The sequence below is a fragment of the Streptomyces sp. a15 genome (assembly GCF_059026085.1).
Window position 1 is genome coordinate 1 of sequence record NZ_JBWLKM010000033.1, and the last position, 56,353, is coordinate 56,353.

51 protein-coding genes, 1 tRNA gene and 6 pseudogenes (1 of these 58 cut by a window edge) are annotated in these 56,353 nt (G+C 69.4%); 27 read left to right on the plus strand and 31 right to left on the minus strand.

Annotated elements, in window-relative coordinates; genetic code table 11:
- Nucleotides 1-149: pseudogene (locus tag AC5P09_RS28585) on the plus strand (IS5/IS1182 family transposase); the annotation flags it as partial.
- Between the two features lie 181 nt (nt 150-330).
- Here the strand turns inward: AC5P09_RS28585 and AC5P09_RS28590 are convergent.
- Together AC5P09_RS28590 and AC5P09_RS28595 are read right to left on the minus strand one after the other, a co-directional pair.
- Nucleotides 331-1,305: an alpha/beta hydrolase gene (locus AC5P09_RS28590; protein WP_493876640.1), complete on the minus strand. Its 975-nt coding sequence runs from the start codon at nt 1,303-1,305 to the stop codon at nt 331-333.
- A gap of 402 nt (nt 1,306-1,707) precedes the next feature.
- Nucleotides 1,708-2,337, minus strand: a complete 630-nt coding sequence (locus tag AC5P09_RS28595; RefSeq protein WP_493876641.1) for a TetR/AcrR family transcriptional regulator — start codon at nt 2,335-2,337, stop codon at nt 1,708-1,710.
- A gap of 124 nt (nt 2,338-2,461) precedes the next feature.
- On the opposite strand from AC5P09_RS28595, the gene AC5P09_RS28600 reads away from it, so the two are divergent.
- The 3 genes and pseudogenes from AC5P09_RS28600 (at nt 2,462) to AC5P09_RS28610 (ending at nt 3,993) form a co-directional block, all read left to right on the plus strand.
- On the plus strand, nt 2,462-3,454 hold the full coding sequence (locus AC5P09_RS28600; protein WP_493876642.1) for an aldo/keto reductase: 993 nt from the start codon (nt 2,462-2,464) through the stop codon (nt 3,452-3,454).
- A gap of 66 nt (nt 3,455-3,520) precedes the next feature.
- Nucleotides 3,521-3,625, plus strand: a pseudogene (locus AC5P09_RS28605) (L-iditol 2-dehydrogenase); the annotation flags it as partial.
- Between the two features lie 53 nt (nt 3,626-3,678).
- Nucleotides 3,679-3,993 carry an SDR family oxidoreductase gene (locus tag AC5P09_RS28610; RefSeq protein WP_493876643.1) on the plus strand — a complete coding sequence of 105 codons (315 nt, stop codon included), beginning with the start codon at nt 3,679-3,681 and terminating at the stop codon, nt 3,991-3,993.
- 196 nt (nt 3,994-4,189) lie between these two features.
- Here the strand turns inward: AC5P09_RS28610 and AC5P09_RS28615 are convergent, their stop codons facing one another.
- Nucleotides 4,190-4,621: an Lrp/AsnC family transcriptional regulator gene (locus AC5P09_RS28615; protein ID WP_493876644.1), complete on the minus strand. Its 432-nt coding sequence runs from the start codon at nt 4,619-4,621 to the stop codon at nt 4,190-4,192.
- Between AC5P09_RS28615 and AC5P09_RS28620 the strand changes: the two genes are divergently transcribed.
- Both AC5P09_RS28620 and AC5P09_RS28625 read left to right on the plus strand, forming a co-directional pair.
- Entirely contained in the window at nt 4,606-5,094 is a 489-nt protein-coding gene (locus AC5P09_RS28620) for a DUF2000 domain-containing protein (protein WP_493876645.1), read from the plus strand. The genes AC5P09_RS28615 and AC5P09_RS28620 overlap by 16 nt on opposite strands.
- Nucleotides 5,095-5,118: 24 nt before the next feature.
- Nucleotides 5,119-6,798, plus strand: a complete 1,680-nt coding sequence (locus AC5P09_RS28625; RefSeq protein WP_493876646.1) for an alpha-keto acid decarboxylase family protein — start codon at nt 5,119-5,121, stop codon at nt 6,796-6,798.
- Nucleotides 6,799-7,000: 202 nt separating this feature from the next.
- On the opposite strand, the pseudogene AC5P09_RS28630 reads toward AC5P09_RS28625, so the two are convergent.
- The 5 genes and pseudogenes from AC5P09_RS28630 to AC5P09_RS28650 all read right to left on the minus strand — a co-directional run.
- Nucleotides 7,001-7,153, minus strand: a pseudogene (locus AC5P09_RS28630) (ASCH domain-containing protein); the annotation flags it as partial.
- A gap of 209 nt (nt 7,154-7,362) precedes the next feature.
- Nucleotides 7,363-7,926, minus strand: a complete 564-nt coding sequence (locus tag AC5P09_RS28635; protein WP_493876647.1) for a dihydrofolate reductase family protein — start codon at nt 7,924-7,926, stop codon at nt 7,363-7,365.
- Between the two features lie 526 nt (nt 7,927-8,452).
- Nucleotides 8,453-8,638 (minus strand): hypothetical protein, encoded by a 186-nt coding sequence (locus tag AC5P09_RS28640; protein ID WP_493876719.1) that lies wholly within the window; start codon nt 8,636-8,638, stop codon nt 8,453-8,455.
- 118 nt (nt 8,639-8,756) lie between these two features.
- A pseudogene (locus tag AC5P09_RS28645) lies at nt 8,757-8,987 on the minus strand (hypothetical protein); the annotation flags it as partial.
- Complete coding sequence (locus AC5P09_RS28650; RefSeq protein ID WP_493876648.1) at nt 8,926-9,549, minus strand: IS110 family transposase; 624 nt, start codon at nt 9,547-9,549, stop codon at nt 8,926-8,928. The gene AC5P09_RS28650 and the pseudogene AC5P09_RS28645, both read right to left, overlap by 62 nt.
- Nucleotides 9,550-9,755: 206 nt before the next feature.
- On the opposite strand from AC5P09_RS28650, the gene AC5P09_RS28655 reads away from it, so the two are divergent.
- Nucleotides 9,756-11,141, plus strand: a complete 1,386-nt coding sequence (locus AC5P09_RS28655; RefSeq protein ID WP_493876649.1) for a serine hydrolase domain-containing protein — start codon at nt 9,756-9,758, stop codon at nt 11,139-11,141.
- 92 nt (nt 11,142-11,233) lie between these two features.
- Here the strand turns inward: AC5P09_RS28655 and AC5P09_RS28660 are convergent, their stop codons facing one another.
- Both AC5P09_RS28660 and AC5P09_RS28665 read right to left on the minus strand, forming a co-directional pair.
- Nucleotides 11,234-11,686, minus strand: coding sequence for a GNAT family N-acetyltransferase (locus AC5P09_RS28660; protein ID WP_493876650.1), 453 nt, complete (start codon nt 11,684-11,686; stop codon nt 11,234-11,236).
- Between the two features lie 25 nt (nt 11,687-11,711).
- Nucleotides 11,712-11,932, minus strand: a pseudogene (locus AC5P09_RS28665) (hypothetical protein).
- Nucleotides 11,933-12,072: 140 nt separating this feature from the next.
- Here AC5P09_RS28665 and AC5P09_RS28670 point away from each other — a divergent pair.
- Nucleotides 12,073-13,281 carry an MFS transporter gene (locus AC5P09_RS28670; RefSeq protein ID WP_493876651.1) on the plus strand — a complete coding sequence of 403 codons (1,209 nt, stop codon included), beginning with the start codon at nt 12,073-12,075 and terminating at the stop codon, nt 13,279-13,281.
- Between the two features lie 109 nt (nt 13,282-13,390).
- Here the strand turns inward: AC5P09_RS28670 and AC5P09_RS28675 are convergent, their stop codons facing one another.
- Nucleotides 13,391-14,257, minus strand: coding sequence for a GNAT family N-acetyltransferase (locus AC5P09_RS28675; RefSeq protein ID WP_493876652.1), 867 nt, complete (start codon nt 14,255-14,257; stop codon nt 13,391-13,393).
- 194 nt (nt 14,258-14,451) lie between these two features.
- On the opposite strand from AC5P09_RS28675, the gene AC5P09_RS28680 reads away from it, so the two are divergent.
- Together AC5P09_RS28680 and AC5P09_RS28685 are read left to right on the plus strand one after the other, a co-directional pair.
- Nucleotides 14,452-15,084, plus strand: a complete 633-nt coding sequence (locus AC5P09_RS28680) for an HAD family hydrolase (RefSeq protein ID WP_493876716.1) — start codon at nt 14,452-14,454, stop codon at nt 15,082-15,084.
- A 413-nt stretch (nt 15,085-15,497) separates the two neighbouring features.
- Nucleotides 15,498-17,144: a globin domain-containing protein gene (locus AC5P09_RS28685; RefSeq protein ID WP_493876653.1), complete on the plus strand. Its 1,647-nt coding sequence runs from the start codon at nt 15,498-15,500 to the stop codon at nt 17,142-17,144.
- 14 nt (nt 17,145-17,158) lie between these two features.
- On the opposite strand, the gene AC5P09_RS28690 is transcribed toward AC5P09_RS28685, so the two are convergent.
- The 5 genes from AC5P09_RS28690 to AC5P09_RS28710 form a co-directional block, all read right to left on the minus strand.
- Nucleotides 17,159-17,641 (minus strand): NUDIX domain-containing protein, encoded by a 483-nt coding sequence (locus AC5P09_RS28690; RefSeq protein ID WP_493876654.1) that lies wholly within the window; start codon nt 17,639-17,641, stop codon nt 17,159-17,161.
- A gap of 133 nt (nt 17,642-17,774) precedes the next feature.
- Entirely contained in the window at nt 17,775-18,788 is a 1,014-nt protein-coding gene (locus AC5P09_RS28695) for a LysR family transcriptional regulator (protein ID WP_493876655.1), read from the minus strand.
- A 229-nt stretch (nt 18,789-19,017) separates the two neighbouring features.
- On the minus strand, nt 19,018-20,172 hold the full coding sequence (locus tag AC5P09_RS28700; protein ID WP_493876656.1) for a cystathionine gamma-lyase: 1,155 nt from the start codon (nt 20,170-20,172) through the stop codon (nt 19,018-19,020).
- A complete protein-coding gene (locus AC5P09_RS28705; protein ID WP_266436729.1) occupies nt 20,169-20,660 on the minus strand; it encodes a low molecular weight protein-tyrosine-phosphatase in 492 nt (163 codons plus the stop codon). The genes AC5P09_RS28700 and AC5P09_RS28705 overlap by 4 nt, the downstream gene beginning before the upstream one ends.
- Before the next feature lie 7 nt (nt 20,661-20,667).
- Nucleotides 20,668-21,045 (minus strand): phage holin family protein, encoded by a 378-nt coding sequence (locus AC5P09_RS28710; RefSeq protein WP_307676005.1) that lies wholly within the window; start codon nt 21,043-21,045, stop codon nt 20,668-20,670.
- Between the two features lie 57 nt (nt 21,046-21,102).
- On the opposite strand from AC5P09_RS28710, the gene AC5P09_RS28715 reads away from it, so the two are divergent.
- The 4 genes from AC5P09_RS28715 (at nt 21,103) to AC5P09_RS28730 (ending at nt 23,503) form a co-directional block, all read left to right on the plus strand.
- Complete coding sequence (locus AC5P09_RS28715) at nt 21,103-21,420, plus strand: cupin domain-containing protein (protein ID WP_266436733.1); 318 nt, start codon at nt 21,103-21,105, stop codon at nt 21,418-21,420.
- Nucleotides 21,421-21,568: 148 nt separating this feature from the next.
- Nucleotides 21,569-21,781: a DUF5326 family protein gene (locus AC5P09_RS28720; RefSeq protein ID WP_307676004.1), complete on the plus strand. Its 213-nt coding sequence runs from the start codon at nt 21,569-21,571 to the stop codon at nt 21,779-21,781.
- A 340-nt stretch (nt 21,782-22,121) separates the two neighbouring features.
- A complete protein-coding gene (locus tag AC5P09_RS28725; protein ID WP_493876657.1) occupies nt 22,122-22,967 on the plus strand; it encodes an IclR family transcriptional regulator in 846 nt (281 codons plus the stop codon).
- Nucleotides 22,968-23,065: 98 nt separating this feature from the next.
- Nucleotides 23,066-23,503: an SsgA family sporulation/cell division regulator gene (locus tag AC5P09_RS28730; RefSeq protein WP_266436739.1), complete on the plus strand. Its 438-nt coding sequence runs from the start codon at nt 23,066-23,068 to the stop codon at nt 23,501-23,503.
- Nucleotides 23,504-23,669: 166 nt separating this feature from the next.
- Here AC5P09_RS28730 and AC5P09_RS28735 read toward each other — a convergent pair whose 3' ends face one another.
- Nucleotides 23,670-25,265 (minus strand): YibE/F family protein, encoded by a 1,596-nt coding sequence (locus AC5P09_RS28735; RefSeq protein ID WP_493876658.1) that lies wholly within the window; start codon nt 25,263-25,265, stop codon nt 23,670-23,672.
- A gap of 424 nt (nt 25,266-25,689) precedes the next feature.
- On the opposite strand from AC5P09_RS28735, the gene thiC reads away from it, so the two are divergent.
- Nucleotides 25,690-27,474, plus strand: a complete 1,785-nt coding sequence (gene thiC / locus AC5P09_RS28740; RefSeq protein WP_493876659.1) for a phosphomethylpyrimidine synthase ThiC — start codon at nt 25,690-25,692, stop codon at nt 27,472-27,474.
- A gap of 102 nt (nt 27,475-27,576) precedes the next feature.
- Here the strand turns inward: thiC and AC5P09_RS28745 are convergent, their stop codons facing one another.
- From AC5P09_RS28745 to AC5P09_RS28755, 3 genes are all read right to left on the minus strand, one after another.
- Nucleotides 27,577-28,437 carry a hypothetical protein gene (locus AC5P09_RS28745; protein ID WP_493876660.1) on the minus strand — a complete coding sequence of 287 codons (861 nt, stop codon included), beginning with the start codon at nt 28,435-28,437 and terminating at the stop codon, nt 27,577-27,579.
- 192 nt (nt 28,438-28,629) lie between these two features.
- Nucleotides 28,630-29,712 carry a metallophosphoesterase gene (locus AC5P09_RS28750; protein ID WP_493876661.1) on the minus strand — a complete coding sequence of 361 codons (1,083 nt, stop codon included), beginning with the start codon at nt 29,710-29,712 and terminating at the stop codon, nt 28,630-28,632.
- A 243-nt stretch (nt 29,713-29,955) separates the two neighbouring features.
- The gene (locus tag AC5P09_RS28755; protein WP_266436748.1) at nt 29,956-31,068 is read right to left on the minus strand and encodes a LacI family DNA-binding transcriptional regulator; all 1,113 of its coding nucleotides are present in this window, start codon (nt 31,066-31,068) and stop codon (nt 29,956-29,958) included.
- A gap of 417 nt (nt 31,069-31,485) precedes the next feature.
- On the opposite strand from AC5P09_RS28755, the gene hisC reads away from it, so the two are divergent.
- The 6 genes and pseudogenes from hisC (at nt 31,486) to AC5P09_RS28785 (ending at nt 40,943) form a co-directional block, all read left to right on the plus strand.
- A complete protein-coding gene (gene hisC / locus AC5P09_RS28760) occupies nt 31,486-32,565 on the plus strand; it encodes a histidinol-phosphate transaminase (RefSeq protein ID WP_266436749.1) in 1,080 nt (359 codons plus the stop codon).
- 271 nt (nt 32,566-32,836) lie between these two features.
- Nucleotides 32,837-34,345: a cytochrome ubiquinol oxidase subunit I gene (locus tag AC5P09_RS28765; RefSeq protein WP_493876662.1), complete on the plus strand. Its 1,509-nt coding sequence runs from the start codon at nt 32,837-32,839 to the stop codon at nt 34,343-34,345.
- A 20-nt stretch (nt 34,346-34,365) separates the two neighbouring features.
- Nucleotides 34,366-35,373, plus strand: a complete 1,008-nt coding sequence (gene cydB / locus AC5P09_RS28770) for a cytochrome d ubiquinol oxidase subunit II (RefSeq protein WP_493876663.1) — start codon at nt 34,366-34,368, stop codon at nt 35,371-35,373.
- A gap of 81 nt (nt 35,374-35,454) precedes the next feature.
- Nucleotides 35,455-38,955: a thiol reductant ABC exporter subunit CydD gene (cydD, locus tag AC5P09_RS28775; protein ID WP_493876664.1), complete on the plus strand. Its 3,501-nt coding sequence runs from the start codon at nt 35,455-35,457 to the stop codon at nt 38,953-38,955.
- Nucleotides 38,956-39,168: 213 nt separating this feature from the next.
- Nucleotides 39,169-39,742: pseudogene (locus AC5P09_RS28780) on the plus strand (sensor histidine kinase); the annotation flags it as partial.
- 127 nt (nt 39,743-39,869) lie between these two features.
- On the plus strand, nt 39,870-40,943 hold the full coding sequence (locus AC5P09_RS28785; RefSeq protein WP_493876665.1) for a M23 family metallopeptidase: 1,074 nt from the start codon (nt 39,870-39,872) through the stop codon (nt 40,941-40,943).
- A 22-nt stretch (nt 40,944-40,965) separates the two neighbouring features.
- Here the strand turns inward: AC5P09_RS28785 and AC5P09_RS28790 are convergent, their stop codons facing one another.
- The 7 genes from AC5P09_RS28790 to AC5P09_RS28820 form a co-directional block, all read right to left on the minus strand.
- Nucleotides 40,966-41,838, minus strand: a complete 873-nt coding sequence (locus AC5P09_RS28790; RefSeq protein ID WP_493876666.1) for an HAD hydrolase family protein — start codon at nt 41,836-41,838, stop codon at nt 40,966-40,968.
- A 100-nt stretch (nt 41,839-41,938) separates the two neighbouring features.
- On the minus strand, nt 41,939-42,850 hold the full coding sequence (locus tag AC5P09_RS28795; RefSeq protein ID WP_493876667.1) for an LLM class flavin-dependent oxidoreductase: 912 nt from the start codon (nt 42,848-42,850) through the stop codon (nt 41,939-41,941).
- 151 nt (nt 42,851-43,001) lie between these two features.
- Nucleotides 43,002-43,550 (minus strand): RNA 2'-phosphotransferase, encoded by a 549-nt coding sequence (locus AC5P09_RS28800; protein WP_493876668.1) that lies wholly within the window; start codon nt 43,548-43,550, stop codon nt 43,002-43,004.
- A 122-nt stretch (nt 43,551-43,672) separates the two neighbouring features.
- Nucleotides 43,673-44,587: a MerR family transcriptional regulator gene (locus AC5P09_RS28805; protein ID WP_493876717.1), complete on the minus strand. Its 915-nt coding sequence runs from the start codon at nt 44,585-44,587 to the stop codon at nt 43,673-43,675.
- A gap of 92 nt (nt 44,588-44,679) precedes the next feature.
- Entirely contained in the window at nt 44,680-45,549 is an 870-nt protein-coding gene (locus AC5P09_RS28810) for a metal-dependent hydrolase (RefSeq protein ID WP_493876669.1), read from the minus strand.
- Nucleotides 45,546-47,306 (minus strand): SDR family oxidoreductase, encoded by a 1,761-nt coding sequence (locus tag AC5P09_RS28815; RefSeq protein ID WP_493876670.1) that lies wholly within the window; start codon nt 47,304-47,306, stop codon nt 45,546-45,548. The genes AC5P09_RS28810 and AC5P09_RS28815 overlap by 4 nt, the downstream gene beginning before the upstream one ends.
- Nucleotides 47,303-48,142 carry a M24 family metallopeptidase gene (locus AC5P09_RS28820; protein ID WP_493876671.1) on the minus strand — a complete coding sequence of 280 codons (840 nt, stop codon included), beginning with the start codon at nt 48,140-48,142 and terminating at the stop codon, nt 47,303-47,305. The genes AC5P09_RS28815 and AC5P09_RS28820 overlap by 4 nt, the downstream gene beginning before the upstream one ends.
- Nucleotides 48,143-48,398: 256 nt before the next feature.
- On the opposite strand from AC5P09_RS28820, the gene AC5P09_RS28825 reads away from it, so the two are divergent.
- The 6 genes from AC5P09_RS28825 (at nt 48,399) to AC5P09_RS28850 (ending at nt 52,590) form a co-directional block, all read left to right on the plus strand.
- Nucleotides 48,399-49,364, plus strand: a complete 966-nt coding sequence (locus tag AC5P09_RS28825; RefSeq protein ID WP_266448308.1) for an ABC transporter ATP-binding protein — start codon at nt 48,399-48,401, stop codon at nt 49,362-49,364.
- Nucleotides 49,354-50,271 carry an ABC transporter permease gene (locus AC5P09_RS28830; protein WP_493876672.1) on the plus strand — a complete coding sequence of 306 codons (918 nt, stop codon included), beginning with the start codon at nt 49,354-49,356 and terminating at the stop codon, nt 50,269-50,271. The genes AC5P09_RS28825 and AC5P09_RS28830 overlap by 11 nt, the downstream gene beginning before the upstream one ends.
- Nucleotides 50,268-51,179: an ABC transporter ATP-binding protein gene (locus tag AC5P09_RS28835; protein ID WP_493876673.1), complete on the plus strand. Its 912-nt coding sequence runs from the start codon at nt 50,268-50,270 to the stop codon at nt 51,177-51,179. Before AC5P09_RS28830 ends, AC5P09_RS28835 begins: the two co-directional genes overlap by 4 nt.
- 11 nt (nt 51,180-51,190) lie before the next feature.
- On the plus strand, nt 51,191-51,910 hold the full coding sequence (locus tag AC5P09_RS28840) for an ABC transporter permease subunit (RefSeq protein ID WP_307675987.1): 720 nt from the start codon (nt 51,191-51,193) through the stop codon (nt 51,908-51,910).
- 79 nt (nt 51,911-51,989) lie between these two features.
- Nucleotides 51,990-52,235, plus strand: coding sequence for an SGM_3592 family protein (locus AC5P09_RS28845; protein ID WP_493876674.1), 246 nt, complete (start codon nt 51,990-51,992; stop codon nt 52,233-52,235).
- Between the two features lie 270 nt (nt 52,236-52,505).
- Nucleotides 52,506-52,590 (plus strand) — tRNA-Ser (locus AC5P09_RS28850).
- A 39-nt stretch (nt 52,591-52,629) separates the two neighbouring features.
- Here AC5P09_RS28850 and AC5P09_RS28855 read toward each other — a convergent pair.
- The 4 genes from AC5P09_RS28855 to efeB all read right to left on the minus strand — a co-directional run.
- Nucleotides 52,630-53,445, minus strand: a complete 816-nt coding sequence (locus AC5P09_RS28855; RefSeq protein WP_493876675.1) for an HAD family hydrolase — start codon at nt 53,443-53,445, stop codon at nt 52,630-52,632.
- Nucleotides 53,442-54,719: a serine--tRNA ligase gene (serS, locus tag AC5P09_RS28860; protein WP_493876676.1), complete on the minus strand. Its 1,278-nt coding sequence runs from the start codon at nt 54,717-54,719 to the stop codon at nt 53,442-53,444. The genes AC5P09_RS28855 and serS overlap by 4 nt, the downstream gene beginning before the upstream one ends.
- A gap of 539 nt (nt 54,720-55,258) precedes the next feature.
- The gene (pheA, locus tag AC5P09_RS28865; RefSeq protein ID WP_493876677.1) at nt 55,259-56,191 is read right to left on the minus strand and encodes a prephenate dehydratase; all 933 of its coding nucleotides are present in this window, start codon (nt 56,189-56,191) and stop codon (nt 55,259-55,261) included.
- 72 nt (nt 56,192-56,263) lie between these two features.
- A protein-coding gene (efeB, locus tag AC5P09_RS28870; RefSeq protein WP_493876678.1) for an iron uptake transporter deferrochelatase/peroxidase subunit crosses the window boundary here: on the minus strand, nt 56,264-56,353 show its end. Its footprint extends 1,221 nt past the window's final position; the window shows 90 of its 1,311 coding nt (coding positions 1,222-1,311); its start codon lies beyond the right edge, outside the window; its stop codon occupies nt 56,264-56,266.

Consider the following 56,353-nt stretch of genomic DNA (forward strand, 5'->3'; position numbering starts at 1 on the left):
GTGCGGTGGGTCGCCGAGTCCGCCATCGCCTGGCTCCACGGACCCCGCCGCCTACGGAGACCCGCTGGGAAGTACGCGACGACATGCACGACGCCTTCCTCCAGCTCGCACACTGCATGACCCTCGCCCCCAAACATCCGGCTTTCTGAAAGCACCCCTAAAGCCGTCCCTTGGGGTTGCGCCCGCGGCCCCCTGCCGCGCTTCTTGGAGGTTGTGGTCCCGGCACTCTGCTGCGGGTCCGGTGGGGGCTGGTCGCGCAGTTCCCCGCGCGCCCTGGGGCTGTGCCCTCCGGGGCGGTGTCCTCGCCCCGGGTTTACGGCACCTGCCCCGCTACTCCGCGAGCAGTCGGCGCAGCCACTCCATCTGGGCCGTCTGGCAGGCCTGGGAGAGGGTTGCCTGGGGGGCGAGGCCGTCGAAGCCGTGGAAGCCGCCGGGCCATACGTGGAGCTCGGCGACTCCGCCGGCCTGCCACAGGCGGGTGGCGTAGGTGACGACCTCGTCGCGGAACGTCTCGGCCGAGCCGACGTCGAGGAAGGCCGGGGGCAGCCCGGACAGATCCTCCGCGCGGGCCGGGGCGGCGTACGGGGAGACGTCCGGGCCGCCGCGCCGCTCGCCGAGCAACGCGGTCCACCCGGTCTCGTTGGCCGTGCGGTCCCACCCGCCGAGGCCCTCCATCTGGTGCACGGAGGGGGTGTCGTTGCGGTCGTCGAGCATCGGGTACATCAGCAGCTGGCCGACGGGTCGCGGACCTTTGCGGTCCCGGAGGAGCAGTGCCAGCGCGGCCGTCAGGCCACCGCCCGCGCTGCCACCCGCGATGACGATCCGCTCGGCGTCGGCGCCGATCTCCTCGGCGTGCTCGGCGGTCCACAGCAGCCCGGCGTACACGTCGTCGATGGGCGCAGGGTGCGGGTGCTCCGGCGCCAGCCGGTATTCCACGGACACCACGACCGCGCCCAGCTCCTTCGCCCACCGCAGCGCGTCGTCCACGCCGGCGCGGTTGTTGCCGGCCACCATGCCGCCGCCGTGGATGTGGTAGATCACGGGCAGTGGACGGTCCGTCGCCGGAGCGGCCGGCCGACAGATCAGCAGCGAGATGTCGGGCGCGTTCTCGGGGCCGGCCACGACCCGGTCCTCGACCTCGAAGGCGCCGTCCAGGGTCAGGTCCATGGCGGCCAACATCGCAATGCCGGGCCCGTTGCGCAGGGCCTCGATCTCGTCCATGGTCAGCTTGAGGGGCAGCGTTTCCTTGATCATTTCCAGGACGGCCGCGAGCTCCGGGTCGAACGGGGGTGGCGTAAGCGTCATTGCTTCTGCTCCTCATGCTGTATGCGGCGGATCGTACGACGATGGTCCGCGCGTCTGCCGGGTTCCGGCATGTCGCCGGGCGGCGGGACTTGTCCGCCGTTCGGCGGGGAGCCCGCCGTGCTCGGCTTGGCCGACCGGTCGGCCAGTACCAGTGACCTCGGTGTTTTGCCAGGTGGTGACCCTCACACGCCCCCCACGACCTCCCGGTGGGGCCAACTTCTATACCCGAGCGCGGCCAATTGAAGTTGCCGCAAACAGGCGCCCGTGCCTGCCCACCCGGCATCTATTTCCCTGGCCCAGGAGCGCTGATTTTTCAGCAGGATGCGCCCATTGGTGAGTGGCAAGGGCGGCCGGCGCCGTTTCGGGAATGTTCGAGCAGGGCTGCCGCCGGTCCGGGGGACCTCAGCGCGATCGAGGGAAAAGCCGCTCGACAGCGGTCACCACCGCGGCGCGGCGGGCGGCGGTGGTGGGGTCCACGGCGTGTGCGGCGGCGGCCTCGCTGAGTTCGGGTTGCGACGCCCAGGTCATGGCGATCTGGTTGACCAGGGCGAGGACGTCGGCCGGGTCCCAGGCGGGGTCGAGCTGTCCAGCCTGCTGCACCTGGCGGAGCTGGTCGATTTTGCGGGCGATCACTGCCTGGGCGGGATCGTCGGCAACGGCTGTGGTGCCCGGCAGTTCGAGGCGGCCCCAGGTGATCAGGCGGTGGTGGTCTGGACGGGCGACGAAGTAGTCGAACAGGCGGCCGGCGTAGCCAGGGAGGTCGGACGGGTCCATCTGGGTGGCCTCGGCGATGACGACGTGCTCCCGTGCAGCGACGTCGGCATAGAGCGCATCTTTGCCGCGGAAGTAGGCGTAGACGCGTTCTTTGCTGGTCTTGGCGAGCTTGGCGATGCGGTCCACGCGGGCGCCGGCGATGCCGTGGCGGGCGAACTCCTCCATGGCAGCGGTAAGGATGCGCTCGCGCGTGGTGTCGCCGCCGCCGCCGGCGGCTGCGGGCGCTGCGGTCTGGCCGGAGTCGCGGGACTGGGACATAGCCCCAGGATAGAGCACCGAACCGTTTGGTTTGGCATCCGGACGATCGGCGCGTAGAGTCAAACGGAACAGTTCGGTTTGGCCTCTTCAGGTGAAGCCGGCGAAACACTGAGGGAGTGAACTCATGCAGCACCGCAATCTGGGCTCTCAGGGTCTGCGCGTCTCGGCGCTCGGCCTGGGGATCATGGGCATGTCCATGGCCTACGGCGCCTCGAACGACGACGAGGGCATCGCGACCATCCGCCGCGCCCACGAACTCGGGATCGACTTCTTCGACACCGCCGAGCTGTACGGCGCCGGTACCGCCAGCAACGAGATCCTCCTGGGCAAGGCAGTCAAAGACTTCCGCGACGAGGTGGTCCTCGCCACCAAGTTCGGCTTCGACATGACCGCCCAGCCGCTCGGCTCCGGCTTCAACAGCCGCCCGGAAAACATCCGCAAGGTCGCCGAGAACAGCCTGCGCTACCTGCAGAGCGACCACATCGACCTCTTCTACCAGCACATCTCCGACCCCACCATTCCGGTCGAGGAGGTCGCCGGCGTGGTCGGCGAACTGATCACCGAAGGCAAGGTGAAGTACTTCGGCCTGAGCAACGTCGGCCCCCAGTACATCCGCCGCGCCCACGCCGTCACTCCGGTCTCCGTGCTCCAGTACGAGTACTCGCTCTTCGAGCGGGAGGTGGAGGAAAAGATCCTTCCCGTCCTGCGGGAACTCGGCATCGGCCTGGTGCCCTACTCCCCGCTCGGCCGCGGCTTCCTCACCGGCGCGGTCAAGCCCGCGAGCGAGTACCCCGCGGACGACATGCGCAGCTGGGACGAGCGCTGGCAGGGCGAGAACTACACGTACAACCTGCACGCCACCGAAGAGCTCAAGAATCTGGCCGACACCAGGGGCATCACTACCGCCCAACTCGCGCTGGCCTGGCTGCTTGCCCAGGGCGAGGACGTCGCGCCCATTCCCGGCACCCGCAGCACCAAGCGCCTTGAGGAGAATGCCGACGCCATCGACGTCCAGCTCTCCGCCGCCGATCTGGCCCGCATCACTGAGATCCTTCCCCACGGCTCGGCAGGCAGCCGCCTCCCGGCCGCGGCACTGTCCAGCTTCACCACAGACTGACCGCGCCGGCACACGCGCATGCGACGCCGGGCCCGTCGGCCAAAGGCGGCACGCGGGCCAGTGCCGATGGCAGGGGGTATCGGGCGGGGGGAGGCCCAAGCCTTTTACAAGGCGGGAGCTCGAGTGGTCCTCGCCGACATCGACCTGCCGGAGGTTACCGCCGTCGCGAAGGAACTCGGAGAGCACGCGCTGGCCATTCGCCTGGACGTCACAGACAGGGCCGAATGGACGGACAGATCGGCCAGGCGGCCTACGCGGCGACCAAGGGCGCAGTGGCGTCAATGGCCTTGTCCGCTGCCCGGGATCTGGCCGAACGAGCGATCCGTGTCGTGGCCATCGCACCCGGGCTGTTCGACACACCCCTGCCGGCCGCGATGCCGGAACCGGCGTGCCGGGTGCTGGGCCAGGCCGTGCCCCACCCGCCTCGGCTCGGACGTCCGGAGGAATTCGCCGCCCTCGTCGACCACATCGTCGCCAACACCATGCTCAACGGCGAGGTCATCCGCCTCGACGGCGCGCTGCCCATGGCGCCACGCTGAATGGTTCGTGGGCCTTCACCGCTTTGACCTGGGCGTCCCTGTCGGGGCGGGTGTTGCCGCCGTATGCGAATGACGACGGCGTCCTTTGCCCCAGCCGGGTCGAGGGTGTCCGCCATTGGACGCGGTGTGGGTTCTGGAGTTGCCCGACGAGGCCTGCGTCCGCTGGAGACGCCGTTCGTCAGACACTCTCTGACGATTAGGCGGTGCCGTGCGCTGGGCTGATGTGGTTGTTGGCGAGGTGCTCGTAGACGATCGAGGTGCGCACATCGGCGACCTCCGGCCGTTCGGTGAGGCGGTCGATGACGAAGGCGTAAAGACTCGCGTTGTCAGGAACGGCGACGTGAAGGATGAAGTCCTCGGTGCCCGTGGTGACGAAGACGCCGAGAATGTCCGGCAGGCCCATGGCCCAGTTGCGGAAGCTCTCGATCACCGGGCGTGACGGTGGCCGGACGCGCACGGCGATGAGTGCCTGCACGGGGCGCCCGATCGCGGTGAGGTCCACGTCGAGGATCGCGCCACGGATGATCCCCCGTCGGCGCAGAGCCCGGGTACGGTCGAGCGCCGTCGTCGGGGACACGCCGACTGCTGCGGCTACCTCCCGGTTGGTCCTCCGTGCATCCGACTGCAATTCCCGACGGCGCCGTGGTCGGCTTCGCCCCGAACGAGGTCGACCTCAGCCTGTCGACCCGCTCGGCTCGCCTGAAATGGGTGATCGTCGTCAACAGCGAGCTGCCTCCGGGCCGCGCCGCGAACGCCGCGGTCTGCGCTGCGGCTCCGACCGTGGCTCGAGTTCCCGGCCTGCTCGGGGTGGACATCTCCGATGCGACGGGGTCCGTCCACCCAGCGCTGCCCTGGGTGGGCTGCTCGGTGCTCGCCGCCGATCCGGCCGCGCTGCGCGCCATTCGCGAGAAAGCGGCCTCGTGCGCCGACACCTTCGTCGCCGACATGCCCGCCGTCGCCCAGCACACCCTCGTCTACACCGACTACGCCGCATCCGTGGAGAACACCGACAGCGCGGAGCTGGACTACTGCGCGGTGAGCATCGTCGGCCCCCGCAACCGCGTTTCCAAGATCGTCGGAAAGCTGCCCCTGCTGGGCTGAACGCTTCCAGAAGGCAAGGACCTCATGAGCCAGGAACCCCTGTCCACCATCAGCGGATATCTGCTGCACCGTATCGCCGCGGCCGGCGTGCGCCATGTCTTCGGCGTCCCCGGCGACTACAATCTCGCACTCCTCGACGAGATCGACGCCCACCCCCTCCTGCGCTGGATCGGCAACGCGAACGAGCTCAACGCCGCCTACATGGCCGACGGCTACGCCCGGCTCAACGGTTTCGCCGTCCTCGTCACCGCCTACGGCGTCGGCGAACTGTCCGCGATCAACGGTATTGCCGGGTCCTACGCCGAAAGCGTGCCCGTCCTGCAGGTCGTCGGCGCCCCCACCCGAGAGATCCAGCGCCGGGGCTTGCCCGTCCATCACAGTCTGCTCGACGGCGACCACCGCCATTTCCTGCGCGCGGCAGAGGAAGTCACCTGCGCCGCGGCGACTGTCACCGAGGAGATGGCGGTACAGGAGATTGACCGGGTTGTCGCCACCGTCCTGCGGGAGAAGAAGCCGGGGTACCTGGCATTGCCCTCGGACCTGGTCGGCCTGCCGTGCCCGGGTGCCGTCGACCCGGTGCCCGCGACCGGTTCGGTGCGCGGAAGCGCGGAGGACAGGGTGCGTGACTTCTCCGAAGCCGCGGCCCGGCTCCTGGACGACGATGCCGAGGTCACCGTGCTCGTGGACTCCCTCGCCGCGCGCCACGGGGTCCGGCCGGAGCTCGACGCCCTTCTGCGCAAGGGGCGGCCGGCGGTGGCCGTCACCCCCAGCGGCAAGGGTGTCGTCGACGAATCCCTTCCTGGGTTCGTCGGCGTCTACAACGGGGCGATATCCGCGCCGGAGGTCCGGCACAAGGTCGAACAGGTGGACGTGACCATCGGTGTCGGCCTGGTCGAGCACGACCTCAACACGGGCGGGTTCACCACCGGCATCGAAGCGTCCCGTCTGATCGGCCTCCAGCCCTCGTACGCCACCGTCGGTGCGCAGCTGTTCGAGGGCGTCACCATCCACCAGGCACTGGACGAGCTCGCCCGCCTGGTCCCGGCCGCCCTCGACACAGTCGCACCCGCAGCCGACGCCGCCCGGCCCGCCGGCCCCGCGGCCGCCGATCCCTTCACTCCGCTGAACCAGGATCTGCTGTGGGACCGGCTCGGCCGCTTCTTCCAACCCGGCGACATCATCGCCGCCGACCAGGGAACGGCGTTCTACGGCCTCATCGGTCAACGCCTGCCGGCCGACGTCGAGGTCATCGCGCAACCCGGCTGGTCCTCCATCGGCTATAGCCTGCCCGCCGTGGCGGGCGCTCAACTCGCGGCATCACCGGACCGGCGCGCCGTCCTGGTCATCGGGGACGGCGCGGCTCAGCTGACCGTGCAGGAGATCGGCACCATCGCCCGCGAGGGCCTCGCCCCGATCATCGTTCTCGTCAACAACGACGGCTACACCGTCGAACGAGCAATCAACGGATGGAACGCGGCCTACAACGACATCAGCCGTTGGGACTGGCAGGCCGTCCCCGGCGCTCTCGGCGCCGACGCCGTCACCGCGCAGGCTCGCACCCTCGGCGAGCTCCACGATGCACTCGCCCGGTTCTCGGCGCATGCCGATCGCATCCGCTTCCTCGAAGTGATCGTTGGTAAGCACGATCTGCCGCAAGTACTCAGCGACACAGCCAGGGCGGTGGCGGAGCGCAACACCCGCTGAGAGGCCCCTCCCGATCATGGAAGTAGAACCTGATGAGCGACGTAACTGTCTCTACCGAGGCGGTTGAAGAGGTTCGGCCGGGCGGCTCTCCGTCGGCCGCCGCTAACTCACACCATCCGAGTTGCACCGTTGGCTGGACAGACCCGCGCGGCTGACATTCGCCGAGCGGGTCGGGCGTGAAATACCTCAGGCGGCCTGGGCGTCAGCCGAGAAGCCCGATCTCGATGGCCAGGGTGCCGAGGGCTTCCTTTTCGGGTGGGTAGATGGCCCGGATATTGGCGAGCTGCTCGTCGCGGATGCCGGTGGGATTGATGTTGGCTGGTCCTTCGCCGTCGAGCAGTGCCTCGAAGCGTGGCGGTCATTAGGTAGCTGTATGGCGTCTCGCCGTACGCGGGGAACTGGCGGGCGAAGTGTGAGGGCGACATCAGGGTGGCCCGCACCGTCGCGGGCACGTCGAGCGGTTCGGCGTACTCGCGGTCCATGAGGTCGCGGGCGCGGCGCAACCGAGCCAGCTCCTCCGGTGTCACCCGCGGAGCATTTGGCCCGTGACTCCCGGACGGGCGCTCAGCGCCTCGTCTCGTACCTGGTCAGGATCACGCCGCAGGGAAACGTCCGCGTCTCCACCAGGTTCAGGTTCACCCAGCTGTCCAGCGCGGTGAAGAACGGAGTGCCGCCGCCCACCAGGACCGGCGCGGTGGCCAGCACGTACTCGTCAATCAGCCCGGCCCGCATGGCCGCCCCGGCGAGCGTCGCGCCGCCGATGTCCATCGGGCCGCCGTCCTCGGCCTTGAGCCGGGTGATCTCGACGACCGCGTCGCCGGTGACCAGGCGGGTGTTCCAGTCGACCTTGTCGATCGTCGAGGAGAACACCACCTTCGACATGTCCCGCCAGCGGCGCGCGAACTCGATCTCCGCCGGGGTGGCGTTGGGCTGCTGGTCGCCGGTCGGCCAGTGGGAGCTCATCGTCTGCCACAGCTTGCGCCCGTACAGCGACAGGTTGGTCGCCTGCAACTGGTCGGACCAAAACTGGAACAGCTCGTCGCTCGGCACGCCCCAGCCGATGTCGTCGCCGGGCGCGGCGATGTAGCCGTCCAGGGACAGGTTCATGCCGTAGATCAGTTTCCGCATGGCGCCAGCCTTCCGTGAGTCGGTCTCACGCGTACAGACCGGCGCGGCGCGGGAAACTCATCGGTGCGCGATCTGAGCTCGCATGTAGTCCTCGTGCTCGGTGGCTCAGCCGCAGACTCATCGTTCCGCCGAGGAAATGCCATCGATCTGAGACTGATCTTGGGTGACATCGCGGTGAGACTACAGAGAACCAGCAGGTCACAGAAGATCGACATGTCATCGGCGGCGAGACCCTGATATGTAGGCGTTTTTGTCAAGTGGGCAGGAGTGTATGGGCTCGTCGGTGTGGGCCTGGGGGTGGTGCTGTGGGACCGGCGGGAGGTCGGTGGCGTGTTGTGCGTCGACGCGCGGTCAGCCTGATATCCGCGGGTTGGTTACCGCATGACCGGATGTTCGTCGGGGGCAGTGCCTTTGGTCTACAGCCGAGCGTGGCCCGCCGGAGCGGGTGCTCATAGGGTCCGCGGGCATCGTCCCTCGCGCTGAACACGTCCGGCCTCCCGCCGGCCGTTCTGTGGACCCCGCAGGGTCAATCCATCACCGCCAAACTCCAGCACCGGCCCGCGAGTTCGCGGGCCACGGCGACGGCGGCGACGTTGGTGTTCTTCTTCCGGGCCAGGACACTCTCCCACCGCTGGTGGAGCCGCCGGTTGCCGAGGTCGGCCCGCTGGCGCACGGGTCGAGGAGCCAGCTCCATGCGGCGGCGCAGGGTCACGCCCGGACCGCGGTAGGGCTTGTAGTGGTGCCACGACGCCTGGACCAGCAGGCGGCGCGTGGCTGTTGCCGGTCTTGGTGATCGGCCCCTGGAATCGGTGGGGGCCCGAGGAGTGTTCGCTGGGCACCAGGCCGAGGTAGGCGCTGATGGTCGCGCCGGTGAACCGCTGCCAGTCGCCGACCTCGACGGCCAGGCCGAGTGCCGAGAGTGTGTTGATGCCGCGCAGGCAGGACAGGCGGCGCACGACCGGACACCATTCGGGGCGGGCGGCCGCGTCGGTGATGCGCTCATCGAAGCGGTCGCTCATCGAAGCGGTCGCGCATCGTCTCCAGGGCCAGGACCTCCTCATATCCGTTGTCGTAGGCGAACTGAGTGTCCGCGTCGTCGAATCGCTGCTTGCGCAGCCACTCGTGGTGGATGTAGGTCCAGCCCGATCCGCCCCGCCAGACCCGCCCTTGCCGCAGGAGCAGCTTGGAGATTCGGTTGCGGGCCCGGGCCAGGTCCCGGCGCACGTCGTCGCGGCCTCGGACGAGGTCCCGGGCGGCCTCTTCGGCCGGCGTCGGGACCCGCACCACCGGCAGCTCGTCCATCCGCCACAGCTTGGCCAGCCGCTGGGCATCCCGTTGGTCGGTCTTGATCCGGTCGCCCGCGGGGCGCTCCATCTTCGACGGGGCTGCCACCACGCAGCGAAGCCCGATCGAGTCCAGGGCCCGGGCCAGCACGAACCCGGTGGGTCCTGCCGCGTAGGCCACCGCCGCCGGCTGGGGCAGCGTGGCCACCCACGCCAATACATTGTGTATCTCGGCGTCGAGCCGTTCGCTGAAAACCTCGCCCGTCTCGCCGTCCAGAGCCCAGGCCATCATGGTGCGGGCGTGGACATCCAGACCGACCGAAGTACGCTCGGAAAACATCCGCTGCCTCCCGGTAATTGCGGCACTACCCGCCACCGTGCTCACCGGAGGGCAACCCGCGTCAACTTCCCTGCGGGGCATCGGTCTTCAGCGCGGCAACCGCCCTCAGACACTGCCCAGAACGACCGCTTCATACGGTCTACAGCCGTCCCATCGAGGGCCAAATGAGCTCGACGCCAGAGTGCCCCGCAGGATGGACTGGGGCCATGACGACACCTCAGGAAGAGCTGCTTCCCGGCACACGCCGGGCGCTGTTGCACCGGATTGCCGTGGCCCAGGCGGAAGGGCGTGCGCCGTCGCTGGTCGCGGCGGTCGTACGGGGCGGGCAGGCCGTGTGGCACGGCTCGCGGACCTCGGTGGAAGGGCACGGCCCGGACGAGAACGTGCAGTACCGGATCGGGTCGATCACCAAGACGTTCACCGCCGTTCTCGTGCTGCGACTGCGCGACGAGGGTGCACTCGACCTTGGTGACTCCCTGGAGAAGCACGTGGCGGGCACCGGTGCGGGGGAGGCCACGATCGCCGAACTGCTGGCCCACACCAGCGGTCTGGCGGCCGAGTCACCCGCGCCGTGGTGGGAGCGCACTCCGGGGTCCCTGCGGCCCGAACTCGCCGACGTGCTGGGGGAGCAGCCCTTCCGGCATCCGGCCGGCCGCCGCTTCCACTACTCCAACCCCGGTTACACCCTCCTGGGCGCGCTCGTCGAGAAGCTGCGCGGGGCTCCATGGGAGGACGTACTACGGCGCGAAGTGCTCGAACCTCTGGCCCTGGACCGTACGGGCACACGGCCGCAGGCTCCACAGGCCGGCGGGTGGGCGGTGCATCCGTGGGCCGACGTGATGCTGCCCGAACCCACCGAGAATCTCGGACTGATGGCTCCGGCCGGTCAACTCTGGTCGACCACAGGAGACTTGGCACGCTTCGCCGCCTTCCTGGCGAAGGGGGACGACAGGGTGCTGAGCGCAGACACCGTGCGGGAGATGCGGACGCCCGCCGCACCGGCGGAGGCCGCGGATGTCGTGGACGGCGCCACGTACGGTCTCGGGCTGCAGATCCAGCACCGGGACGGACGGCTGCTCGTGGGACATTCGGGGTCACTGCCGGGCTTCCTGGCCAACCTCACCATCAGCGTGGTGGACGACGTCGCGGCGGTGGTGCTGGCCAACTGCACCTCCGGGCCGTTGCTGTCGGCCGTGGGCGCCGACCTCGTACGGATCGTCGCCGAGGCTGAGCCGCGCTTCCCCGATCCGTGGCGGCCCCTGCCCGAAGGTGACGCTACTCCCCTTGAGTTGGCGGGCCAGTGGTACTGGGGGACCCATGCCTTTGCCCTGCGGCTGACGGCCGACGGGCTCGTCTCGCTGGAGCCCCTTTCCGGCAACGGCCGCCGTTCGCGGTTCCGGGCGAACGGCGACGGGACCTGGACGGGCCTGGAGGGCTACTACGCCGGAGAGCTCCTGAAGGCTGTACGGCGCCCGGACGGCTCCGTGAGCCATCTGGATCTCGGGTCGTTTGTCTTCACACGTCAGCCGTACGACGAGGGGGCCTCCCTGCCCGGTGGGGTGGATCCCGAGGGCTGGCGCGGCATCGGCTAGACGCGCTCGCGACGAGGGGGCCTGTTTCACGTGAAACAGGCCCCCTCGTCGCGTCACAACCGAGAGCGTCATGCCGCCCTCGAAGCGGCATGTCACAACTGGAGCTTGAAGCCCACGTGAGAGGCCGTGAAGCCGAGCCGCTCGTAGAAACGGTGGGCATCTGTGCGGGTGTTGTCCGAGGTCAGCTGGACCAACTGGCAGTCCTGGCGGCGGGATTCCTCGATGGCCCATTCGATGAGCCGCGTCCCAAGACCGCTGCCGCGTTCGTCTGCGTGGATGCGTACGCCTTCGACGATCGACCTGGTGGAACCGCGCCGGGACAGCCCGGGAATGATCGTGAGTTGGAGCGTACCGACGACGCGGCCCTCACGAACGGCGACCACCAGACGCTGGTTGAGGTCGGCGGTGAGGCGTTCGAGCGCTGCCAAGTAGGGCGTCAGGTCGTCCGGTGACTCGCGTTGGGCACCCAGGGGGTCGTCGGCGAGCATGGCGACGATCGCGGGAATGTCGTCCGTCGTGGCGGGCCGTATCTCAAGATCTCCCATGCCCGCACTCTATGCAGAGGCGTCCCTATGACGGTGTGCGGAGGGTCTCGACGGCTCGTACGAGTGGGGCGAGTTCGGGGTTGTTGGCAGCGGTGTCGAGGGCTTCGCGCAGGGAGTGCTCGCGGACGCTCAGGTCGTGTCCCGCCTGCAGGCCCGCCCGATGTGGGCCTCGATCCTGCCGTGCAGCAGCGACAGGACGCACCAGCCCTGGGCGAGGGCGGTGAGTGCGGGGTCTGTGGCGGTCATCGGGTTTCCTCCGTCCAGGAGCGGCTGTCACCAAGATATAACGACGCCGAAATAGTCCGCGTTTGCATGTATCGAGCGCATGCAATTAATGTGGCCGTGCGCAACACGCTCCTGCAATCGTCTGGGAAGGTGTCACCCCCATGCCGCTCGCGCTTCTAGCTCTCGCGATCGGGGCCTTCGGAATCGGAACGACCGAGTTCGTGATCATGGGCCTGCTGCCCGAGGTCGCGGGCGACTTCGGGGTCTCCATCCCCACTGCCGGCTTCCTGGTGACCGGCTACGCGCTCGGTGTCATGTTCGGTGCCCCGCTGATGACCGCGCTCGGTACCAAGATTTCCCGCAAGCGGATGCTGATGCTGTTGATGGGTCTGTTCATCGCCGGCAATCTGCTGTCCGCCCTCGCACCCACCTTTGCCGTCATGCTGATCGGCCGCGTGATCGCCTCCCTCGCCCACGGCGCCTTCTTCGGCATCGGATCGGTCGTCGCGGCCGACCTGGTCGCCCCCGACAAGAAGGCCGGAGCCATCGCGATGATGTTCACCGGACTGACCGTCGCCAACGTGGTCGGTGTCCCGCTGGGCACACTCGTCGGGCAGTCCGTCGGCTGGCGCGTCACCTTCTGGATCGTCGCCGTCCTGGGCGTGATCGGTCTCCTCGGCATCGCCAAGCTCGTCCCCGACATGCCCAAGGCGGAAGGCGTGAGCCTGCGCCACGAACTGGCTGCCTTCAAGAACGCGCAGGTCCTGCTCGCGATGGCGATGACCGTCCTGGGCTTCGGCGGCGTCTTCGCGGCCATCACCTACATCGCGCCGATGATGACCCAGGTCGCAGGCTTCGCCGACGGCTCGGTCACCTGGCTGCTGGTCCTCTTCGGTCTCGGCATGGTCGGCGGCAACCTCGTCGGCGGCAAGTACGCCGACCGCGCCCTGATGCCCATGCTCTACGTCTCTCTGGGCGCACTGGCCGTTGTCCTCGCCCTCTTCACGCTCACCGCCCACCACAAGGCCCTGGCGGCCGTTACGATCGCGCTCATCGGTGCCCTGGGGTTCGCCACCGTCCCGCCGCTGCAGAAGCGCGTCCTGGATCAGGCACACGGCGCCCCGACCCTGGCGTCGGCCGTGAACATCGGCGCCTTCAATCTCGGCAACGCGCTCTCCGCCTGGCTCGGCGGTCTCGTCATCTCGGCCGGCCTCGGGTACACCGCCCCCAACTGGGTCGGTGCCGCCCTCGCCGCGGCCGCCCTGCTGCTCGCCTTCCTCTCGGCCGCTTTGGAACGCCGAGACAGCGCGCCGAGCACGGTGGTCGCTGAAGCCGTGCCGACGGATCAGCGAGCTGCCCTTCACCGCTGAGCCGCATACTGCTCTCCGTAACCTTCACCACGAGTTGTACACGGCGAACGCCGGTTCCCGAATCCCTGGGGAACCGGCTTGGTCGTATCAGAACTCGGCCTGCCGGACCTCAGCCGGCCGCCACCGTCAGCGGCGCGAAGCGCCGGCTCCAGTCCCCAGGGAGTTCCGCGATGCCATAGGTCATGACGGCGTTGAAGGCGGTGGATGCCAGACCGTGTTCCTTCGCCCACGCCAGCAACTCCTCGTGCCGTACGTCGATGTCGGTACGCAGAGGGCGGTCGGTGTGGTCGGCGAGGGAGGCGATCAGCGCCTTCGCCGTTGCTGTGTCGCGGGCGATCAGCGGGCCGACGACATGGGTGTCCATGTTGGGCCAGGCGGCCGCGTAGCCGATGATCCGGCCGTTCTCCTCGGCGACCCGCAACTGGTCGGCGAAGGCAGGCAGCCGGGTGATGATGTGCGTGCGATCGGCACCGAAGACCTCCCCGTCGAGCCGGAGGATGCCGGTGAGGTCCTCGGCGGTGACCGCACGCGTGGCGACCTCGGGCGGCGGACCGCCCGGCGTGAAGTGGCCGCACAGCATCTCGGCCCGGCCGGTGACCTTGAAGCCGAGCTCTTCATAGAGCGGGCGACCGTACGGCGTCGCGTGCAGCGTCAGCGGTGTGGTGCCCATCGCCGAGACGACGTGGCGCATCAACCGGCGTCCGATGCCCTGGCGGGCATGCCGTCCGGCCACCAACACCATGCCGATGGCGCCGAGATCGGGCTGGTCCTGCGGCCCGTACTCCGTGACCACGCAGGCACTGACGAGCCCGCCGTCGGGGTCGTCGATGCCGTAGCCCTTGCCGGCTGTGAGGAGGAAGCCCCACTTGTGCTCCTCGCGTGGCCACCCCCGGTCCTCGGACAAGTCGGCGCAGGCGGTGAGATCGCGACGCGTCAGACGGCGGATGGGCAGAGCGGTGAGGGAAGGAGTCGGCACGCAGGTCAGGCTGTCTGACGGGCGCCCTCGTCGTCCACCTGTTTCCCGTAGGACGGACGAGCTTTTGGCCATGTTCGTAGCCAACGGCACAGCCTGCAAATAGGCGCTGGGTGTTTCACGTGAAACATCGGCGAACGGCGACCGTCCGGTGGCCGCCCCTGAAGCCGGACAAGCACCCCGTTAGCCTCGGCGGCATGGCCAGACTTCATCTCTTCGACCTCGACGGCACGTTGTTGCACGGAAGCACCGCGCCCGTGGAGATATCCCGGCAGCTCGGGCTGGAAGCCGAGGCGGTGGCGCTCGATCAGGCGATCGGGGCAGGGCTGATCGGGCCGCCCGAATACGCGGCGGAGGTGTACACGCTCTGGGCGGAACTCACCGAGGCTCATGTGGCGGCGGCTTTCGAAAGTGCCCCTTGGCTGGCTCGTATCCGCGAGGTCTGGGCGGAGATCAGGAGCGACGGCGACTACTGCGCCGTCGTGTCGCTCTCGCCCTCCTTCTTCGTGGAGAAGCTCATCGGCTGGGGCGCACATGCGGCGTACGGGTCCCACTTTCCCGCACTGCCGTTCACCGAGCCCGTCGATCCGGCAGGAGTGTTGAGCGCCGCGGCCAAAGTCCGGATCGCCGACCGGCTGTGCGAGGAGTTCGGCGTGACACGGACCGACTGCATCGCTTACGGGGACTCCCTGTCGGACAAGGACCTGTTCGGGGCGGTGCCGATCTCCGTCGCGGTCAATGCGGACAGCCATCTGGCCGGCATCTCGACCCACGCCTATATGGGGCGGGATCTGTGGGAAGCCTATGAATTGGTGCGACACGCCCGGTAATTGAAGTAATTGACGGTTCGCCCCTCGTCATATTCGTGGAGGAGGAGGGGGGACTTGTGTGCGGAACGGTGGCCGGTATGGTCGACTCCGGTTCGCGTCCGGGTGAGGAGCTCCTCACTCGTCCCGAGCGGGCCGAGAGCAGGGCAATGCAGCCTAACGGGACGGAGAGATCGAAGACCCGCATTTCCGGTAATGAGGCCGGGCGTCCATACCGGGTGGGACGCTGCGGTGAGAGTGCTGCGGCCAATGTCACACTCTCGCCTACTTGTCCGTACGGAGCCGGAACACGGGTTGAATGTGGCCGCATTGGCTGCGGCGCCGGACCAGAGCAAGCCGTCTGCGGGGGAAAGCAGGCATCTTCCGACCAGGGAAGTGCGCAGACCGACCGAAAGATGTTCGAGGCGAGGCACACCATGGACGCTCCGATCACCACGCCGGCCGACAACGGCACTTCCGGCGGCGGGAGCGGCTGGTTCACGCCGCGCAAGCAGCCGGCGACGACTCCGGGCAGCGAACAGGAACCCACCGACGGCCGTCGCCTGGCGGCGATGCGCCCGGTGGGCAGCAGGACCGCCGCCGGCGCCGACATGGACCCGCCGACGCCGAACACACCGCCTGCCACGCCAACCGACGGCGCACAGCCGCCCGCCGAAGCCAGCGATGACACACCGCCCACATCGCCGTCAGTCGGCGCACCGCCCGTCACCCCGGCCGACGTACCGGCCGCCACCGGGACCGGCGAGACCACCGCGATACAGACGCCCGAGATATCGCCCCTCATACCGGCCTCCGCCTCCGGCCCGCCCGCCCCGGCTCCGTCCGTCCAATCCCCGCTCGCCCAGGCCTCGCTCGTCCAGACTCCCCTCCTCACCCAAGCCGCGCCTCCCGAAGCACCGCCCGCCGAACACCGCGTACCCGCCCAGCGCTCCGCCCCGAAGCAGGACGCCTCCCCGGATGCCGTCCTCGTCCGCCGGACCATGGCCGAGGTCGGACCCGTGGCCGACAAGGTCACCTCGTACTTCTATGCGCTGCTCTTCGTACGCCACCCCGACCTCCGGTCGCTGTTCCCGGCCGCGATGGACACTCAGCGGGACCGGCTGCTCAAGGCGCTGCTCACCGCGGCCGAGCACATCGACAACACCGAGGTCCTCGTCGAGTATCTGCAGAACCTCGGCCGCGGACACCGCAAGTACGGAACCCGGGCCGAGCACTACCCGGCTGTCGGCGAGTGCCTCATCGGTGCCCTGAGCAAGTACGCCTCCGCCATCTGGAATCCGGAGCTCGAGGCGGCATGGGTCCGGACGTACACCACGATCTCGCAGGTCATGATCGACGCGGCGGCGACGGACGAACTGCGCGCCCCCGCCTGGTGGTACGCGGAAGTCGTGGCGCACGACCTCAGAACACCGGACGTCGCGGTCGTCACCGTCCGCCCCGACCAGCCCTATCCCTTCCTTGCAGGCCAGTACACGAGCGTGGAGACGCCCTGGTGGCCGCGGATCTGGCGGCACTACTCCTTCGCTTCCGCGCCCCGCTCCGACGGTCTGCTGTCGTTCCACGTGAAGGCCGTCCCCGCGGGCTGGGTCTCCAACGCCCTGGTGCACCGTGCCCGGCCTGGTGACATCATCCGGCTCGGCCCGCCCGCCGGTTCGATGACCGTCGACCACACCACCGACAGCGGGTTGCTCTGCCTGGGCGGCGGGACCGGCATAGCGCCCATCAAGGCACTCGTCGAGGACGTCGCCGAGCACGGCGAACGGCGCCCGGTCGAGGTGTTCTACGGTGCCCGCACCGACCACGACCTCTACGACATCGACACCATGCTCAGGCTCCAGCAGTCCCACCCATGGCTCTCGGTCCGTGCGGTCATCGACCAGCAGGCGCACCTCCAGCTCCCGGACGCCATACGCGCGTACGGACCGTGGAACGAATACGACGCCTATCTCTCGGGCCCGCCCGGAATGATCCGCAGCGGTGTGGACGCACTCAGGGACAGTGGCATCCCGTCGGAACGCATACGCCACGACTCGCTGGAGGAGCTCGTCGCCGCCGCTCAGTGACCCAGTGCCGGAGGTCAGCCGAGGTCCGGGGCGTGCATGGCGCGTACGCCCTCGATGTTGCCGTCCAGGTAGTGCCGCAGCGACAGCGGTACGAGGTGGACGGAAGCGATCCCGACACGAGTGAACGGCACCCGCACGATCTCGTACTCGCCGATGGGCTCGTCCACCTCGGGGCCGTGCCGCAGGGAGGGATCCATCGACTCCAGGTGGCAGACGAAGAAGTGCTGCACCTTCACGCCGGTCGCACCGCCGTCCGCGCTGATGTGTTCGACGGTGTCGACGAAGCAGGGCACCACGTCGGTGATCTTGGCGCCGAGCTCCTCGTACACCTCGCGGTGCAGGGCGTCGACGACGGTTGTGTCGTCCGGCTCGACTCCGCCGCCGGGCGTGAGCCAGTAGGGATCCATGCCGGGCTTGGTGCGCTTGATCAGAATCAGGTCGTCACCGTCCAGCAGAACGGCGCGGGCGGTGCGCTTGACCACGGGTCGGACGGTCATGGGAGAAATGTGGCCCCGCTGGTTCCACGTGAAACATCGCGAAACGTCACCGAATGAGCTCACCGTGTGAACGGCTCGGAGCGAGCTGGCGGTCGGCGGCACCGCGAGGCGGTGACCAGCTGAAATACGCGGCTCAGCACCAGTCGCCGGCCGCCCCCAGCAACCACTCGTGGGCCCGCGCGATGTGCGGCATCGCCAGGGTGCCGGTGCGGACCACCAGAAAGTACGTCCGCAGGGGCGGCACCGTAGGATCGTGCAGCGCGACGACCTCACCGCGTTGCAAGGCGGATGCGCACAGATAGCGGGGCAGCACGGCGAGCCCGGCGCCTGCCACCGCGCAGGCGAGGACCGCACGCAGGTCCGGGACGATCACCGTGCCCGGGGCGGCCGGGAGAGAGTCGAAGACCGAAGCCCAGTAGCGGGAGACGAAGGGCAGCGACTCGTGCACCTCGACCACCGGGACGTGCTCCAGCGCGGGTGCGGACTTGGTCATGGCGAAGCTCTCCGGCGCCCGTCTCCCTTTGGCCGCGGAGCCGCCCTCCGACACCCGCCTCCCCTTGACCGAGGTGACGTTCTCCAGGACCCGTGCCCCCTTGCGGCGCGGTTTTCCGGAGCCGAGCCGCTCGGCCCAGTGTGGGGCCGCGATCAGGACGTGCTCCTCGTCGCAGAGCGCAGTCGCCGTGAGCAGTGCGCCGCGCGGACGGGCCGTACAGATGGCCAGATCGTGATGCCCGGCGGCGAGTCCTTCCAGAACTTCTTCGGCGTTCCCGAAGGAGGCGCGCAGGGCGAAGCCCTGGCCGTCCTCGCCGGTCAGCTCGGTGAGCGAGGGCAGTGCCCGCTCGGCGGTGAACTCGGGAGGGCCGGCGAGGTGCAGTGTCCGTAAGGAGGACTCGTCGTCGAGCCCAGCCTCGGTGATCTCCACCAGGGCGTCGAGATGCGGCGCCGCCTTGTGGGCGAGCTCGTCGCCGATGGTCGTAGGCGTCACTCCCCGGGCCTGCCGCAGGAACAGGGGACGCCCCAGCTGCCGCTCCAGGGTGCGGATCTGTGAGGTGACGGCCGGCTGCGACAGGCCGAGCAGCGCGGCCGCGCGGGTGAAGGAACCGGCCCGGTGCACCGTCACAAAGGTGCGCAGCAAGGCCAGATCCATGGCGACGCCCTCCTCTTCCCTGCCCTTCTCCCGGCCCCGAGGCAGGGCCCAACTATAAATATGTCGATAGGTCTCTGTCGCTACTGTGATTGGACACTGACACAGAGTCAACTAGCCTTGGTCGCGCGGTTCTTCGCGCGCGGAACCGGGGCGGTCCGAGCCACGAGGGGGGAGGCTCGGACCGTCCGTTGTACGTAGCCGTACACCGCCCTCGGCGGGTGCGCAGGGGCTACCGGGACGATTCGTCCAGCGCGCGCAGGACGTCCGCCACCAGGTCCTCGGGATCCTCGGCACCCACCGAGAAACGGATGAAACCGTCCGGCACGGCGTCTCCGCCCCAGCGCCCGCGGCGTTCGGCCGTCGAGCGCACCCCACCGAAGCTGGTCGCGTCGTCGACGAGCCGCAGCGCGTCGAGAAAACGGTCGGCACGCGCGCGCGTGGGCAGCGTGAAGGAAACCACGCACCCGTAGCGCCGCATCTGCTGCGAGGCGACCTTGTGCGAGGGGTCGTCGGCCAGCCCCGGATAGCGCAGCCCGGTCACCTCGGGGCGCCCCCGCAGCGCTTCCGCGAGCACCAGGGCGGTCGCGTTCTGCCGGTCGACCCGCAACTGGAGCGTGGCGATCGAACGGTGGGCGAGCCAGGCCTCCATCGGCCCCGCGATCGCCCCGACGATCTTCCGCCAGCGCCGTACGGCGGCCATGGCCTCGGCGTCGCGACCGGTGACGTATCCCAGCAGGACGTCCCCGTGCCCGGTGAGCTGCTTAGTGCCGCTGGCCACGGAGAAGTCCGCGCCGAGCTCCAGCGGGCGCTGCCCGAGCGGTGTCGCGAGCGTGTTGTCGACGGCGACCAGGGCGCCACGCGCGTGTGCAGCCTCGGTGAGCCGCCGGATGTCGCACACGTCGAGCCCGGGGTTCGACGGCGTCTCGATCCACAGCAGCTTCGCGCCGTCGAGGACGTCCAGCTGGGCGTCGCCGGCGGTGGGCGCCGTGCGCACCTCGATGCCGTAGGCCTCCAACTGCGTGCGTACGAGGGGCAGCGCCTGGTAGCCGTCATCGGGCAGGACGACCGCGTCTTTGGCCCGCAGCTGCGAGAAGAGCACCGAGGAGATGGCAGCCATGCCCGAGGCGAACACGAGCGTCTCCACGCCCTCCTGCCCGGGCGCCTCCAGCTCGCCGATGGCGCGCTCCAGCAGGGTCCAGGTCGGGTTGTCGTCGCGGCCGTAGCTGTACGGACCCGTCACCTCGCCCGGCAGATGGAAATGGGCGGCGAACACCGGACCGGGCAGGGTCGGCTCGTGCCTGACCGGCTCGGGCAGCCCGGCCCGCACCGCGCGCGTGCCGTCACCGCTGCCCCCAGGGAGCCCCTGCCCGCTCGTAGCGCTCATGCCGCCCGTCCCTCCACGTCCTCGCGTACCGCGGCGAGCAGACCCTCGCTCGCCGCCTCCACCATCTCAAGGCACTCCTCGAAGCCGTCCATGCCCCCGTAGTACGGATCCGGCACGTCGAGGTCGGCGCCCGCGGCGGGGTCGTAGGAACGCAGCAGCTGGACCTTCTCCGCGTCCTGCGAGGTGGGTGCGAGACGGCGCAGGGCCTTGAGGTGGCCGACGTCGAGAGCGATGACAAGGTCGAGGCGGGCGAACCACGACGGCTGGAACTGGCGGGCCGTGTGGGTGCCGTCGTAGCCGCCGTTCTCCAGGACCGTGACGGTGCGCGGGTCGGCGCCGTCGCCCTCGTGCCAGCCGCCCGTGCCGGCGCTGTCGACCTCCACCAGGCCGTCGAGCCCGGCTTCCCGTATGCGGGCGCGGAAGACCGACTCCGCCATCGGGGAGCGGCAGATGTTGCCGGTGCAGACGAAGCAGACGCGGTAGGTCATGGCGCGCTCAGTCCTCGTCGGGCAGGACGACGTGGAGCGCCCAGGACACGATCGAGATGATCAGGCCGCCCAGGACGGCGGTCCAGAAGCCCTCGACATGGAAGCTCAGGTCGAGCTTGTCGGCCAGCCATGAGGTCAGCAGCAGCATCAGGGCGTTGACCACCAGGGTGATCAGGCCGAGGGTGAGGATGAACAGCGGGAAGGTGAGGACCTTCACGATGGGCTTGACCAGGAAGTTCACCAGACCGAAGACCAGGGCGACGAGGAGCAGCGTCCAGACCTTCTTGCCGGTGCTGTCGCCGGTCAGGGTGATCTTGTCCAGCAGCCATACGGCGACCGCCAGGGCGCCCGCGTTGGCGATCGTCTTGACTACGAAATTCTTCATGTGTCTGATCGTCGCAGAAGAGATCTGTTACGACACGGGCAAGGGCGGACGAAGTCGATGAAGGCATTCCGGTTGGACGAACTGGAGGCGGAGCGCGCCGCCAACGATGGCGCCTACCTGCAGTTCCTGCGGGAGCGGAACATGTCGGTCGGCCTGTACGCCCTCGACGCGGGCGAGCGCGACCCGCAGCAGCCGCACAACCAGGACGAGGTCTACTTCGTCGTCAGCGGCCGCGCCGCGATCACCGTCGGCATGGAGACCACCCAGGTGGCGCGCGGCAGCGTCGTCTACGTACCGGCCGGTGTCGCGCACAAGTTCCATCACATCAGCGAGGACCTCAGGGTGATGGTGGTGTTCTCTCCGCCCGAGAGCTGACCTGCTACCTCGGGGTTCCCTAGGGGATCAGTCAGGGGCGGACAAGGGATGCGAGGCCCCCGCCGGGGCCCCTCCCGCCCTAGCATCGAGTGCAGGACATACAGAAGCTCCGGCACCAGAAGTGCCGGGCACCAGAGAGGCGAGGGCGATGCGAGAGATCTTCACGGGACTGCCGTGGTGGGTGAAGTGGGTCGCGGTGCCTGTCATCGCCCTGGTCGTGTTCGGCGGGCTGATAGCCAGCGTCGTCGGCTTCGTCATCGGCCTGCTCTTCAAGGTGCTGGTCTTCGTGGCACTGGTCGGCGGACTGATCTACGTCGTACGGAAGTTCACGACGAGCTCCTCGTCACGCAGCGACTGGTGAGCGGTCAACTCGAGGCAACCGGCGATCGGTAACAGGAATCACCGGTTCCCTCGGGCGAGGGAAGTTTCCCGTGCAGACCGTCTGCCAGCGGTGGCGGACGGTTAGAGTCCGGAACTCGACGCGGGGACGACCCCGCGAGCGGCGTACACCCCCTCCCGTGTTCCCCCGCACGGGCTGCCCCCTCGCGCTCCGGGAGTGACCCTTGGCCACGGTTGACACCGCACTCGCCCAGTCCCACGGACCCACCGCACCCGTTCCATCTCCCGTACCCACCGCACCCGCTCAGCTCCACGCACCCGCCGCGTCCGGCAGGGCCGACCTCCTGCCCCCAGGAGCCCGTATGCGGCCCCCTGAGCAGCCCGCCGCACCGCCGGCGCGCCCACGCCCGACAACCCCTCCGACGCAGCGGCAGGCGACCGCGTCACCCACGCCGCCGCACTCCTCGACCCTCATCGGATCCGTGCAGCGCGCCATGCGCCTGCTGGAGTGCGTCGCCGAACACGAACACGGAGCCCCCGCCAAGCAACTGGCCCGCGAGACGGGCCTGGCGCTCCCCACGGCCTACCACCTGCTGCGCACCCTCGTGCACGAGGGCTATCTGCGCCGCGACAAAGGGCTGTTCTTCCTCGGCGAGGCGGCCGAGCGGCTGGGCAGCAGCGGAGCCCAGCAGAAACGTCGCAGCACGGTCGCGGAGACGCTCGCACAATGTCGCGACGCGGTCGGCGTACCGGTGTACTACGCGATGTACCGCGACGGCGAGATCGAGGTCGTGTGCGTCTCCGACACCCCGGGCAACCCGGCGGTCGAGGAGTGGGCGGACTTCCGCGAGACCGGGCACGCGCACGCCATCGGGCAGTGTCTGCTGGCCCAGTTGGACGACGACGCCCGCCGCGACCATCTCGACCGCTACCCGGTGCAGTCCATCACGCCCTACACCGTGCGTGACAACCACTCCATGCTGCGACGGCTCGAACGGATGAGGCGGGCGGATCCGGTGACGGAACGACAGGAGTACGCACTGGGCACGGTGTGCGCGGCGATCCCGATCACAGTGGGTAACGTCGCGGCGACGATGGCCATTTCTCTGCCCTCCCATCAGGCCGACCGGCTCCCGGCGGCAACGCAGCAATTGCAAGGCGCGTTGGCTCGGCTCATGGGGTCACTCGCGATCTCTATCAGTATCTGAAAACTCACTCCTTGTGATCTGTCGTGCACGTTCAGCAAGATTCCCTCAGTGTCAGAGGGATGTTCCCAGCCAGTCGACGTCAAGTGACGGGGTAGGCGATGCGCGAGTTCGTGCAGGCAGAGGTCATGATGAGCTTTCTCGTCTCCGAGGAGCTCTCCTTCCGAATTCCGGTGGAGCTGCGCTACGAGACCTGCGATCCCTACGCCATCCGGCTGACCTTCCATCTGCCGGGCGATGCCCCGGTGACCTGGGCCTTCGGTCGCGAGCTGCTGATCGACGGGGTGGGGCGGCCGTGCGGGGACGGGGACGTGCGCGTCTCGCCCGCCGAGCCCGACTCACTGGGTGACGTACTGATCCGGCTTCAGGTCGGCAGCGACCAGGCGCTGTTCCGCTCGTCCACGGCGCCCCTCATCGCCTTCCTCGACCGCACCGACAAGCTGGTGCCGCTGGGCCAGGAAGGCGCGCACGCCGACTTCGATGCCCACCTCGACGAGGCTCTGGACCGCATCCTGGCGGAGGAGCAGAGCGCGGGCTGAAGCGTTTCGGCGGGGAAGTGGCGGATCGCTTCACTCTCGGGGGTGGGGGTGTGCAGTAACGCTTCTGCGTGCGGGCGTGGTGTGTCATTGGCGGGACGGGTTGATGGCAGGGGCGGCAGGTGTGGCCGGGCCGGCCACGTCGGCCATGCTGGACGGCTCTCCCGTCTCAGCGCCTACGCCGCCGTCCCTTCCCGCCGCGTGCCGGAGCCGGTCGGGCACCGGTCGTTGCCGCTTCCGTTGCCCCGGGGGCTGTAGGGGCCCCGGACGACCCGGGAGCCCCCGTCGTCAGCGCGCCCCCCAACCCCGTCCGGTCGGCCGAGACCACCAGGGCCGCGAGAGCCGTGGTGACGGGTACGGAGGCGACCAGGCCGATCGAGCCCACCAGCGTGCGCACGATCTCCTCCGCGACCAGTTCGCTGTTGGCGACCGTTCCCACACTGCTCTGCGCGATCGAGAACAGCAGGAGCAGCGGCAGCGCGGCGCCCGCGTAGGCGAGGACGAGCGTGTTGACGACCGACGCGATGTGGTCACGCCCGATCCGGATGCCGGCGCGGTACAGCCCGCGCCAGCCCATCGTCGGATTGGCCTCGTGCAGTTCCCAGACCGCCGACGTCTGGGTGACCGTCACGTCGTCGAGGACACCGAGCGAACCGATGATGACGCCGGCGAGCAGCAGACCGCTCATGTCGATCGACGGGTACAGACCGTGGATCAGACCGGTGTTGTCGTCCGTGTTGCCGGTGAGTGCGGCCCAGCCGATGAACAACGAGCCGAGTACGCCGATCAGCAGCAGCGAGATCAGTGTGCCGAGCACCGCGACGGACGTACGGGCCGACAGGCCATGGCACAGATACAGGGCGATCAGCATGATGGCGCTCGACCCGACCACGGCCACGACCAGCGGATTCGAGCCCTGCAGGATCGCCGGCAGGACAAAGAAGTTCAGCACCATGAAACTGATGGCCAGCGCGATCAGGGCCATGACGCCCCGCAGTCGGCCCACGGCCACGACGGCGAGCGCGAAGATGCCGGCAAGCAGCGCCATCGGGAGGCGACGGTTGATGTCGGTGACCGAGTACTGCAGGTCCCTCGGCGCAGAGGGCTCGTAGGCGACCACGACCTTCTCGCCCTCGTGCAACTGCCGTGACTGGTCCGGCTGGACGATCTCCGTGAAGGTACGCCCCTTGTCCTTGCCGGTGTCGACCCGGATCGTCGCCCTCTTGCAGGTGCCGTTCGCCTGCTGTTGCGCGGACGACCCCTCGGCGGTGGAGGTGTCGCCGGTCGGGGTCTCCCCCGAGGCGTTCACCGAGGAGCAGCTCACGCTCTCGACCTCGGTGACTGTGGCCTGCTGGGTCTGCCGGTCGAAGCCGACGCCCGTGCGCTCGTGCCCCGGGGCACCACCGGGCCACAGCACCGCGAGCCCGACCAGGACGGCCGCGGCGAACGGGATCAGGATCGCCGCGATGACCTTGCGCAGATGCTTGGAGACGGGCGCGGCCGGCCCATGACTGTGGCTGTGCGAGTGCCCGTGCCCGCCGTCAGAACCGGGACCGTCATGCCCTTGCCCGCCACCGGGACCGTTGTCGCCGTGACCGGGACCACTGCCGGAGCTGTGACCATCACCGGATCCCTGACCACCGCCGGATCCGTGACCGCCACCTGACCCGTGACCGCCACCGGAGTCCTGACCGGGTCCCTCGCCGTAACCAGGTCCATGACCGCCGCCGCGCCCGTCAGCGGCCCCGGCGCCATGGCCACGCATGTTGCCCCTGGCGCCGAAGAAATCATGGCTGTCTCCGTGGCCGGCTCCGCCGCCACCAGGGCTCTCGCCACGGCCGTCTCCACGTCCGCCGTCGTCTCCGTTGCCGTTCCCGCCACCCGGCCTGCGGGGCGGCTCGGAGGGCGGAAACGGGAACTGCTGTGTCGTGGTCACCGACCGATCATCGCAAGAACGACAGGGGCCCTCTGTTCACCGCGCCCGAATTGACGCTAGCGTGGAGGCACCTTTGTACACGCGGGAGCTCGGAGCACCGGGCTGAGAGGGCGCTGACCTCCGTCCCAGTCATGTTTCACATGAAACATCGCCACAAGCGAGTGATGTTTCACACGAAACATCGACAGACGGAAGCCGCTGCGTCGACCGCCGAACCTGTTACCGGGTAATGCCGGCGTAGGGAGTAGGTCTCATGACCAACAGGGACGCACGCACGCCTGCCTCCACACAGAACGAGCTCAGCGAGGAGAGCGGGAAGTCCATCGGCTGGCACAAGGCGTACGTCGAGGGCTCACGCCCCGACCTGCGGGTGCCGGTCCGTCAGGTGCACCTCACCAACGGGCAGTCGGTCACGCTGTACGACACGTCGGGCCCGTACACCGATCCGCTCACCGAGACCGACGTCCGCAGGGGCCTGGCGCCGCTGCGGGAGAACTGGATCATCGCCCGCGGTGACACCGAGGAGTACGCGGGCCGTCCCGCCCGTCCCGAGGACGACGGGATCAAGCACACCTCACCGCGAGGCGGCCTGCGCAACCTCGACGCCGTCTTCCCGGGACGGCCGCGCCTGCCGCGCCGCAGCCGCGACGGGGGCGCGGTCACACAACTCGCGTACGCCCGCCGGGGGGACATCACTCCCGAGATGGAGTTCGTGGCCGTCCGGGAAAACGTTTCGCCCGAGGTCGTACGGGAGGAGATCGCGGCGGGCCGAGCCGTGCTGCCGGCCAACGTCAACCACCCGGAGATCGAGCCGATGATCATCGGCAAGCGGTTCCTGGTGAAGGTCAACGCCAACATCGGCAACTCCGCGGTGACGTCCTCCATCGAGGAGGAGGTCGAGAAGATGACCTGGGCGACCCGCTGGGGCGCCGACACGGTCATGGACCTGTCCACCGGCCGCAACATCCACACCACCCGCGAGTGGGTGCTGCGCAACTCCCCCGTCCCCATCGGCACGGTCCCGCTCTACCAGGCTCTGGAAAAGGTCGACGGCAGGGCCGAGGAGCTGACCTGGGAGATCTACAAGGACACGGTCGTCGAACAGGCCGAGCAGGGAGTGGACTACATGACGGTTCATGCCGGCGTGCGCCTGCCGTACGTACCGCTGACCGCGAACCGCAAGACCGGCATCGTCTCCCGCGGCGGTTCGATCATGGCCGCGTGGTGCCTCGCGCACCACAAGGAGAGCTTCCTGTACGAGAATTTCGAGGAGCTCTGCGAGATCCTCGCAGCCTACGACGTCACGTACTCGCTCGGCGACGGACTCAGGCCGGGCTCGATCGCGGACGCCAACGACGAGGCACAGTTCGCGGAGTTGCGCACGCTCGGGGAACTCAACCGGATCGCGAAGCGTTTCAATGTTCAGACCATGATCGAGGGCCCGGGACATGTCCCGATGCACAAGATCAAGGAGAACATCGACCTTCAGCAGGAGATCTGTGATGAAGCTCCGTTCTATACGCTCGGCCCGCTGACGACGGACGTTGCGCCGGCGTATGACCACATCACCTCCGGCATCGGTGCCGCGATGATCGCCTGGTGGGGCACGGCCATGCTCTGCTATGTCACGCCCAAGGAGCACTTGGGCCTGCCCAATCGTGACGACGTCAAGACCGGCGTCATCACCTACAAGATCGCCGCCCACGCAGCCGACCTCGCCAAGGGGCACCCAGGGGCGCAGGAGTGGGACGACGCGCTGTCGGACGCCCGCTTCGAGTTCCGGTGGGAGGACCAGTTCAACCTCGCCCTCGACCCGGACACGGCACGTGAGTTCCACGACGAGACACTGCCGGCCGAGCCTGCCAAGACGGCACACTTCTGCTCGATGTGCGGGCCGAAGTTCTGCTCGATGAAGATCTCCCAGGACATCCGCCGCCGGCACGGCGGGAGTCAGGACGAGATCGAGGAAGGCATGGCGCAGAAGTCCAAGGAGTTCGCCGCGGCGGGCAACCGCGTGTACCTGCCCCTCGCGGACTGACAGCACCGTACCCACCGCTGTTCGGCGACGACCGGATCGCCGCAGCAGGGTCTTCGGCTTGCGCTCCCCTGGGTGGGGGCGCAAGCCGAGGGGCTGCTCCGGCTACTCCGGCTGGTGTTCCGGCCCCCCGAAGTCCGGGCTGGTGTAGTCCGGGCTCGTGAAGCTGGGGCGCGAGCCCGGGGCGCCGTCGTCCGGGCTGCTGAAGCCCGGGCGGTCGTAGCCGAGGTGTGGCATTCGGCTGGTCCGCGCCGGTGGTGTCGCACGGTGCAGTGCGGCGCTGCCGGGGTCGGCGAGAGCCTCCCGGAGGAACGGCAGGATGCCCCGCTCCAAAAGGGCCTCGCGCCAGTCTTCCTTGGCCCGCGCCACCTCCTCGCTCATCACGCCGTACGACCCGGCTTCGAGCGAGGGCCGGTTGCGCAGCGCGGTGAGCAACAGTCCGACGGCGGCGACGAGGATCGCGGCCGCGGTCATCGCGCCGAACACCCAGCCGGTGGTGAGCATGGTCTGGGCGAACGCAGGCTCGGGGTCGAGCATCTTCAGGATGTAGCCCACGAGCAGAAAGATCGCCGCGGCCGTTCCGGCGAGGACGGGTGCCAGGACCGCGACGACGGCGACGGCGCCCGCGCCGGCCTCGGCGACCTCACCCATGGTGGTGGCGAGCCCCATCGTGCTCGTGCCCGGCTCCGCGGAGCCGGATTCGCGCTTGGACGACGGGGTGGACGGCGCCGGTTGGCGCAGTTCCTCGCGGACCTTCACATAGTGCTGGTACTCGGTCGTCGCGGCCGCCGTGATGATTGCGGTGGCGTTGAGCGCCATGGTGCGCAGCTGTTCCGGGTTGAGCCGCTGACCAACAGCGGCCAGTTCAGGACGGTGTGGGGCGGAGCGCAGCGCCTCGTCGAGGATCCGCTCGTATTCCTGGCGGTCCTCGCTCAACAGGTGCTGCGGAACGCTGTTCATGTGCATCCCCCGATGCTCCGTAGGGCTTGGGGCTCGCACGCTGACGAGCCGTCGGGCAGAAACGGAGGGGAGCCTGCTACGGATAAGCCGATGGTAGAGCGATGACGGCACGCCGTGACAGGGGGTTTACCGAAAATGCCCTCTGGCCAGCACCGTCGTCGATCAGTCCGTCATGGGAGACGCCTGCCCTGTGAACGTTCAGATATCCAGGGGAAGTTGCTGGACCAGCAGCTTTCCGGCCATGGTCACTCCGCCGTCCATCGCGATGGCGAGTCCGTCGGCGTAGACGTGCGGTCCCTCGACCAGGGGCGTCGCCGGGTCCTCGCCCTCTTCGGAGCCGACCTCGCCGAGGAGGTACGGAATGGGGCTGTGACCGTGAACGATGCGGGTGCCACCGTACGTATCGAGCAGGGAGCGTACGGCGTCGGCGCCGCCCTCGTCGCGGAAGGAGAAGCGCTTGGTGAACTTGCGGAACAGATCCCACACCTCGTCCGCGTCGTTGCGCGTGATCGTCTCGCGGACGGTGTCGTTGACCTCTTCGATGGAGCGGCCGTAGTCGAGATACGCGGTGGTGTCGGAGTGGACGAGCAGATGGTCGTCGACCGCCTCGATGGCGTCGAGTCGTGCCATCCACTGAAGGTGGTGATCCTGGAGGCGGTCCATGTCGCTCTTCTGGCCGCCGTTGAGCAGCCAGGCGGCTTGGAAGGTGGCGGTGCCCGCGCCGGAGTTGACGGGAGTGTCGCCGAAGCGCTTGGCGCCGAGCAGCAGCAGCTCGTGGTTGCCCATGAGGGCCTTGCAGTAGCCGCCGGCCGCGGCGGCCTCGGCGGACAGCCGCATCACGAGGTCGATGACGCCGATGCCGTCGGGCCCGCGGTCGGTGAAGTCGCCGAGGAACCAGAGCCGGGCGGTGCCCGCGCACCAGTTCCCCACGGAGTCGACCAGGCCCTTCTCCTGGAGGGCTGCCACCAGCTCGTCGAGATAGCCGTGCACGTCTCCGACGACGTACAGCGGCCCGGGGCCGGTCGTCGGCTGAGGATCCGGCGCGGCCGCGGGGTTGATGTGCACCTGGAGCGTGTCGCCCCGGTTGATGACCGGCAGGTCGCGCTCGGTCGGCGTGTACCCGTCGGGGTGGTCGACCGGCTCCTCCACTGTGCGGACGGCCTCGTCGGCGGGCGCGTCAGGGGGGTAGGGACCGGTCTCGTGGACGTATGCGGGCACCCGGAAGTCGCGCAACGTCGCCGTCCGCTCCACCTCGGGTCCCTGACCGGCCCCCTGAGTCATCAGACCCCTCCACCATCACGCCGCATCTGCACCGATTCGGACTGCCTGGTCGCAGCGGCCCGCGGTGTCGTGGGCCCATCATAGGAATGCGGATCGCGCCATGTGATGACCCAGGGGTGGTGAATCGGAGCAAGACTCCAGTTCACCGCGGCTTTCGCCCCGATTGGGCAGGGCTTCGACCTCCTGGCCATCGGCCTTGCCCCGCCCCGGGGAACGCGCTTTCCCGCTCTGGCCCGCCCCGCGCTACTTCTCCTCGGGCGACCGCGGCGGACTGACGGTCGTCCGCTGAGGACGTCGCTGGGACGAGGTACGCACGATCAGTTCGGTCGGTATCACCTGCTCGACCGGTTGGTCCGAGTTGACCCCCTCGATGGCGTCGATGAGGAGCTGGACCACCGCGGTGCCGATGCGGCGCGGCTTCAGGGAGAGCGTGGTGATGGGTGGCTCGGTGCTGGCATACACGGTGGACTCGCTGCAGCAGACCAGAAGCAGGTCGTCCGGTACGCGCAGCCCGTAGCGGCGGGCGGCGGCGAGCAGGTCGGTGCCGTTCGGGTCGAACAGTCCGTAGACGGCGTCGGGCCGGTCGGGGCGGGCGAGCAGCCGGTCGGCGGCGACGGCGCCCGCGCACGGATCGTGCGCCGGGTAGGCCTCGTACACCGGATCCTGGCCGACGCGCTCGCACCAGCGCAGGTACGCGGTGGTCGACAGGTGGGTGTACGTGTCCGTCGTGGTGCCCGTTAGCAGGCCGATGCGGCGGGCGCCGGCGTCGGCCAGATGGTCGAGGATGCCGAGTACGGCGGCCTCGTGGTCGTTGTCGACCCAGGCGGTGACCGGAAGTGTGCCGGCCGGGCGGCCGTCGGAGACGACCGGTAAACCCTGCCGGACCAGTTCGCTGACGACCGGATCCTGGTCGGACGGGTCGATGACGACCGTGCCGTCCAGGGCGACGTTCGACCACACGTCGTGGCGGGAGGTCGCGGGGAGGATGACGAGGGCGTAGCCGCGGGCCAGCGCGGCCGAGGTGGCGGCGCGTGCCATCTCGGCGAAGTACGCGAACTCGGTGAAGGTGAAAGGTTCATCCCCGTACGTCGTCACGGTCAGACCGATCAGTCCCGACTTGCCGGTACGGAGTGTGCGGGCGGCGGCCGACGGGCGGTAGCCCAACCGGTCGGCGACCTCGCGGACATGCCGTCGGGTGGCGTCCGGGAGCCTGCCCTTCCCGTTGAGGGCGTCGGAGACGGTCGTGATGGATACTCCGGCGGCGGCGGCGACGTCTCTGATGCCTGCCCGGCCCGGCCGGCTTCCCCGACGTGAGGTTTCCGCGCGGCTCACCTGGTGCTTCCCTGCTGCTGTCATGGCGAGCCGATAGTAGGGCTCATGCGGTGGGGTAGGGCGGACGCATATGCACGCGTTGACAGGCACGTTTCTGCAAGGTCATCAGGTGTCAACTCCCTTGGAAAGCAAGATGGTTGACGCCTTCATTGGCAGGACGTGACTTGTCGACCCGTGCAAGCCTGCCAAGTGGCCCATGTTTCGAAGAGGTCTCAACTCACCTCTATGAGGGATGCGCGCCACGGCGTGAGCCACCGGCGCATAGATATATGTGACAGCGCCCCCGGATTCGTGCACCTTCGGGCAGTGATGCCCCTGATGCAGGTGTGACGGACGAGGTCGGATCCGACCTGTACGCAGCCGCGCCGAATCCTCATAGGGTGAGGAGTATTGGAAGCCGGCGGTGGTGATGGGCCGCCGGTGGTCGCGAGGAGGACTGCGGTGAGCGAGACGAGCCCCAAGCTGCGCGCCGAGCTGGAGGGAATCCCCACCTACAAGCCGGGCAGGCCCGCCGCGGCCGGAGGCCCGGTCGCCTACAAGCTGTCCTCCAACGAGAACCCCTATCCGCCGCTGCCCGGCGTGATGGAGACCGTGACGGCCGCGGCCTCGTCGTTCAACCGCTACCCGGACATGGCGTGCACGGGCCTGATGAACGAGCTGTCCGAGCGCTTCGCCGTCCCCCTGTCTCACCTGGCCACCGGCACCGGCTCGGTCGGCGTGGCCCAGCAGCTGGTCCAGGCGACCTCCGGCCCCGGCGACGAGGTGATCTACGCCTGGCGGTCCTTCGAGGCGTACCCGATCATCACGCAGGTCAGCGGTGCCACCTCGGTACAGGTGCCGTTGACGCCGGGTGATGTGCACGACCTGGACGCCATGGCGGATGCGATCACCGACCGGACCCGGCTGATCTTCGTCTGCAACCCCAACAACCCGACGGGCACGGTGGTACGGCGGGCCGAGCTGGAGCGTTTCCTCGACCGGGTGCCGGGTGACGTCCTGGTCGTGCTCGACGAGGCCTATCGCGAGTTCATCCGCGACGCCGAGGTGCCGGACGGCGTGGAGCTGTACCGCAAGCGGCCGAACGTCTGCGTGCTGCGCACATTCTCCAAGGCGTACGGCCTGGCCGGTCTTCGCGTCGGCTTCGCGATCGCCCACGAGCCCGTGGCGGCGGCGCTGCGCAAGACGGCCGTGCCCTTCGGCGTGAGCCAGATCGCACAGGACGCGGCGATCGCCTCGCTGCAGGCCGAGGACGCACTGCTCGGCCGGGTCGGCTCGCTGGTGTGCGAGCGCACGCGGGTGGTCGACGCGCTGCGCGCCCAGGGCTGGACGGTGCCCGAGACCCAGGCCAACTTCGTGTGGCTGCGGCTGGGGGAGAGCACGGTCGCGTTCGCGGCGGCGTGCGAGCAGGCGGGCGTGGTGATCCGGCCGTTCCCGGGCGAGGGTGTGCGGGTCACGGTCGGGGAGAACGAGGCGAACGACATCTTCCTGAAGGTGGCGGAAGGGTTCCGCAAGGAGCTGTAGGGCCGCCCTGTCCCAGGGCGGCGGGTGCTGGGCGTCTCGGTTTCACGTGGAACCGAGACGCCCTTCGCGTGCCAGGGCCTACTGGTCCGTCCCTGGTGGGGCCCCGCGGTCCGGCTTAGGGACCCCCGCCTTTCCGGTCTCGAACGGGCATGCTGCATAATTGCTTGTGAATGTGAACGCGTTCACAAGCGTGTCCCGGTTGCTCCAGCGATGTGTGTGACAAAAGGGGCAGACCGCCGCTGCACCACGGCGATGTAAGGAGACTGACGACGTGGACTTGGCTCTGGCGCCGGAGACATTGGCGCGCTGGCAGTTCGGCATCACCACCGTCTACCACTTCCTGTTCGTTCCCCTGACGATCTCGCTGGCGGCCCTCACGGCCGGACTGCAGACCGCGTGGGTGCGCACGGAGAAGGAGAAGTACCTCAAGGCCACCAAGTTCTGGGGCAAGCTCTTCCTGATCAACATCGCGATGGGTGTCGTCACCGGCATCGTTCAGGAGTTCCAGTTCGGCATGAACTGGTCCGACTACTCGCGCTTCGTCGGTGACATCTTCGGCGCCCCACTCGCTTTCGAGGCGCTGATCGCCTTCTTCTTCGAGTCGACCTTCATCGGTCTGTGGATCTTCGGCTGGGACAAGCTGCCCAAGAAGATCCATCTGGCCTGCATGTGGATGGTCTCGATCGGCACGATCCTGTCGGCGTACTTCATCCTCGCGGCCAACTCGTGGATGCAGCACCCGGTCGGCTACAAGATCAACGAGTCGAAGGGGCGGGCCGAGCTCACCGACTTCTGGCTGGTACTGACCCAGAACACCGCGCTCGCTCAGGCCTTCCACACGCTCACCGCGGCCTTCCTCACCGGCGGCGCCTTCATGGTCGGCATCTCCGCTTTCCACCTGCTCCGCAAGAAGCACATCCGTGAGATGAAGACCTCACTGCGGCTCGGTCTGGTCACCGTTGTCGTCGGTGGCCTGCTCACCGCGGTCAGCGGCGACACTCTCGGCAAGATCATGTTCGAGCAGCAGCCGATGAAGATGGCCGCCGCCGAAGCACTGTGGGACGGCGAGGCGCCCGCGCCGTTCTCCGTCTTCGCCTACGGGGATGTCGACGCCGGCCACAACAAGGTCGCCATTGAGATTCCGGGACTGCTGTCCTTCCTGGCCAATGACGACTTCACCTCGCACGTCCCGGGCATCAACGACGTCAACAAGGCCGAGCAGGAGAAGTTCGGTCCGGGCGACTACCGGCCCAACATCCCGGTCGCCTACTGGGGCTTCCGCTGGATGATCGGCTTCGGCATGACGTCGTTCGCCATCGGACTGGCCGGACTCTGGCTGACCCGCAAGAAGTTCCTGCTGCCCCAGCACCTGAGGGTCGGCGAGGACGAGGTGCCGCATGTGGTCCTCTTCAAGAACAAGGCGCTCGGCCCGACGCTCACCCGGTGGTACTGGCGCATCGCGATCTGGACCCTGGCCTTCCCGCTGATCGCCAGTTCCTGGGGTTGGATCTTCACCGAGATGGGCCGTCAGCCGTGGGTGGTCTACGGCGTCCTGCAGACCCGGGACGCGGTCTCCCCCACGGTCTCCCAGGGGGAGGTCATCACCTCCATGATCGTCTTCACCAGCCTGTACGCCATCCTGGCCGTCGTCGAGGTCAAGCTGCTCGCGAAGTACGTCAAGGCCGGCCCGCCGGAGCTCACCGAGGCCGACCTCAACCCGCCCACGAAGATCGGCGGCGACTCCCGTGACGCCGACAAGCCGATGGCCTTCTCGTACTAGGCCGAGGGAGCTGCACAGTCATGGAACTTCACGACGTCTGGTTCGTCCTCATCGCCTTCCTGTGGACCGGGTACTTCTTCCTGGAAGGCTTCGACTTCGGGGTCGGCATCCTCACCAAGGTGCTCGCCCGCAACCGGCCCGAGCGGCGGGTGCTGATCAACACCATCGGCCCCGTCTGGGACGGCAACGAGGTGTGGCTGCTCACGGCCGCCGGCTCGACGTTCGCGGCCTTCCCCGAGTGGTACGCCACGCTCTTCTCCGGCTTCTACCTGCCGCTGTTGATCATCCTGGTCTCTCTGATCGTCCGGGGTGTCGCCTTCGAATACCGGGTGAAGCGGCCCGAGGAGAACTGGCAGCGCAACTGGGAGCACGCGATCTTCTGGACCTCACTGATCGCGGCGTTCCTGTGGGGAGTGGTCTTCGGCAACATCGTGCGGGGTGTGAAGCTCGATCGGAACTTCGACTACGTCGGGACCTTCTGGGACCTGCTCAACCCGTACGCGCTCCTCGGTGGTCTAGTGACGCTGACGCTGTTCACCTTCCACGGCGCGGTGTTCACGGCACTCAAGACCGTCGGCGACATCCGGGTGCGGGCGCGGAAGCTGGCGACCGGAGTCGGTCTCGTCACGGCTGTGCTGGCACTGGTCTTCCTGTTGTGGACGCAGGTCGAGGGCGGTGACGGTAAGAGCCTGGTCGCGCTCGTCGTGGCGGTGGCCGCGCTCGTCGCCGCGCTCGTTGCGAACCAGGTCGGGCGCGAGGGTTGGTCGTTCGCACTGTCCGGCGTCACCATCGTGGCCGCCGTGGCGATGCTCTTCCTGACGCTCTTCCCGAACGTCATGCCGTCCTCGCTCAATGAGGAATGGAGCCTCACGGTCACCAACGCCTCGTCGAGTCCCTACACCCTGAAGATCATGACCTGGTGTGCGGCGATCGCCGCACCGATCGTCATGCTCTACCAGGGGTGGACCTACTGGGTGTTCCGCAAGCGGATCGGTACGCAGCACATCGCCGCCGAAGCCGCTCACTGAGTCCGACCGGGGTGTGGTTCACCATGGTTTCGCGATGTTTCACGTGAAACGCGGTGATCCACACCTCCTGGACCGAAGGGCATGTTTCACGTGAAACCGATCGATCCGCGTCTCCTCCGTTATGCCCGCGCCACCCGGCTCTTCCTGGTGGCGATCGTCGGTCTGGGTGTCGTCGGTGCGGGGCTCGTCATCGCGCAGGCGATGCTCATCGCCGAGGTGGTGGTGGGCGCTTACCAGCACGGCATGGCGGTCGGCGAGCTCAGGACTCCCCTGCTGCTGTTGACGGCCGTCGCCCTGGGCCGTGCGCTCGTGTCCTGGCTCACCGAACTGGCCGCGCACCGAGCGAGCGCTGCGGTGAAGTCGGAGCTGCGTGGGAGGCTGCTGGAGCGTGCCGTCGCGCTGGGTCCCGGGTGGCTGAGCGGGCAGCGGACGGGATCGCTGGTCGCCCTCGCCACGAGGGGAGTCGACGCCCTCGACGACTACTTCTCGCGCTATCTCCCGCAGTTGGGGCTCGCAGTCGTCGTGCCGGTGGCCGTGCTGGCGCGGATCGTCACCGAAGACTGGGTCTCCGCGGCCATCATCGTCGGCACCCTGCCGCTCATCCCCCTCTTCATGGTGCTGATCGGCTGGGCCACACAGTCCCGGATGGACCGTCAGTGGCAGCTTCTGTCCCGGCTCTCCGGGCATTTTCTCGATGTGGTCGCCGGATTGCCGACCCTGAAGGTGTTCGGGCGGGCCAAGGCGCAGGCCGATTCGATCCGGCGCATCACCGGCGAGTACCGCCAGGCGACCATGCGGACGCTGCGGATCGCCTTCATCTCCTCCTTCGCACTGGAACTGCTCGCCACGCTGTCGGTGGCACTCGTCGCCGTGACGATCGGTATGCGGCTCGTGCACGGCGACATGGACCTGTACATCGGTCTGGTCATCCTCGTGCTGGCACCGGAGGCGTATCTGCCGCTGCGCCAGGTGGGAGCGCAGTACCACGCAGCGGCGGAGGGGCTCGCTGCCGCGGAGGAGATCTTCTCGGTGCTGGAGACACTGGTGCCGGAGTCCGGCTCCGCTGCCGTGCCGGCGGAGGGCCTGTCCTTCGAGGGAGTCACAGTCCGCTATCCCGGAAGGTCCGGGGACGCCGTGGCGGACGTGTCCTTCGCCGTCGAGCTCGGGGAGACGGTCGCGCTCGTCGGGCCGAGCGGTGCGGGCAAGTCGACACTGCTGAACGTACTGCTGGGCTTCGTACGGCCTGACGAGGGGCGGGTTCTGGCCGGGGGAGTCGATCTCGCCGAGGCTGACCTGGAGCAGTGGCGGGCGCGGATCGCGTGGGTGCCGCAGCGGCCGCACCTGTTCGCCGGCACGATCGCCGAGAACGTACGCCTCGCCCGGCCCGACGCCGAAGACACCGCCGTACGGCGGGCGTTGGGGGACGCGGGTGCGCTGGAGTTCGTGGACGCGCTGCCCCAGGGTGCCGACACCGAGCTCGGTGAGGACGGGGCCGGGCTGTCCGCCGGTCAGCGGCAGCGGCTTGCGCTGGCTCGGGCGTTCCTCGCCGACCGCCCCGTGTTGCTGCTCGACGAACCGACGGCAGCGCTGGACGGGGCCACCGAGGCCGAGGTCGTGGAGGCGGTACGGCGGCTGGCGGTCGGCCGCACGGTCCTGCTGGTGGTGCACCGGCCGGCGCTGCTGTCGGTGGCGGACCGGGTGGTCCGGCTGGCTGAACCGGTGACCCCGGCCCGCACGGAGGCGGGGCCCAGGGCGGCCGAGGTCCGCACGGTCGAGGTCGAACCGGCTCTCGCTCCCGACGCACTCGAGACGATGGCGCCGGCGGCGGACACCCGCGGTGTGCTGGCCCGCGTCCGTGCCATGTCCGGGGCCCGGCGCGGGCGTCTCGCGCTCGCCCTGCTGCTCGGGAGCCTCGCGCTCGGCAGCGCCGTCGGGCTCATGGCCACCTCCGGGTGGCTCATCTCGCGTGCTTCGCAGCAGCCGCCGGTGCTCTATCTGATGGTGGCCGTGACGGCGACGCGGGCCTTCGGAATCGGGCGGGCCGTCTTCCGGTACGCGGAGCGGCTCGTCTCGCACGACGCCGTGCTGCGGATGCTGGCCGACACCCGGGTCGCCGTGTACCGGCGACTGGAGCGACTGGCGCCCGCCGGGCTCCGGCAGACCCGCCGGGGTGACCTGCTGTCGCGGCTCGTCGCCGATGTGGACGCGCTACAGGACTACTGGCTGCGCTGGCTGCTGCCCGCCGGTGCCGCCGTGGTCGTGTCCGCCGCGTCGGTCGGCTTCACGGCCTGGCTGCTGCCCGAGGCCGGCGCGGTGCTCGCCGTAGGACTGCTGGCGGCCGGAGCGGGAGTCCCGCTGATCACCGGTGCCGTGGCCCGGCGGGCCGAGCGCAGGCTGGCCCCGGCCCGAGGCGTACTGGCCACGCGGGTGACCGATCTGCTCACCGGGACCGCCGAGTTGACCGTCGCCGGAGCGCTGCCCGGACGTACCGCCGAGGCGCGGCGGGCCGACCGGACGCTCACCCGGATCGCCTCGCGCGCCGCCACCGCCACCGCGCTCGGCGACGGACTCACCGCGCTCTTCTCCGGCCTGACCGTCGCTGCCACCTCCCTCGTGGGCGCCCAGGCGGTCGTCGACGGCAGGCTGGGCGGCGTGGCGATGGCCGTCGTCGTCCTCACCCCGCTGGCCGCCTTCGAGGCCGTACTGGGCATGCCCCTTGCCGTGCAGTACCGGCAGCGGGTGCACAGGAGTGCGGAGCGCGTGTACGAGGTGCTGGACGCGCCCGAGCCCGTACGGGAACCGGAGCGGTCCCGGCAGGCGCCCGCGTCGCCGTTCCCGGTCGCGGTCAAGGGCCTCGCCGCCCGTCACGCCGGGCAGGACCGGGACGCGCTCGCCGGGTTCGATCTGACCCTGGATGAGGGCCGCCGGATCGCCGTGGTCGGGCCGTCCGGGTCCGGCAAGTCGACGCTCGCGCAGGTGCTGCTGCGCTTCCTGGACGCGGACGCGGGCTCATACACGCTGGGCGGCGTGGACGCCTACGCGCTGGACGGTGACGACGTGCGGCGGCTCGTCGGGCTGTGCGCGCAGGACGCGCACCTCTTCGACAGCTCGGTGCGCGAGAACCTGCTGCTCGCAAGGAAGGACGCCACCGAGGACGACCTGCGTGACGCGCTGAAGCGGGCCCGGCTGCTCGACTGGGCCGACGGCCTGCCCGACGGGCTCGACACGCTGGTCGGCGAGCACGGGGCGCGGCTGTCCGGCGGGCAGCGGCAGCGGCTCGCGCTGGCCCGGGCACTGCTGGCCGACTTTCCCGTCCTCGTGCTCGACGAGCCCGCCGAGCATCTCGACCTGCCGACTGCGGACGCGCTCACCGCCGATCTGCTGGCCGCCACCGAGGGCCGTACGACGTTGCTCATCACCCACCGGCTGGCCGGCCTGGAGGCGGTGGACGAGGTGGTCGTCCTGGACGCGGGTCGTGTGGTGCAGCGAGGTTCGCTTGCGGAGCTGGCCGCGGTGGAGGGGCCGTTGCGGGGGATGGTGGAGCGGGAGGAGCAGGCGGATCTGCTGGTGGGGGTGCTGTAGGAAGGCGGAGTCCCCTCCAGCCCTTCGTCGTCCGCCCATGGCCTGTCGGCCGAACTGGCCGTGCGGCTGCCGCAGCTGCTCGAGGCGATGCGGTCCGTGGCAGCGGCCTGGAGCTGCATTCCACACCGGAACGGATCTGCGAGACCGCTGCGGCCCTGACCGGAGCCCGGTACGCGGCGATCGGTGTCCTCGCCGAGGACGGGGAGGGACTCGTCGGAGGCGGAGCGAGGCCTCGCGGTCCAGTTCGCCTCGCAGGCCGCGCTGGCACTGATGATGGCCGAGGCCCAGCGCAACCGGGAACGGCTCACGGTGTACGAGGACCGCGGCCGCATCGCCCGCCACGTGCAACGCTTCGTCATCCAGCGGCTGTTCGCCACCGGAATGAGGCTGGAGAGCGCACAGCGCGGGGCGGACGTGCCCGAGGTGCACGGCGGTGTCGGCAAGGCCGTCGACGCACTCGACGTCCAGCCTGCGCGAGATCGGTCGGCGACCTCACCTGCAAGAACCCGATCGCTGCCCTGCGTGAGGCACTCTCCAACGCCTTCCGGTACGCCGACGCCTCCCGGATCGACGTCGTCCTCGACGCGACCGCCACCCTGCCGGACGGGCGGCCCGGCGTTCGGCTGACCGTCGCGGACGTCGGCGTTGGCCTCCCCAGAACGGTCGGCGCAGTGGCCTGAGAAACCTCGAACGGCGCGCGGAGGCTCCCGGCGGCGACAGCTCACACGGTCCCGGCATCGGAACGGACGGCGGCGGTACGCCGGTGGTGGGGCAGGCGCCCCACTGACGGTCCACGCACGGGGAACCGAGCCCCCTCCGCAGTCACGCCGTACTAGTCCATCTGCGTCAACCTGTCCCCCAGCTGTACGACTTGAACAGGGCCCTGGGCGGCCGCGCGGGCCAGGATCGCTGACATGCGCTCACCTCGCCGTCATCCGCTGCTCGTTCCGGCGCTGCTGTGCGCGTTCGCCGTGCTCGCGGCCCGACCCACGGGAACCTCCGAGGCCGTCGACGACGGTGAGGACACGCACAGCGCCGCCGACGCCGGGATCAACGCACAGGTACTCCGGCTGTACGAGGACGCGGCAGTAGCGACGCAGCAGTACGAGGCCGGCAGACAGGAGGCCGAGATGCAGCGGGCGCAGGCCGTGCGTTTCGAGGCGCTGCTGGACCGGGAGCGGCGGGGGATCGCCGTTCTGAACGAGGACCTGGGCCGGATCGCACGCGCCCAGTACCGCAGTGGCGGCGGGCTTCCGATCACCGCGCAGATGATCCTCGCGGACAGCCCCGACGAACTGATGCGTGGTCAACGGGCCGTCTGGCGGGCGGATCTCGCCGTCAACAACGCGATCGACAAGAGCCGCCGGGCCGAGCAACGGCTCGCCGCTGACGAGGCGAAGGCGGAGGCGGCCTGGCAGGAGCTGGACCGGCACACCACCGAACTCGCCGCTCTGAAGAAGGACATCGAGGCGAAGCTCGACCAGGCACGGTGGCAGTTGCAGGGCCAGGCCGATGCCTCCGTCGCGGCCGGTTCGTGCCGAGGTGCCGTCCGGCTGGACCAGCCGAAGACGGGAGTCACGAACACCTGGGTCGCCCCCGTGGAGACGTACGCGCTGTCCGCGGGGTTCGGCAGCGGCGGCGAGCGGTGGGCGAACCGGCACACCGGGCAGGACTTCGCGGTGCCGATCGGCACGCCGGTGCGGGCGGTGGGCGAGGGGCGCGTGGTGAAGGTGTCCTGCGGAGGGCCCTTCGGCATCGAGGTCGTGCTCCAGCACGCGGGCGGCTACTACACGCAGTACGCCCATCTTGCCGCCGTCACCGTCGACCAGGGCGAGCGGGTGAGCCCCGGGCAGTGGGTCGGGCAGTCCGGCACCACCGGCAACTCCACCGGCCCGCACCTGCACTTCGAGGTGCGGGTCACTCCGGAGATGGGCTCGGCGGTGGACCCGGCGTCGTGGCTGTCGGCACGCGGAGTGAGCCTCGGCTAGCCGTTGAACCGTGACCGGTCTCTCAGCCGGCCCGCTCCACCACCAACCGCTCGATCACGACTGCCACCCCATCCTCGTTGTTGGCGACCGTCCGCCCCGAAGCCGCCGCGAGCACGTCCGGGTGTGCGTTGCCCATCGCGTACGACCGTCCCGCCCACGTGAGCATCTCGACGTCGTTCGGCATGTCCCCGAAGGCGACGACCTGCTCGTTCGAGATGCCGCGCTCGGCGCAGCACAGCGCGAGCGTGCTGGCCTTGGAGACGCCGGGGCCGCTGATCTCCAGCAGAGCGCTGGGGCTGGAGCGGGTGACATTGGCCCGGTCGCCGATCGCGAGGCGGGCCAGGGTGAGGAAGGCGTCCGGGTCGATGGCGGGGTGATAGGCGAGGATCTTGAGCACCGGCTCGTCGGCACCGGGGGCGTCCGGCGCCAGCAGGTCCTCGGCCGGCGCGAGCGAGTCGGGGGTCTCCATGTGCAGCTTCGGATAGTCCGGCTCCTGGTAGAAGCCGTACGTCTGCTCGACCGCGTACACGGTGCCCGGCGCCGCGTCACGCAGCAGCTGTACGGCGTCCAGCGCGTTCTCCCGTGCCAGCTCGCGCACCTTCACGAACCGGTGGGCGCCGGGGCCGCCGTGCAGGTCCACCACCGCGGCGCCGTTGCCGCAGATCGCCAGGCCGTGACCATGGACGTGCTCGCTGACCACATCCATCCAGCGGGCCGGGCGGCCGGTGACGAAGAAGACCTCGATGCCCGCCTCCTCGGCGGCGGCGAGGGCCGCGACCGTGCGCGGGGAAACCGACTTGTCGTCGCACAGCAGGGTGCCGTCGAGGTCGGTGGCGATCAGCCGGGGCGGGAGGGCGGCGGCCGGGGTCTCGGGCTGTCGAGTCGCTGAGGTCACCCGGCCATTCTCCCGCAGATGCCCGCACGCCCGTGCGGGAGTCCGCACAGATGAGGCGCAGATGAGGTACGGACGCGGCACAGGCATCAGGTTGCCCAGGTCAGCGCAGCTGGGCAGGCGCCTCCATGGCGATCTGCTCGAAGATCTTCTCGTCCGCCGCGAAGTCGGAGTCGGGGATGGGCCAGTGGATCACGATCTCGGTGAAGCCCAGCTCCTGGTGTCGCCCCGCGAAGTCCACGAACGCGTCCAGGGATTGGAGCGGACGGCCGCGGTCCGGGGTGAAACCGGTGAGCAGGATCTTGTCGAGCGAGCTCAGGTCACGGCCGATCGCGGCACACGCGTCCGCGAGCTTCTCGGCCTGCCCGCGAAGGGCTTGAACCGACTGTTCAGGAGTGCCGTTCTCGTACAGCTTGGGGTCGCCGGTGGTTACCCACGCCTGCCCGTAGCGCGCGGCGAGCCGGAGCCCGCGCGGCCCGGTCGCGGCCACCGCGAAGGGCAGCCGGGGGCGCTGTACACAGCCCGGGATGTTGCGGGCCTCGTGCGCCGAGTAGAAGTCGCCCTCGTACGAGACCCCGCTGGGGCCGTCCTGGACCAGCAGCCGGTCCAGCAGCTGCACGAACTCGGCGAAGCGGTCGGCGCGCTCACGCGGCGTCCATGGCTCCTGCGCGAGCACGGTGGCGTCGAAGCCGGTGCCGCCCGCACCGATGCCGAGCGTCATCCGCCCGCCGGAGATGTCGTCGAGGGAGATCAGCTCCTTGGCGAGGGTCACCGGGTGCCGGAAGTTCGGCGAGGTCACCAGCGTGCCCAGGCGGAGATCGCCGGTGACGGCCGCGGCGGCGGTCAGCGTCGGCACGGCACCGAACCAGGGTCCGTCCCGGAAGCTCCGCCAGGACAGGTGGTCGTACGTGTAGCCGGTGTGGAAGCCGAGCTCTTCGGCACGCGTCCATGCCGAACGGCCGCCTTCGTGCCAGCGGAGGTACGGGAGGATCACGGTGCTCAGACGCAGACTCATGCGTCCGAGCGTATGCGGCCGATCGTGTTTCACGTGAAACAGTCACCGCCAGTCATCACACCCGGCCGCTCAGCGACGGACTGAGGTGGTGACGCCAACGCCCGCGGCGTCAGTGATGGGCAAGTGGTCCACGCCACCGATCACGCGATCGTCAATGAGCTTCCGGGAACCGCAGATACCGCGGTGGGACCGCCTTCGTCAGCCACACCCCGTTCGCGCTGACGTGAAAAACGTGGCCGTCGCGGTGCATGGCGCCCGCGTCCACCGACAGCACGACAGGGCGGCCGCGGCGGGCGCCGACGCGGGTCGCGGTCTCCCGGTCCGGGGAAAGGTGCACGTCGTGGCGGTTCATGGGCCGCAGCCCCTCGGTACGGATCGCGTCCAGTGAACGGGCCACGGTGCCGTGGTAGAGGTACGCCGGCGGGGTCGCCGGGGGCAGTCCGAGCTCGACGTCGATGCTGTGGCCCTGACTGGCGCGGATCCGGGTGCCGTCGATCGCGAAGCGCTGCTTGTCGTTGGCGGCGACCACGTGGTCGAGTTCCTCGCGGGTGAACCGGAAGCCGTGCGCGGCGGCTGCCGTGATCAGCGTGTCGATCTCCACCCAGCCGGCGTCGTCGAGGATCAGCCCGATCCGCTCCGGCTGGTGACGCAGGTGCTTCGACAGATATTTGGACACCTTCACGGTGCGTCTTTCATCCACCCGGCCAGGGTGCCGGGCGAGACCTGAATCACGCGAATGATTTTGCTCCGGATGTTTGATCCACAGCCAAGTACAGTTATCCACAGGGGAATTGGCGATTCTGTGGACAACTACCCTTGGATTCAGGGCGTTTCGCCAAGATCATCTGATGCCACGTGACTTGCGGCGAGCCGGTCCAAGGACCGGGCCCGTACCTCCCGTTCGGCGGCGAGAGCGATGAACTCGGCCGCCTGCTCGGCCCCAACCAGCCTCTCGACGGCCCCTATTGTCTCCACGGGGATCGCCACGTCACGCGTCCGCTCGGCCGGTGCCGGGACGTCGCCCGTAGCGAGGTGCTCCCGCAGATGCCGGACCGCCAACGAGCGCATCGCCCGAGCGAGTTCCGCGTCCACGGTCTGCTGTGCGAGCGGTCGCAGCCGCCGTACGAGGGAGGCCGCTTCTGCCGCGTCCGCGTCCGTCGGGCGGTGCGGTCCGTCCAGGTAGCGGGCGAAGACGTGCTCGGTCGTGAACTCCAGGAAACGCACAGCGATGTTCTCGACCCGTCCTCTCAACTCCCGCAGATGAGCGGAGATCGCGGACAGTGGCACCCCGGCCGCGTGCAACTCGGCGGCCACCGTGAGCTCTTGGGGACTCGGCACGAGGAAGGAGTCGTCGTCCCCTGGGACCGGCTCCAGCACGCCCAGCTGCACGGCCTCGGCGACCGCCGCGTCGTCGGGGACACCGCCGAACCGCTCGTCCAGCTCGGCGCGCGAGATCCGTACCGACTCCTCGTCGTTCCACGGCCCGTCCACCTCGGCGACCAGGCCGAGCACTCCGCCCAGGCCCCGGCCCGCGTCCCACGCCTCCAGGAGCTCCTTGATGGAGGCCAGGGTGTAGCCGCGGTCCAGGAGGTCAGCGATCTGGCGCAGGCGCACGAGGTGGGCGTCGGCGTAGACGTTGGCGCGGCCGCGGCGCTCGGGGCGGGGGAGCAGCCCGCGGTCCTGGTAGGCACGGATGGTGCGGACCGTGGCGCCGCTGAGGTGCGCCAGATCCTCGATCCGGTAGGCGGGAGCCTCGGTCCGCCGCCCGGAATCCTCGGTCCGGTGCCCGGAATCCTCGGCTCGGGGACCGGAACCTCCGGCGCCGCCCGTCACGAGGCCGCCCTCGCAGCCGGTGACCTCCTCAGGTACTCCACCGCCCGGCTCAACGACCCCTCCTGCGACGGGTGGTAGGACCGCCGGAAGTAGCGGGGTATCGCCGCGCCCAGCTCCCGCCACGCGGGCAGCATGCCCTTGCGTACGGCCTTTTCGTGCTCGGCGAGGGAGTAGCGCAGGCGGCCCGCGAGCTGTGGGTCGTGGCGCATCAGATATGCCGTGCCCCATACCCACAGGTACAGCATCACCGGTGCGGTGACCGCCATGCCCGCGATGCGGCGGGCGTACCGGGGTGTGCCGGTGCCGCCGCAGTGCTGGTACATGTCGAAGGCGACCGCGCGGTGTTCGACCTCCTCGGCGCCGTGCCAGCGCAGCAGATCGAGCATGACCTCGTCGGCGCGGGCCCGGTCGAGGCCGTCGGCGGCCAGCACCCAGTCGCCGAGGACCGCCGTGAACTGCTCGATCGCCGCGACGACCGCCAGCCGGAAACGCAGCCATTCCCGTTCGGGTATGGGCGCACCGAGCGGCGGGCGCTCGCCCAGCAGCCGTTCGAAGAGGAAGTCGACGTACCGGGTGAACTCCGCGGTGTCGAGCCGCTGTGCCTTGAGGTGGTCCAGCACGTGCGCGTGCTGGACGCTGTGCGTGGCCTCCTGGCCCATGAACCCCTTGACCTCGGCCAGCAGTTCGGGGTCCCTGACCAGCGGCAGACCTTCCTTGAAGACCCGCACGAACCACCGCTCCCCCGCCGGCAGCAACAGGTGCAGCACATTGATCACATGGGTCGCGGTCGGCTCGCCGGGTATCCAGTGCAGGGGCGTGCGCGACCAGTCGAAGGAGACCCTGCGCGGGGTGATCCGCGCGCTCACAGCGGAGGCTCCAGACGTGCGATCGCCCGCAGCACCCTGGGCGTGAAACGGGACATGAGGTGGGCGCCGCGTGCCTCGGGCGTCACCGGGACCACCGCCTCGTTCCGCGCCACCGCCCGCAGGATCGCGTCGGCGACCTTCTCCGGCGGGTAGTTGCGCAGCCCGTACAGGCGGGCGGTCCGCTTCTGGAGCCGCTTCTCCTCGGCTGCGTCGACCCCGGCGAAGCGCGCGGTCGAGGTGATGTTGGTGTTGACGAAGCCGGGGCATACGGCTGTGACGCCGATGCCCTGCCCGGCCAGCTCCGCGCGCAGGCACTCGCTGAGCATCAGCACGGCCGCCTTGGAGGTGCTGTAGGCGGGCAGCGCCTTGGAGGGCTGGTAGGCCGCCGCCGACGCGGTGTTGACGATGTGGCCGCCCTGCGCGCGGTCGGCCATCTGTTTGCCGAAGAGCCGGCAGCCGTGGATCACGCCCCACAGGTTGATGTCGAGGACCTTCTTCCAGTCCTTGGGGGTGGTGTCGAAGAAGGACCCGGACAGGCCGATGCCGGCGTTGTTCACCAGCACGTCCACCACGCCGTACTCGGCGGCGACCTTCTCGGCGAGCTTCTCCATGGCCTGCTCGTCGGAGACGTCGACCGTCTCCGCCCAGGCCGCGGGCGCACCGAGCAGCAGGGAGAGCTCGGCGGTGCGCACGGCGGCCTCGGCGTCCCGGTCGACCGCCACCACGCGCGCGCCCGCCTCGGCGAACGCGAACGCCGTGGCCCGACCGATGCCGCTGCCCGCACCGGTGACCAGCACGAGCTGCCCGCCGAACCGGTCGGCGTACTTCCCGGTCGCCTGCACCGCATCAGGCCTGCCGCCCTCCACGGACGTCACGAACTGCGAGATCCAGGCCGCCAGCTGGTCGGGCCGGGAGCGGGGGACCCAGTGCCTGGCCGGGAGCGTGCGCCGGGTCAGCTGCGGAACCCAGTGCTCCAGGTCGTCGAAGAGATTCTCCGAGAGGAACGCGTCCCCCAGGGGCGTGATGAGCTGCACGGGCGCGTGCGCGTACGCGTCCGTACGAGGACGGCGCAGCCGGGTCCGTACGTTGTCCCGGTACAGCCACGTTCCGTGCGCCGCGTCCGCCGGCAGCGAGGAGGTCGGGTAGCCGCCGCCGGGGACCTTCTCCAGGCGCTCCAGGATCCTCGGCCAGTACGTGCCGAGAGGGCCGCGCCAGGCCAGCTCGGGCAGCACGGGCGTCTGCAGCAGGTACACGTACCAGGACTTGGCGCCCTGGCCGAGCAGCTGGCCGACCCGGCGCGGGGTGGGGCGCCTGACGCGCTTGTTGATCCAGTGACCGAAGTGGTCGAGGGACGCCCCTGACATGGACGTGAAGGAGGCGATCCGGCCCTCGGTGCGCTGGACGGTGGTGAACTCCCAGGCCTGCACCGAGCCCCAGTCGTGCCCCACCAGGTGCACCGGCCGGTCCGGGCTGACCGCGTCCGCGACGGCCAGGAAGTCGTCGGTCAGCTTCTCCAGCGTGAACCCGCCGCGCAGCGGCCGCGGTGCGCTGGAGCGACCATGGCCGCGCACGTCGTACAGCACCACATGGAAGTGGTCGGCCAGCCGGGAGGCGACCCCCGACCACACCTCCTTGCTGTCCGGATAGCCGTGCACCAGGACGACTGTCGGCCCCGAGGGATCCCCCAGTTCGGCGACGCACAGCTCGACCCCGCCGGTCCGCACCCAGCGCTCCCGCGCGCCCGTCGGCAACGTCACTTGTCCTCCGCCCAGCGCCGCACGTGCGGCAGATCGTCGTCCAGCCAGAAGGCGCTCTGCTCGGGGTCCGCGGAGTCGGTGACGACCAGGATCTCCTCGAACTTCGCGCCGGTACCCCGGAAGCCGAGGTGCGGTTCGACCGCCCACAGGCCCGGCTGCGGCGGATGGTCGGAGAAGCGGTACGGCGACCACAGCGGCGACCAGCCCTCCCGGTGGCCGTGCAGCGCGTCGGCCGCCAGGCCCTTCAGGGCTCGGGTGCCGAACCCGAAGACGTGCGGTGACCAGCGGCGCTCTGTCACGCGGTCCACCTTGTGCGCGATCACGCCGAAGGGGTAGGCACGATGCCGGTTGGCGTAGCCCTGGCGGGCCATGAGGCGGTCCACGTCCTCGTAGATCTCCCGCAGCGGGCGCCGCTCGCGTACTTCGCGCAGGATCAGCTCGCGGTGCGCCTCCAGGTCGTCCATCAGCCGGTTCTGCACGGGGTTGACGCCCAGGGAGCCCGAGTACCCGATGTCCGCGGTGCAGCCCTCGTACACCGGGGCCATGTCCAGGATGAACGGCATCCCCGGCTCCAGCCGACGGTTGGTCGGGAAGAACTGCAGCGGCACCCGGAAGTTCACGAAGGCCGTGCGGTCGCCGAACCAGGCGAAGGGCAGGTGGAACCAGTCGCGCACACCCCGCTCGCGCAGCCAGGTGCGCTGCATCCGGGCCGCCTCGCGCTCGGTGACGCCGGGTTTCAGCTGCGCCGCGACCGCCTCCGCACACTCGTAGGCGAGGCGCTGCACTGTCCTGAACCCTCGCAGCTCCGCCGTGAGTTCACCTGCTGCCGTCGTCATGCCCAACGCCCACCCGTCCCCGTCGATCGCGGTACGTGCTCGTAACGTGACACTGGCGAATGTGACAGTCGTTAGAGGCTGCGTCAATAGGCCCGCGACGGCCTGTGGACAACCGCGCGGATGTGGACAACCGGGGACGCGTTGTTCGACCTGAGGGGGGACCCTTAGGGACCCGTACGCCTGGAGTCTGATACCAAGACGACCCTGCGGAGTGACGACCGGCGTGGTACCGGTCACTACCTTCGTAGACGTGACTGTGATCGCGACCGAAAGCCTGAGCAAGCGGTTCCCCCGGGTGACCGCTCTTGACCGGCTCTCCGTGGACGTCGGGCCCGGTGTGACCGGACTCGTCGGAGCCAATGGAGCCGGCAAGTCCACACTGATCAAGATCCTTCTGGGTCTGTCCCCCGCCACCGAGGGCCGCGCCGAAGTGCTCGGCCTCGATGTCGCCACCAAGGGCGCCGCCATCCGCGAGCGGGTCGGCTACATGCCGGAGCACGACTGCCTGCCGCCCGACGTCTCGGCCACCGAGTTCGTCGTCCACATGGCGCGCATGTCCGGCCTGCCGCCCACCGCCGCGCGCGAGCGCACCGCGGACACCCTGCGGCACGTCGGGCTGTACGAGGAGCGCTACCGCCCCATCGGCGGCTACTCCACCGGCATGAAGCAGCGCGTGAAACTCGCGCAGGCCCTCGTCCACGACCCGCAGCTGGTCCTCCTGGACGAGCCGACCAACGGCCTCGACCCGGTCGGCCGCGACGAGATGCTCGGCCTCATCCGCCGCATCTACACCGACTTCGGCATCTCCGTCCTGGTCACCTCCCACCTGCTGGGCGAACTGGAGCGCACCTGCGACCACGTGGTCGTCGTCGACGGCGGCAAGCTCCTGCGCTCCAGCTCCACCACGGACTTCACCCAGATCACGACCACCCTCGCGATCGAGGTCACCGACACCGACGAGCACCCGGACGGCACCCGCGCGGTGCGCGACGCGCTCCACGCGCGCGGGATGGACATCCTCGACAGCGGCGCGGGCCTGCCGGGCGCCGGCCACGTGCTGCTGCTCACCGCGCAGGGCGAGGAGACGTACGACCTGGTGCGCGACGTGGTCGCCGACCTCGGCCTCGGCCTGGTGCGCATGGAACAGCGCCGGCATCACATCTCCGAGGTCTTCACCAACGAGGACGAGCAGCGGAAGGAGGCCGTCGGTCATGGCGGTTGAACAGCCCATGCGGACACCGGCGGCACCGTCGGGTGACCAGACCCGCATCCACAACATCGGCTACCGCAGCTACGACGGCCCGCGCCTGGGCCGCTCGTACGCCACCCGTTCCCTGTACTCGCAGTCCCTGCGCGGCTCCTACGGTCTCGGCCGCTCGGTCAAGTCCAAGGTGCTGCCGATGCTGCTGTTCGTGGTGATGTGCGTGCCCGCGGCCATCATGGTCGCCGTCGCGGTCGCCACCAAGGCGAAGGACCTGCCCGTCGACTACACGCGCTACGCGATCGTCATGCAGGCCGTCATCAGCCTGTACGTCGCCTCGCAGGCGCCCCAGTCCGTCTCGCGCGACCTGCGCTTCAAGACCGTACCGCTGTACTTCTCGCGGCCCATCGAGACCGCCGACTACGTACGCGCGAAGTTCGCGGCCCTGGCCTCGGCGCTGTTCATCCTCACCGCCGCCCCGCTGCTGGTGCTCTATGTGGGCGCCCTGCTTGCCAAGCTCGACTTCACCGACCAGACCAAGGGATTCGCACAGGGGCTGGTCTCCGTGGCACTGCTCTCGCTGCTCTTCGCCGGCCTCGGCCTGGTCATCGCGTCGGTCACGCCGCGCCGCGGCTTCGGCATCGCCGCCGTGATCGCCGTCCTGACCATCTCCTACGGCGCCGTGTCCACACTCCAGGCCATCGCCGACGCGCAGACCAGCACCGGATCCATCGCCTGGATCGGCCTGTTCTCGCCCATCACGCTCATCGACGGAGTGCAGTCCGCGTTCCTGGGCGCGAGCTCCGCGTTCCCGGGAGGGATCGGCCCGACGAACGGGGAGGGCGTCGTCTACGTCCTCGTCACCCTCGGCCTGATCGCCGCCTGCTACGGCCTCATGATGCGCCGCTACCGAAAGGTCGGACTGTGACCACGCTCAACATCGACCACGTCTCGCGCTGGTTCGGCAACGTGGTCGCCGTCAACGACATCACCATGACGATCGGCCCCGGCGTCACCGGCCTGCTCGGTCCCAACGGCGCCGGAAAGTCCACCCTCATCAACATGATGGGCGGTTTCCTGGCCCCCTCCACCGGCACTGTCACCCTCGACGGCGTGCAGGTGTGGCGCAACGAGAACATCTACAAGCACATCGGCATCGTCCCCGAGCGCGAGGCGATGTACGACTTCCTCACCGGGCGCGAATTCGTCGTGGCCAACGCCGAGTTGCACGGCCTGGGCGCCAGAGCGGCCCAGAAGGCGCTCGCCACGGTAGAGATGGAGTACGCCCAGGACCGCAAGATCTCGACGTACTCCAAGGGCATGCGGCAGCGCGTGAAGATGGCGAGCGCCCTCGTCCACGAGCCCTCGCTGCTCCTGCTGGACGAGCCCTTCAACGGCATGGACCCACGCCAGCGCATGCAACTGATGGACCTGCTCAGGCGCATGGGCGACGAGGGCCGCACCGTAATGTTCTCGTCCCACATCCTCGAAGAGGTCGAACAACTCGCCCGGCACATCGAGGTGGTCGTCGCCGGACGGCACGCGGCCAGCGGCGACTTCCGCAAGATCCGCCGCCTGATGACCGACCGCCCGCACCGCTACCTGGTGCGCTCCAGCGACGACCGCGCCCTCGCGGCCGCGCTGATCGCCGACCCGTCGACGTCCGGCATCGAAGTCGACCTGGCGGAGGGCGCGCTGCGCATCCAGGCCGTCGACTTCGGCCGCTTCACGGCCCTGCTGCCGAGGGTGGCCAGGGACCACGGCATCCGCCTGCTCACGGTCTCGCCGTCCGACGAGTCGCTCGAGTCCGTCTTCTCGTATCTCGTCGCGGCGTAGGAGGCCGAAAGATGTACGACCCCACAGTCGCCCGACTCACCTACCGCGCCCTGCTGGGCCGGCGCCGGGCCCTCATCCTGGGCGCCCTGCCCCTGCTGCTGATCGCGATCTCCGTGGTGGTGCGCGGCCTCGCCGGCGCCGACGACCAGACCGCGTCCGACCTGCTGGGCGGGCTCGCACTCGCCACCATGGTGCCGATCATCGGCGTCATCGCGGGCACGGGCGCGATCGGCCCGGAGATCGACGACGGCTCCGTGGTCTATCTGCTGTCCAAGCCGATCAAACGGCCGACGATCATCTTCACCAAGCTGATCGTCGCGATCGCCGTGACGATGGTGTTCTCCGCGGTGCCCACCCTGATCGCCGGCTTCATCCTCAACGGCAACGGCCAGCAGATCGCCGTCGCCTACACGGTGGCCGCACTGGTCGCCTCCATCGCCTACGCGGCACTCTTCCTGCTGCTCGGCACGGTGTCGCGGCACGCGGTGGTGTTCGGGCTCGTCTACGCGCTGGTCTGGGAGGCCCTGTTCGGCTCCCTGGTGGCCGGGGCACGCACGCTCAGCGTCCAGCAGTGGTCGCTGGCGGTGGCCCAGAAGGTCGCCGGCGGAGACCTGGTGACCTCCGACGTCGGGCTGACGACGGCGACGGTCCTGCTGGTCGCGGTGACCGTCCTGGCGACCTGGTACGCGGGGCAGAAGCTGCGCTCGCTGACGCTGGCGGGCGAGGAGTAGACGCCCCGCTTATTGACAGGGGCTTCACCTCTGTCCGGGCACACTGGACAAAAGCGGGCGCACGGCTGGGAGGGCGGGGATGGCAGTGGCGGACGAGGCGTCACAGGGCGAGGGTCGCGGACGGTCCGGGGACGAGGCGTGGGACGACCTCGTCCTGGACGAGGACTTCATACGGTCCGCCGAGACCGCCGAGCCGTCCGCACGGGCCCGGATGCTCGCCGAGCGCTGGCGCAAGGAGAAGCCCGAGCCGCAGCCGTGGCGTTCCGACGAGCCGCCCGCGGGGTGGTTCTTCAGCAAGCGTCGGCGCAGGTGGCGGCGGCGGTGAAGGAGTCCGGGGCCGCCGGTTAATCGGTGGCGCCGAACACGGCGTACGGGCACAGTGGTTGTTGTCCAGGACGCCGGGCCGAACCGGCGCCACGTACTGGGGAGGAGTTCGACGATGTCCATGTACGACAGTCCGTCGAGCTCCCCGCAGGGCAGCCCGCGGCGGACTCCGGAGTAGTTACTCCTCCGTCGAGTCCGCCCATACGGGGAGCTGCCCGGGGCGGCCGCTTCGAGCACGTGGCGCACTGCGCCCGCGTGAGGCCGCCCACCCGGAGGATTGGCCGAGTGGTAAGGCACCGGCTTGCTAAGCCGTGGTCGGGGGCAACCCCGCGCACGTTCGATCCGTGCATCCTCCGCAAGACCGTGGTGTTCCCGCCTCGCAGGAACATCAACGCTCAGCCCAGCAACCGCTCCAACACCACCGCGATTCCGTCCTCCTCGTTCGAGGACGTCACCTCGTTCGCCACGGCCTTCAGCTCCTCGTGGGCGTTGGCCATGGCCACGCCGTAGGAGGACCAGGCGAACATAGGGATGTCGTTGGGCATGTCGCCGAAGGCGATCGTGTCGGCGGCCCTCATCCCGAGCCGGCGGGCCGCCAGGGACAGGCCCGTGGCCTTCGACAACCCCAGCGGAAGCAGCTCGACGATGCCCGCGCCGGCCATCGCGACGGTGACGAAGCCGCCGGCGGCCTGGCGGGAGGCCTCGGCCAACTCGTCGTCCGTGAGCGTGGGGTGCTGTATGTAGATCTTGTTCAGCGGGGCCGTCCAGAGATCGGCCGCGTCCGTGAAGGGTGTCGCGGGGAGCTTGCCGGTGACCGCGTAACCGGGGCCGACCAGCACCTCGCCCTCCAGCCCGTCCCGGCTCGCCGCGAGGTACAGCGGGCCGACCTCCGCCTCGATCTTGGCCAGCGCCACCCCGGCCAACTGCCTGTCCAGCGTCACCGACGTCAGCAGGCGGTGCTCGCCGGCGTCGTACACCTGTGCGCCCTGGGCGCAGACCGCGAGGCCGTCGTAGCCGAGATCGTCAAGGATGTGGCGGGTCCACGGGGCCGCGCGGCCCGTCACGACGATGTGCGCGGCGCCCGCCGCGGTGGCCGCGGCGAGCGCGTCGCGGGTGCGCTGCGAGACCGACTCGTCGGAGCGCAGGAGCGTTCCGTCGAGGTCGGTCGCGATCAGGCGGTAGGGAAAGGCCGGGGCAGCGGACGTACTCACTTGGCGACCGGCTCCAGGATCTCCCGGCCGCCCAGGTACGGGCGGAGCACCTCGGGGACCCGGACGGAGCCGTCGGCCTGCTGGTGGTTCTCCAGGATCGCCACGATCGTGCGCGGTACGGCGCACAGCGTGCCGTTCAGCGTCGCCAGCGGCTTGATCTGCTTGCCGTCACGGACGCGGATCGACAGGCGGCGGGACTGGTACTCGGTGCAGTCCGAGGTCGAGGTCAGCTCGCGGTACTTGCCCTGGGTCGGGATCCACGCCTCGCAGTCGAACTTGCGGGCGGCCGAGGAGCCGAGGTCGGCCGATGCCACGTCGATGACCCGGAACGGCAGCTCCAGCGACGTCAGCCACTGCTTCTCCCACTCCAGCAGGCGCTGGTGCTCGGCCTGCGAGTCCGCCGGGTCGACGAACGAGAACATCTCGACCTTGTCGAACTGGTGGACGCGGAAGATGCCGCGGGTGTCCTTGCCGTGCGAGCCGGCCTCGCGGCGGAAGCAGGGCGAGAAGCCCGCGTAGCGCAGCGGGAGGCGGTCGGCGTCGATGATCTCGTCGCGGTGGTACGAGGCGATGGCGACCTCGGACGTGCCGACGAGGTAGAGGTTGTCCTTCTCCAGGTGGTACACGCCTTCCGCGTCCTGGCCCAGATAGCCCGTGCCGGCCATCGACTCGGGGCGGACCAGCGCCGGCGTCAGCATCGGCGTGAAGCCGGCCGCCGTGGCCTGCGCGATCGCCGCGTTCACCAGGGCGAGCTCCAGCAGCGCGCCGATCCCGGTGAGGAAGTAGAAGCGCGAGCCGGAGACCTTGGCGCCGCGCTCGACGTCGATCGCGCCGAGGATCGTGCCGAGCTCCAGGTGGTCCTTGGGGTCGAAGCCCTCGGCGCCGAAGTCGCGGATCGTGCCGTGCGTCTCCAGCGTGACGAAGTCCTCCTCGCCGCCCACCGGCACCTCGGGGTGCACGAGGTTGCTGAGCTGGAGGGCGAGCTCCTGGGTCTCGGTGTCGGCCGCGTCGCGCTCGGCGTCGGCGGCCTTGACGTCGGCGGCGAGCTGGCTCGCCTTCTTCAGCAGCTCGGCCTTCTCGTCTCCGGAGGCCTTGGGGATGAGCTTGCCGAGCGCCTTCTGTTCGGCACGCAGCTCGTCGAAGCGGACGCCGGACGACCTGCGCCGCTCGTCGGCAGACAGGAGAGCGTCGACGAGCGCGACGTCCTCTCCACGGGCGCGCTGCGACGCACGCACACGGTCGGGGTCCTCACGGAGCAGGCGAAGGTCAATCACGTGACCAAGGCTACCGGTGCGGGTCACGGCTCACGACTCACTATTCCGGGCTGCACCGAATCGCGGCTTACGTTCCGTTGTGCGGCAATTGTCGATCGTGTCAATAAAACGCGTCTCACTCCCTGGGACGGGGCATACAACGGGCGCCGGGTTGACTCGATTCCCTTGCGCGGAGCGGGACTTGGGATGCCCTTCGTCCACAGAAATCCACAGCGCCGAAGAGTTATCCACAGGCTGTGCGAAAGATCTGTGGACGCCGGAAGTGATCAATCCGCGGCGAGGGTGCGAGGCGAGGAATTCTCGTCCCAAACCGGCGTCACATCCACTTTCGGGTGGAAATGAGTCGCTCCAAAGGATGGCGCGAGGGAAACGGGTGGACGAAGAGTGACCTACGGGACTGTGGACGAACTTGAGGGCTGTAGGGCGATTTGTCGACTGGGTGGCGCTTCGTTGTCGACTTGTCCCCAGGTCGAGAAGCCCACCTGTGGATAACTCCTGTGGATAACGAAAATATGCAGGTAGGAGCGGCTGGAAACGTCCTAGAAACGTCCGTCCTGGCATCGCGCCACCCACTCCGCCGCCGACACGAACTCGTCGTCCGAGGTGCCCGGGAACGGCGGGCGTACGTCCGCCACCTCCACGTCCGCGCGCGGGTAGGAACCCAGGAAGCGCACCTGGAGGCAGATCCGCTTGAGCCCCGTCAGCGCCTCGGCGACCCGGCGGTCGGAGATGTGGCCCTCGGCGTCGATGCAGAAGCAGTAGTTGCCGATGCCCTCGCCGGTGGGCCGGGACTGCAGCAGCATCAGGTTGATGCCCCGGGTGGCGAACTCGCCGAGGAGGTCGCGCAGTCCGCCCGGATGATCGTCGCGCTGCCAGAGCACGACGGACGTCTTGTCCGCGCCGGTCGGTGCGGCGGGCCGGGCGGGCCGGCCGACCAGCACGAACCGGGTCTGGGCGTTCTCCGCGTCGTGGATCCCGGTCTCCAGGGCCTCCAGGCCGTACCGGGCGGCCGCGAACTCGCCCGCGAAGGCGGCGTCGTAGCGGCCCTCCTGGACCAGCCGGGCGGCGTCCGCGTTCGACGCGGCCGATTCCCAGATGGCGTCCGGGAGGTTCTTCCTGAGCCAGTTGCGCACCTGCGGCTGGGCGGCCGGATGCGCGGAGACCGTCTTGATGTCCGACAGCTTGGTGCCGGGCCGGACCAGCAGCGCGAAGGTGATCGACAGCAGCACCTCGCGGTAGATCATCAGCGGCGCGCCCGCGACCAGCTCGTCGAGCGTCGTCGTGATCCCGCCCTCGACGGAGTTCTCGATCGGCACGAACGCGGCCTCGGCCTCCCCGGCCCGCACCGCGTCGAGCGCGGACTGCACGGACACGTACGGGATCAGCTCCCGGGTGGCCGCCTCGGGAAGCGTCCGCAGGGCGACTTCGGTGAAGGTGCCCTCAGGGCCGAGATACGCATAGCTCGCTGGCATGACCTCACCCTAATGGGCCTTGCGAAACACAGCGCACGTATCTCATGGCAGCCACTCCACGGAGCGACGAGGTCACGCTTCCAGCAACCGTTGCCCCACGTACTCCCCTTCCGCCGCCCCGCCCGGCACCGCGAACAGGCCGCTCGCCTCGTGGCGGATGAA

Coding starts and splice junctions, on each gene's coding strand:
- cydD (WP_493876664.1), top strand. CDS start 35,455: ATGTTTCACGTGAAACCGATCGATCCGCGTCTCCTCCGTTATGCCCGC.
- AC5P09_RS28625 (WP_493876646.1), top strand. CDS start 5,119: ATGAGCCAGGAACCCCTGTCCACCATCAGCGGATATCTGCTGCACCGT.
- AC5P09_RS28650 (WP_493876648.1), bottom strand. CDS start 9,549: ATGTTTTCCGAGCGTACTTCGGTCGGTCTGGATGTCCACGCCCGCACC.
- AC5P09_RS28755 (WP_266436748.1), bottom strand. CDS start 31,068: ATGACAGCAGCAGGGAAGCACCAGGTGAGCCGCGCGGAAACCTCACGT.
- AC5P09_RS28695 (WP_493876655.1), bottom strand. CDS start 18,788: ATGGATCTGGCCTTGCTGCGCACCTTTGTGACGGTGCACCGGGCCGGT.
- pheA (WP_493876677.1), bottom strand. CDS start 56,191: ATGCCAGCGAGCTATGCGTATCTCGGCCCTGAGGGCACCTTCACCGAA.
- AC5P09_RS28710 (WP_307676005.1), bottom strand. CDS start 21,045: ATGAAGAATTTCGTAGTCAAGACGATCGCCAACGCGGGCGCCCTGGCG.
- AC5P09_RS28610 (WP_493876643.1), top strand. CDS start 3,679: ATGGACGGACAGATCGGCCAGGCGGCCTACGCGGCGACCAAGGGCGCA.
- AC5P09_RS28670 (WP_493876651.1), top strand. CDS start 12,073: ATGCCGCTCGCGCTTCTAGCTCTCGCGATCGGGGCCTTCGGAATCGGA.
- AC5P09_RS28795 (WP_493876667.1), bottom strand. CDS start 42,850: ATGAGTCTGCGTCTGAGCACCGTGATCCTCCCGTACCTCCGCTGGCAC.
- AC5P09_RS28705 (WP_266436729.1), bottom strand. CDS start 20,660: ATGACCTACCGCGTCTGCTTCGTCTGCACCGGCAACATCTGCCGCTCC.
- AC5P09_RS28660 (WP_493876650.1), bottom strand. CDS start 11,686: ATGGGAGATCTTGAGATACGGCCCGCCACGACGGACGACATTCCCGCG.
- AC5P09_RS28830 (WP_493876672.1), top strand. CDS start 49,354: ATGGCGGTTGAACAGCCCATGCGGACACCGGCGGCACCGTCGGGTGAC.
- AC5P09_RS28735 (WP_493876658.1), bottom strand. CDS start 25,265: ATGCGTGGCCATGGCGCCGGGGCCGCTGACGGGCGCGGCGGCGGTCAT.
- AC5P09_RS28590 (WP_493876640.1), bottom strand. CDS start 1,305: ATGACGCTTACGCCACCCCCGTTCGACCCGGAGCTCGCGGCCGTCCTG.
- thiC (WP_493876659.1), top strand. CDS start 25,690: ATGACCAACAGGGACGCACGCACGCCTGCCTCCACACAGAACGAGCTC.
- AC5P09_RS28685 (WP_493876653.1), top strand. CDS start 15,498: ATGGACGCTCCGATCACCACGCCGGCCGACAACGGCACTTCCGGCGGC.
- AC5P09_RS28745 (WP_493876660.1), bottom strand. CDS start 28,437: ATGCACATGAACAGCGTTCCGCAGCACCTGTTGAGCGAGGACCGCCAG.
- AC5P09_RS28635 (WP_493876647.1), bottom strand. CDS start 7,926: ATGCGGAAACTGATCTACGGCATGAACCTGTCCCTGGACGGCTACATC.
- AC5P09_RS28600 (WP_493876642.1), top strand. CDS start 2,462: ATGCAGCACCGCAATCTGGGCTCTCAGGGTCTGCGCGTCTCGGCGCTC.
- AC5P09_RS28845 (WP_493876674.1), top strand. CDS start 51,990: ATGGCAGTGGCGGACGAGGCGTCACAGGGCGAGGGTCGCGGACGGTCC.
- AC5P09_RS28680 (WP_493876716.1), top strand. CDS start 14,452: ATGGCCAGACTTCATCTCTTCGACCTCGACGGCACGTTGTTGCACGGA.
- AC5P09_RS28820 (WP_493876671.1), bottom strand. CDS start 48,142: ATGACGACGGCAGCAGGTGAACTCACGGCGGAGCTGCGAGGGTTCAGG.
- AC5P09_RS28715 (WP_266436733.1), top strand. CDS start 21,103: ATGAAGGCATTCCGGTTGGACGAACTGGAGGCGGAGCGCGCCGCCAAC.
- AC5P09_RS28730 (WP_266436739.1), top strand. CDS start 23,066: ATGCGCGAGTTCGTGCAGGCAGAGGTCATGATGAGCTTTCTCGTCTCC.
- AC5P09_RS28840 (WP_307675987.1), top strand. CDS start 51,191: ATGTACGACCCCACAGTCGCCCGACTCACCTACCGCGCCCTGCTGGGC.
- AC5P09_RS28720 (WP_307676004.1), top strand. CDS start 21,569: ATGCGAGAGATCTTCACGGGACTGCCGTGGTGGGTGAAGTGGGTCGCG.
- AC5P09_RS28655 (WP_493876649.1), top strand. CDS start 9,756: ATGACGACACCTCAGGAAGAGCTGCTTCCCGGCACACGCCGGGCGCTG.
- AC5P09_RS28725 (WP_493876657.1), top strand. CDS start 22,122: ATGCGGCCCCCTGAGCAGCCCGCCGCACCGCCGGCGCGCCCACGCCCG.
- AC5P09_RS28785 (WP_493876665.1), top strand. CDS start 39,870: ATGCGCTCACCTCGCCGTCATCCGCTGCTCGTTCCGGCGCTGCTGTGC.
- AC5P09_RS28750 (WP_493876661.1), bottom strand. CDS start 29,712: ATGACTCAGGGGGCCGGTCAGGGACCCGAGGTGGAGCGGACGGCGACG.
- AC5P09_RS28595 (WP_493876641.1), bottom strand. CDS start 2,337: ATGTCCCAGTCCCGCGACTCCGGCCAGACCGCAGCGCCCGCAGCCGCC.
- cydB (WP_493876663.1), top strand. CDS start 34,366: ATGGAACTTCACGACGTCTGGTTCGTCCTCATCGCCTTCCTGTGGACC.
- AC5P09_RS28690 (WP_493876654.1), bottom strand. CDS start 17,641: ATGACCGTCCGACCCGTGGTCAAGCGCACCGCCCGCGCCGTTCTGCTG.
- AC5P09_RS28700 (WP_493876656.1), bottom strand. CDS start 20,172: ATGAGCGCTACGAGCGGGCAGGGGCTCCCTGGGGGCAGCGGTGACGGC.